Annotated in this window: 53 protein-coding genes and 1 pseudogene (1 of these 54 running past the window's edge); 35 read left to right on the top strand and 19 right to left on the bottom strand. The window is 68.1% G+C overall.

Annotated elements, in window-relative coordinates; all coding sequences use genetic code 11:
- From nrdE to ACWGST_RS09605, 5 genes and pseudogenes are all read left to right on the top strand, one after another.
- On the top strand, positions 1–913 hold the end of the coding sequence (gene nrdE / locus ACWGST_RS09625) for a class 1b ribonucleoside-diphosphate reductase subunit alpha (protein WP_452046436.1). Its footprint begins 1220 nt before the window's first position; only the last 913 of its 2133 coding nucleotides appear in the window; the start codon falls outside the window, past its left edge; the stop codon is at positions 911–913.
- A gap of 4 nt (positions 914–917) precedes the next feature.
- A complete protein-coding gene (locus ACWGST_RS09620; RefSeq protein ID WP_452046435.1) occupies positions 918–1727 on the top strand; it encodes an NUMOD3 domain-containing DNA-binding protein in 810 nt (269 codons plus the stop codon).
- Positions 1724–2746, top strand: a complete 1023-nt coding sequence (gene nrdF / locus ACWGST_RS09615; protein ID WP_452046434.1) for a class 1b ribonucleoside-diphosphate reductase subunit beta — start codon at positions 1724–1726, stop codon at positions 2744–2746. The genes ACWGST_RS09620 and nrdF overlap by 4 nt, the downstream gene beginning before the upstream one ends.
- A gap of 44 nt (positions 2747–2790) precedes the next feature.
- Positions 2791–2985 (top strand): annotated as a pseudogene (locus tag ACWGST_RS09610) (DNA alkylation repair protein); the annotation flags it as partial.
- Between the two features lie 258 nt (positions 2986–3243).
- Entirely contained in the window at positions 3244–5592 is a 2349-nt protein-coding gene (locus ACWGST_RS09605; RefSeq protein WP_452046433.1) for a glycoside hydrolase family 3 N-terminal domain-containing protein, read from the top strand.
- A 93-nt stretch (positions 5593–5685) separates the two neighbouring features.
- Here ACWGST_RS09605 and ACWGST_RS09600 read toward each other — a convergent pair whose 3' ends face one another.
- On the bottom strand, positions 5686–6777 hold the full coding sequence (locus ACWGST_RS09600; RefSeq protein WP_452046432.1) for a hypothetical protein: 1092 nt from the start codon (positions 6775–6777) through the stop codon (positions 5686–5688).
- A 163-nt stretch (positions 6778–6940) separates the two neighbouring features.
- Here ACWGST_RS09600 and ACWGST_RS09595 point away from each other — a divergent pair, with 163 nt between their 5' ends.
- From ACWGST_RS09595 to ACWGST_RS09565, 7 genes are all read left to right on the top strand, one after another.
- Entirely contained in the window at positions 6941–7963 is a 1023-nt protein-coding gene (locus ACWGST_RS09595; protein WP_452046431.1) for a sensor histidine kinase, read from the top strand.
- Positions 7960–8616 carry a response regulator gene (locus ACWGST_RS09590; RefSeq protein WP_452046430.1) on the top strand — a complete coding sequence of 219 codons (657 nt, stop codon included), beginning with the start codon at positions 7960–7962 and terminating at the stop codon, positions 8614–8616. Before ACWGST_RS09595 ends, ACWGST_RS09590 begins: the two co-directional genes overlap by 4 nt.
- A gap of 88 nt (positions 8617–8704) precedes the next feature.
- A complete protein-coding gene (locus tag ACWGST_RS09585) occupies positions 8705–9241 on the top strand; it encodes a TetR/AcrR family transcriptional regulator (protein WP_452046429.1) in 537 nt (178 codons plus the stop codon).
- A gap of 20 nt (positions 9242–9261) precedes the next feature.
- On the top strand, positions 9262–9960 hold the full coding sequence (locus ACWGST_RS09580) for an SGNH/GDSL hydrolase family protein (protein WP_452046443.1): 699 nt from the start codon (positions 9262–9264) through the stop codon (positions 9958–9960).
- Between the two features lie 23 nt (positions 9961–9983).
- A complete protein-coding gene (locus tag ACWGST_RS09575; RefSeq protein ID WP_452046428.1) occupies positions 9984–10454 on the top strand; it encodes an SRPBCC family protein in 471 nt (156 codons plus the stop codon).
- 22 nt (positions 10455–10476) lie between these two features.
- Positions 10477–11565 (top strand): alpha/beta fold hydrolase, encoded by a 1089-nt coding sequence (locus ACWGST_RS09570; RefSeq protein WP_452046427.1) that lies wholly within the window; start codon positions 10477–10479, stop codon positions 11563–11565.
- A gap of 4 nt (positions 11566–11569) precedes the next feature.
- Positions 11570–12490 (top strand): alpha/beta fold hydrolase, encoded by a 921-nt coding sequence (locus ACWGST_RS09565; RefSeq protein WP_452046426.1) that lies wholly within the window; start codon positions 11570–11572, stop codon positions 12488–12490.
- Here the strand turns inward: ACWGST_RS09565 and ACWGST_RS09560 are convergent.
- The gene (locus ACWGST_RS09560; protein ID WP_452046425.1) at positions 12459–12866 is read right to left on the bottom strand and encodes a VOC family protein; all 408 of its coding nucleotides are present in this window, start codon (positions 12864–12866) and stop codon (positions 12459–12461) included. The two genes, ACWGST_RS09565 and ACWGST_RS09560, sit on opposite strands and share 32 nt — an antisense overlap.
- 29 nt (positions 12867–12895) lie before the next feature.
- Between ACWGST_RS09560 and ACWGST_RS09555 the strand changes: the two genes are divergently transcribed.
- Both ACWGST_RS09555 and ACWGST_RS09550 read left to right on the top strand, forming a co-directional pair.
- Entirely contained in the window at positions 12896–13354 is a 459-nt protein-coding gene (locus ACWGST_RS09555; RefSeq protein WP_452046424.1) for a DNA alkylation repair protein, read from the top strand.
- Positions 13355–13403: 49 nt separating this feature from the next.
- On the top strand, positions 13404–13670 hold the full coding sequence (locus ACWGST_RS09550; RefSeq protein ID WP_452046423.1) for a hypothetical protein: 267 nt from the start codon (positions 13404–13406) through the stop codon (positions 13668–13670).
- Positions 13671–13698: 28 nt separating this feature from the next.
- Here ACWGST_RS09550 and ACWGST_RS09545 read toward each other — a convergent pair whose 3' ends face one another.
- From ACWGST_RS09545 to murI, 3 genes are all read right to left on the bottom strand, one after another.
- A complete protein-coding gene (locus ACWGST_RS09545; protein WP_452046422.1) occupies positions 13699–15843 on the bottom strand; it encodes an FUSC family protein in 2145 nt (714 codons plus the stop codon).
- Positions 15844–16116: 273 nt separating this feature from the next.
- Positions 16117–16497, bottom strand: a complete 381-nt coding sequence (locus tag ACWGST_RS09540; RefSeq protein WP_452046421.1) for a linear amide C-N hydrolase — start codon at positions 16495–16497, stop codon at positions 16117–16119.
- 221 nt (positions 16498–16718) lie between these two features.
- Complete coding sequence (gene murI, locus ACWGST_RS09535; RefSeq protein ID WP_452046420.1) at positions 16719–17567, bottom strand: glutamate racemase; 849 nt, start codon at positions 17565–17567, stop codon at positions 16719–16721.
- Between the two features lie 221 nt (positions 17568–17788).
- On the opposite strand from murI, the gene ACWGST_RS09530 reads away from it, so the two are divergent.
- On the top strand, positions 17789–18532 hold the full coding sequence (locus ACWGST_RS09530) for a formylglycine-generating enzyme family protein (RefSeq protein ID WP_452046419.1): 744 nt from the start codon (positions 17789–17791) through the stop codon (positions 18530–18532).
- A 20-nt stretch (positions 18533–18552) separates the two neighbouring features.
- Here ACWGST_RS09530 and ACWGST_RS09525 read toward each other — a convergent pair whose 3' ends face one another.
- From ACWGST_RS09525 to ACWGST_RS09485, 9 genes are all read right to left on the bottom strand, one after another.
- A complete protein-coding gene (locus ACWGST_RS09525; protein WP_452046418.1) occupies positions 18553–19230 on the bottom strand; it encodes an SRPBCC domain-containing protein in 678 nt (225 codons plus the stop codon).
- 17 nt (positions 19231–19247) lie between these two features.
- A complete protein-coding gene (locus ACWGST_RS09520; RefSeq protein WP_452046417.1) occupies positions 19248–19679 on the bottom strand; it encodes an ArsR/SmtB family transcription factor in 432 nt (143 codons plus the stop codon).
- A gap of 99 nt (positions 19680–19778) precedes the next feature.
- The gene (locus ACWGST_RS09515; RefSeq protein WP_452046416.1) at positions 19779–20162 is read right to left on the bottom strand and encodes a TIGR03618 family F420-dependent PPOX class oxidoreductase; all 384 of its coding nucleotides are present in this window, start codon (positions 20160–20162) and stop codon (positions 19779–19781) included.
- 68 nt (positions 20163–20230) lie between these two features.
- Positions 20231–21457 carry a hypothetical protein gene (locus ACWGST_RS09510; RefSeq protein WP_452046415.1) on the bottom strand — a complete coding sequence of 409 codons (1227 nt, stop codon included), beginning with the start codon at positions 21455–21457 and terminating at the stop codon, positions 20231–20233.
- Between the two features lie 107 nt (positions 21458–21564).
- Positions 21565–22680, bottom strand: coding sequence for an AI-2E family transporter (locus ACWGST_RS09505; protein ID WP_452046414.1), 1116 nt, complete (start codon positions 22678–22680; stop codon positions 21565–21567).
- Complete coding sequence (locus tag ACWGST_RS09500) at positions 22673–24025, bottom strand: threonine/serine ThrE exporter family protein (RefSeq protein ID WP_452046413.1); 1353 nt, start codon at positions 24023–24025, stop codon at positions 22673–22675. The genes ACWGST_RS09505 and ACWGST_RS09500 overlap by 8 nt, the downstream gene beginning before the upstream one ends.
- On the bottom strand, positions 24009–25610 hold the full coding sequence (locus ACWGST_RS09495) for a response regulator transcription factor (RefSeq protein ID WP_452046412.1): 1602 nt from the start codon (positions 25608–25610) through the stop codon (positions 24009–24011). The genes ACWGST_RS09500 and ACWGST_RS09495 overlap by 17 nt, the downstream gene beginning before the upstream one ends.
- The gene (locus tag ACWGST_RS09490; RefSeq protein WP_452046411.1) at positions 25607–26653 is read right to left on the bottom strand and encodes a linear amide C-N hydrolase; all 1047 of its coding nucleotides are present in this window, start codon (positions 26651–26653) and stop codon (positions 25607–25609) included. Before ACWGST_RS09490 ends, ACWGST_RS09495 begins: the two co-directional genes overlap by 4 nt.
- 87 nt (positions 26654–26740) lie before the next feature.
- Positions 26741–26992, bottom strand: a complete 252-nt coding sequence (locus tag ACWGST_RS09485; RefSeq protein ID WP_452046410.1) for a LapA family protein — start codon at positions 26990–26992, stop codon at positions 26741–26743.
- A gap of 268 nt (positions 26993–27260) precedes the next feature.
- Between ACWGST_RS09485 and ACWGST_RS09480 the strand changes: the two genes are divergently transcribed.
- The 9 genes from ACWGST_RS09480 (at position 27261) to ACWGST_RS09440 (ending at position 38000) form a co-directional block, all read left to right on the top strand.
- Positions 27261–28481 (top strand): amidohydrolase family protein, encoded by a 1221-nt coding sequence (locus ACWGST_RS09480; RefSeq protein ID WP_452046409.1) that lies wholly within the window; start codon positions 27261–27263, stop codon positions 28479–28481.
- 60 nt (positions 28482–28541) lie between these two features.
- The gene (locus tag ACWGST_RS09475; RefSeq protein WP_452046408.1) at positions 28542–29315 is read left to right on the top strand and encodes an ATP-binding cassette domain-containing protein; all 774 of its coding nucleotides are present in this window, start codon (positions 28542–28544) and stop codon (positions 29313–29315) included.
- Complete coding sequence (locus ACWGST_RS09470; RefSeq protein ID WP_452046407.1) at positions 29312–31264, top strand: YhgE/Pip family protein; 1953 nt, start codon at positions 29312–29314, stop codon at positions 31262–31264. The genes ACWGST_RS09475 and ACWGST_RS09470 overlap by 4 nt, the downstream gene beginning before the upstream one ends.
- A gap of 75 nt (positions 31265–31339) precedes the next feature.
- Entirely contained in the window at positions 31340–32743 is a 1404-nt protein-coding gene (locus ACWGST_RS09465) for a glutamate decarboxylase (RefSeq protein ID WP_452046442.1), read from the top strand.
- 89 nt (positions 32744–32832) lie between these two features.
- Entirely contained in the window at positions 32833–33528 is a 696-nt protein-coding gene (locus ACWGST_RS09460; RefSeq protein ID WP_452046406.1) for a hypothetical protein, read from the top strand.
- Positions 33525–34604 (top strand): hypothetical protein, encoded by a 1080-nt coding sequence (locus ACWGST_RS09455; protein ID WP_452046405.1) that lies wholly within the window; start codon positions 33525–33527, stop codon positions 34602–34604. The genes ACWGST_RS09460 and ACWGST_RS09455 overlap by 4 nt, the downstream gene beginning before the upstream one ends.
- Positions 34604–35275, top strand: coding sequence for a GAP family protein (locus ACWGST_RS09450; RefSeq protein WP_452046404.1), 672 nt, complete (start codon positions 34604–34606; stop codon positions 35273–35275). Before ACWGST_RS09455 ends, ACWGST_RS09450 begins: the two co-directional genes overlap by 1 nt.
- 23 nt (positions 35276–35298) lie before the next feature.
- A complete protein-coding gene (locus ACWGST_RS09445; RefSeq protein WP_452046403.1) occupies positions 35299–36954 on the top strand; it encodes a cation:proton antiporter in 1656 nt (551 codons plus the stop codon).
- Positions 36955–36956: 2 nt separating this feature from the next.
- Positions 36957–38000: a multidrug DMT transporter permease gene (locus ACWGST_RS09440; RefSeq protein WP_452046402.1), complete on the top strand. Its 1044-nt coding sequence runs from the start codon at positions 36957–36959 to the stop codon at positions 37998–38000.
- Here ACWGST_RS09440 and ACWGST_RS09435 read toward each other — a convergent pair.
- From ACWGST_RS09435 to ACWGST_RS09425, 3 genes are all read right to left on the bottom strand, one after another.
- Positions 37934–38716 (bottom strand): tyrosine-protein phosphatase, encoded by a 783-nt coding sequence (locus tag ACWGST_RS09435; RefSeq protein WP_452046401.1) that lies wholly within the window; start codon positions 38714–38716, stop codon positions 37934–37936. The two genes, ACWGST_RS09440 and ACWGST_RS09435, sit on opposite strands and share 67 nt — an antisense overlap.
- A gap of 25 nt (positions 38717–38741) precedes the next feature.
- The gene (locus ACWGST_RS09430; protein WP_452046400.1) at positions 38742–39299 is read right to left on the bottom strand and encodes an HdeD family acid-resistance protein; all 558 of its coding nucleotides are present in this window, start codon (positions 39297–39299) and stop codon (positions 38742–38744) included.
- A gap of 132 nt (positions 39300–39431) precedes the next feature.
- Positions 39432–41168: an L-aspartate oxidase gene (locus ACWGST_RS09425; protein WP_452046399.1), complete on the bottom strand. Its 1737-nt coding sequence runs from the start codon at positions 41166–41168 to the stop codon at positions 39432–39434.
- A 143-nt stretch (positions 41169–41311) separates the two neighbouring features.
- Between ACWGST_RS09425 and ACWGST_RS09420 the strand changes: the two genes are divergently transcribed.
- The 3 genes from ACWGST_RS09420 to ACWGST_RS09410 all read left to right on the top strand — a co-directional run bounded on the left by ACWGST_RS09420 (position 41312) and on the right by ACWGST_RS09410 (position 43773).
- The gene (locus ACWGST_RS09420) at positions 41312–42277 is read left to right on the top strand and encodes a LysR family transcriptional regulator (RefSeq protein WP_452046398.1); all 966 of its coding nucleotides are present in this window, start codon (positions 41312–41314) and stop codon (positions 42275–42277) included.
- Complete coding sequence (locus tag ACWGST_RS09415) at positions 42274–42675, top strand: hypothetical protein (RefSeq protein ID WP_452046397.1); 402 nt, start codon at positions 42274–42276, stop codon at positions 42673–42675. The genes ACWGST_RS09420 and ACWGST_RS09415 overlap by 4 nt, the downstream gene beginning before the upstream one ends.
- A 192-nt stretch (positions 42676–42867) precedes the next feature.
- Entirely contained in the window at positions 42868–43773 is a 906-nt protein-coding gene (locus ACWGST_RS09410; RefSeq protein WP_452046396.1) for a lytic transglycosylase domain-containing protein, read from the top strand.
- Between the two features lie 156 nt (positions 43774–43929).
- On the opposite strand, the gene ACWGST_RS09405 is transcribed toward ACWGST_RS09410, so the two are convergent.
- Positions 43930–45726, bottom strand: a complete 1797-nt coding sequence (locus ACWGST_RS09405; RefSeq protein ID WP_452046395.1) for an acyl-CoA dehydrogenase C-terminal domain-containing protein — start codon at positions 45724–45726, stop codon at positions 43930–43932.
- Positions 45727–45890: 164 nt separating this feature from the next.
- On the opposite strand from ACWGST_RS09405, the gene ACWGST_RS09400 reads away from it, so the two are divergent.
- The 4 genes from ACWGST_RS09400 to ACWGST_RS09385 all read left to right on the top strand — a co-directional run bounded on the left by ACWGST_RS09400 (position 45891) and on the right by ACWGST_RS09385 (position 49917).
- On the top strand, positions 45891–46676 hold the full coding sequence (locus tag ACWGST_RS09400) for an electron transfer flavoprotein subunit beta/FixA family protein (protein ID WP_452046394.1): 786 nt from the start codon (positions 45891–45893) through the stop codon (positions 46674–46676).
- Between the two features lie 9 nt (positions 46677–46685).
- Positions 46686–47672 carry an electron transfer flavoprotein subunit alpha/FixB family protein gene (locus ACWGST_RS09395; protein ID WP_452046393.1) on the top strand — a complete coding sequence of 329 codons (987 nt, stop codon included), beginning with the start codon at positions 46686–46688 and terminating at the stop codon, positions 47670–47672.
- Positions 47673–48263: 591 nt separating this feature from the next.
- A complete protein-coding gene (locus ACWGST_RS09390; protein WP_452046392.1) occupies positions 48264–49238 on the top strand; it encodes a cytochrome b/b6 domain-containing protein in 975 nt (324 codons plus the stop codon).
- Position 49239: 1 nt separating this feature from the next.
- Positions 49240–49917 carry a TetR/AcrR family transcriptional regulator gene (locus tag ACWGST_RS09385; protein WP_452046391.1) on the top strand — a complete coding sequence of 226 codons (678 nt, stop codon included), beginning with the start codon at positions 49240–49242 and terminating at the stop codon, positions 49915–49917.
- Here the strand turns inward: ACWGST_RS09385 and ACWGST_RS09380 are convergent.
- Positions 49907–51046 (bottom strand): acyl-CoA dehydrogenase family protein, encoded by a 1140-nt coding sequence (locus tag ACWGST_RS09380; protein ID WP_452046441.1) that lies wholly within the window; start codon positions 51044–51046, stop codon positions 49907–49909. The two genes, ACWGST_RS09385 and ACWGST_RS09380, sit on opposite strands and share 11 nt — an antisense overlap.
- An 83-nt stretch (positions 51047–51129) precedes the next feature.
- Here ACWGST_RS09380 and ACWGST_RS09375 point away from each other — a divergent pair, with 83 nt between their 5' ends.
- Genes ACWGST_RS09375 through ACWGST_RS09360 form a run of 4 tightly spaced genes read left to right on the top strand, consistent with a single transcriptional unit; the run spans position 51130 to position 56598 of the window.
- On the top strand, positions 51130–51924 hold the full coding sequence (locus ACWGST_RS09375) for an alpha/beta fold hydrolase (RefSeq protein ID WP_452046390.1): 795 nt from the start codon (positions 51130–51132) through the stop codon (positions 51922–51924).
- A gap of 32 nt (positions 51925–51956) precedes the next feature.
- The gene (locus ACWGST_RS09370; RefSeq protein ID WP_452046389.1) at positions 51957–53375 is read left to right on the top strand and encodes an MFS transporter; all 1419 of its coding nucleotides are present in this window, start codon (positions 51957–51959) and stop codon (positions 53373–53375) included.
- Entirely contained in the window at positions 53372–55972 is a 2601-nt protein-coding gene (locus ACWGST_RS09365; RefSeq protein WP_452046388.1) for a PEP/pyruvate-binding domain-containing protein, read from the top strand. The genes ACWGST_RS09370 and ACWGST_RS09365 overlap by 4 nt, the downstream gene beginning before the upstream one ends.
- Positions 55969–56598, top strand: coding sequence for a TetR/AcrR family transcriptional regulator (locus tag ACWGST_RS09360; RefSeq protein WP_452046387.1), 630 nt, complete (start codon positions 55969–55971; stop codon positions 56596–56598). The genes ACWGST_RS09365 and ACWGST_RS09360 overlap by 4 nt, the downstream gene beginning before the upstream one ends.
- Positions 56599–56642 lie beyond the last annotated feature (44 nt).

Below are 56642 nucleotides of genomic sequence, written 5' to 3'. Positions count from 1 at the left end.
AGACATCTCGTGCAACCTCGGCTCGCTGAACATCGCACTCACGATGGACTCGCCCGACTTCGGCAAGACGGTCGACACCGCCATCCGCGGCCTCACCGCCGTGTCGAACATGAGCCACATCGCCTCGGTGCGTTCGATCGAAGACGGCAACGACAAGTCGCACGCCATCGGCCTCGGCCAGATGAACCTGCACGGCTACCTCGCCCGCGAGCGCATCTTCTACGGCAGCGAAGAGGGCATCGACTTCACGAACATCTACTTCTACACGGTTCTGTTCCACGCGCTGCGCGCGTCGAACGCCATCGCGAAAGAGCGCGGCGAGACCTTCGTCGGCTTCGAAGACTCCAAGTACGCGTCGGGCGAGTTCTTCGACAAGTACACGGATGCCGCGTGGGTGCCCGCGACCGCCAAGGTCACGCAGCTCTTCGCCGACTCGAACGTGCACATCCCGACGCAGGAGGACTGGAAGGCGCTGAAGGCGTCGATCCAGGAGCACGGCATCTACAACCAGAACCTGCAGGCCGTGCCGCCGACCGGTTCGATCTCGTACATCAACAACTCGACGGCCTCGATCCACCCGATCGCGTCGAAGATCGAGATCCGCAAGGAAGGCAAGCTCGGTCGCGTGTACTACCCGGCTGCGTTCATGACGAACGACAACCTCGAGTACTACCAGGATGCCTACGAGATCGGCTACGAGAAGGTCATCGACACCTACGCCGCGGCGACGCAGCACGTCGACCAGGGCCTCTCGCTCACCCTGTTCTTCAAGGACACGGCGACGACGCGCGACATCAACAAGGCGCAGATCTACGCGTGGAAGAAGGGGATCAAGACGATCTACTACATCCGCCTGCGTCAGATGGCCCTCGAAGGCACGGAGCTGGAACTTTGTGTGAGCTGCGCACTCTGAACTCATGATCGAGACAGTCGAGTGGTCGCCGGAATTGGGGCAAGGGGCTCCGATCGTGGGCGTCGTGTACGGATTTCGCGTTCGAGCAACTGGCGAATACCGCTACGTCGGCCAGACAACCAAGACGGTGAAACGTCGGTTGAGTGAGCATCGCAAGGTCGCTCGAGATGGGCGCAAGACTCCGTTCTACGACTGGCTACGAAAGAATCCGGATGACGCGTACGAGGTAGTCGTGCTCGAGCGCGTCGTGACCACTCGCGAAGATCTCGGCCAGGCGGAGATCAGCTGGATCAGCCTCTATCGCGCCACGGGTGACCGTCTGCTCAACCTCACGGATGGAGGGCTGGGGCCGACTGGTGTGGTGTGGACAGAGGAACAGCGGAAGGCGGCAGGGGACCGTGCTCGAGGGCGCCCGACCGGCGTCCACCGATTTGGTCCGGACTCGCCGGTGTGGGGGCGTTCACACTCGGACGAGCAGAAGGCGAAATGGTCCGCGATGCGGAAGGGCACGTACAGCGGCCCTGCGAATCCCAATTTCGGGAAGTTCGGGCCGGAGCACCCAAGTTTCGGTCGCAAGATGTCAGAAGAGTCTCGTGCTCGACTCTCCGAGACGCGTCGGGGAGAGTTGAACCCCAACTTTGGCAAGACGCCAAGTGAAGAGACTCGCGCGAAGATGTCCGCTGCTCAGAAGGGCATCGCTAAGCCACTGACGGGCCGCAATGCTCACACCCGTCACCACACGAACAAGGGCGTCTTCAACGAGACGTGCCGCCACTGCATCGACGATCGCAACAACGAAAGAGACAGCTCATGACCCTCACCGATCCTGTGAACTCGGCTCAGAACGACCCGGCGCACACTGGCAAGAAGCTGAAGCTCGTCAGCCACGTCAACGCGATCAACTGGAACAAGATCCAAGACGAGAAGGACCTCGAGGTCTGGAACCGTCTGGTCAACAACTTCTGGCTGCCCGAGAAGGTGCCGCTGTCGAACGACATCCAGTCGTGGAACACTCTGACGCCCGACGAGCAGACGCTGACGATGCGCGTGTTCACGGGCCTGACCCTGCTCGACACGATCCAGGGCACGGTCGGCGCGGTCTCGCTCATCCCCGACGCGATCACGCCGCACGAAGAGGCCGTCTACACGAACATCGCGTTCATGGAGTCGGTGCACGCGAAGAGCTACTCGTCGATCTTCTCGACGCTGTGCTCGACGAAGGAGATCGACGACGCTTTTCGCTGGTCGGTCGAGAACGAGAACCTTCAGAAGAAGGCCGCGATCATCATGGAGTACTACCAGGGTGACTCGCCGCTGAAGCGCAAGGTCGCCTCGACGCTGCTCGAGAGCTTCTTGTTCTATTCCGGCTTCTACCTGCCGATGTACTGGTCGTCGCGGGCGAAGCTCACCAACACGGCCGACCTCATCCGCCTCATCATCCGCGACGAGGCCGTGCACGGGTACTACATCGGCTACAAGTTCCAGAAGGGTCTCGAGCCGCTCTCGCAGGCCGAGCGCGACGTCCTGAAGGACTACACGTTCTCGCTGCTCTACGAGCTCTACGACAACGAGGTGCAGTACACGCAAGACCTCTACGACGGCGTCGGCCTGACCGAAGACGTCAAGAAGTTCTTGCACTACAACGCCAACAAGGCCCTCATGAACCTCGGCTACGAGCCGATGTTCCCGAAGACCGTCACCGACGTGAACCCGGCGATCCTGTCGGCGCTCTCGCCGAATGCGGACGAGAACCACGACTTCTTCTCGGGGAGTGGATCGTCGTATGTGATCGGCAAGGCCGTTGTCACCGAGGATGAGGACTGGGACTTCTAGAGGGTTGGATTGCTCTGATCCTGCGGCGGCCATCAGTCCCCGCGATTGAGGGAGCAAGCTCCTCGCGGACGTCCTCAAGAGCGTTCTACGGCGCCTCGGTGGGTGCGGTGCGTGGCACGGTGAGAGACGCGCGGCGGCGGCATCCGGAACTGACGCATGATGAGGTCACCGCGCTCGCGTCGGAGCTGTGGGCCGAGCCGGTGGATGAGCGCCGGCTCGCCGCGATCGTGCTGCTCCAGAGGCAGGGGCCGTCAAGACGCAGCCGGTAGTTCGGCTGCGCTCTGGGGAGATTGCCTCGGCGCGTGCCGCGGCGGCATCCGCTCATCTCTGCTTTGAAATGCAACTGGTGGCAATCGCTTGCCACTTTCGCGGGCGCCCGCCGAGACTGGGCTCACCCGGGACCCGCCCGGGGCCGGCGGACGTTTCTCGCATCGTCGGCGCGTCGTGGAGAGTGCCCAACGGTGGCGGCTCTCAGACACCAGCTCAAAGGAGAACTGATGACCAACGCATCTTCGCGTCGGCTTCGACGGCGGGGCCTCGCGGCACTCGCCGTCGCCATGCCGCTGACATTCGCGGTCGGCGTGGGTGCCGTCGCTGCGGTGCCCGCGCAAGGCCAGGGCAATGATCGTGCGGCCGCTGCGTCGGCTTCCAACGAGGGCAATCACGGCAAGCCCCCGGTACTGGAGGCGCGTGCCAAGCAGATCGTCACGGAGAAGGGCCGGCAGTTCAAGGACCTGAACGCCAACGGCGCGCTCGACACCTACGAAGACTGGCGCAAGCCGGTCGAGCAGCGCGTCGCCGATCTCGTCGAGCAGATGACGCTCGAAGAGAAGGCGGGCCTCATGCTCATCGACACGGTGAATGCGGCCTGTGCGCCCGACGGCACGCGAGGCACGGTGCCGGCCAACGGGCTCGACTACATCAACAACCAGCAGATGCATCGGTTCATCTTCCGCAACGTCGTGACCGGCGAAGACACGGCCACCTGCACCGGCACGCCCCGGATCACGCCGGCAGAGGCCGCGACATTCACCAACAGCATGCAGGAGCTGAGTGAGGCCACACGCCTCGGCATCCCGGTGCTCTACAAGTCGAACGCGCGCAACCACATCGACGCCCAGGTTCGGGTCGGCATCAACGAGGCGCCCGGCGCGTTCAGCGCGTTCCCGAAGGAGGCCGGCATCGCCGCAGCCGCACTCGGCGAGCAGGCGCTGGCCACCGGCGCGGCGATCGACGGCGACATGTCGGTTGTTGAAGACTTCGCCGAGGTCATGGGCGAAGAGTGGTCGAGCATCGGCCTGCGCGGCATGTACGGCTACATGGCCGACCTGTCGACCGAGCCGCGCTGGTACCGCACGCATGAGACGTTCACCGAGGACGCCGATCTGGGCGCGAACATCATGGGGCAGCTCGTCAAGTCGCTGCAGGGCGAGGTCGGCAAGGACGGCAACTCGCTGAGCCCTGAGACCGACGTCGCGCTCACGATGAAGCACTTCCCGGGTGGCGGCCCGCAGGAGCTCGGCCTCGACCCGCACTACGCGTTCGGCAAGGCGCAGGTCTACCCGGGCGGCGCCTTCGGGTACCACCTGAAGCCCTTCCAGGCCGCTATCGACGCGGGCGTCTCATCGATCATGCCGTACTACGGCGTGCCCGTCGACGTCACCTACGAGGGCGTCGACTACGACGAGGTCGGCATGGCCTTCTCCGACCAGATCGTCAACGGTCTGTTGCGCGACCAGATGGGCTTCAAGGGGTACGTCAACTCCGACACGGGCATCATCAACGACCGTGCCTGGGGCCTCGAAGACGCGACGATCCCCGAGCGCGTCGCGGCGGCCATCAACGGCGGCACCGACACGCTCTCGGGCTTCCACGACGTGACGACCATCATCGATCTGGTCGACGCTGAGCTCGTGTCGGAAGAGCGCGTGACCCTCGCCGCCGAGCGCCTGCTCGCCCCGCTGTTCGAGCTGGGTCTCTTCGAGGACCCGTACGTCGACCCCGCGGCCGCCACGGCCACCGTCGGCAGCGACGAGAACCGCGCGACCGCCGTCGACCTGCAGCGCAAGTCCACCGTGCTCCTGCAGAACCAGGAGGTCGAGGGTGACAGCGTGCTGCCGCTCGATGGCGGCGAGACCGTGTACGTGCTCGGCAACGTCGACGCCGCGCAGGTTGCGGAGGCAGGCTACGACGTCATCGACGGCAACGACCCGGCCGAACAGCGCACTGCCGCTGACGCCGACGTCGCGCTCGTCTCGATGACGGCACGCAACGTGAACACCGGAACCTACGTCAGCAACAGCGTCACCTCGGGGCTCGACCCGGCGCACATCAACCCGAGCACGATCGAGGGCTTCGGCGGTCTCGACGGGCAGAGCCCGTTCGGCGCGGCCGACGCATGCGTCCTCAACGGCGGCGGGGCGTGCACCGACAACCGGCTGAACTTCGGCGGCTCATTCCCGTGGGAGACGAGCATCCTCGACTTCAGCGGCATGAAGGACGCCGAGTCGTGGGCGGTCACCCCGTCGCTCGACACGGTGCAGCAGGTGATGGCCGAGGTCGGTGCCGAGAACACCGTTCTCGACATCTACTTCCGCCAGCCGTTCGTGCTCGACGAGGCCAGCGGCCTGCGTGACGCGGGTGCGATCCTCGCCAACTTCGGCAACAGCACCGCGGCGCTCATGGACATCGTCTCGGGTGAGTTCAACCCGCAGGGCCGTATGCCCTTCGCGTTGGCCGGCACCCGTGAGGCGATCATCCAGCAGAACAGCGACACGCCGGGCTACGACGAGACCGACGACGGGGCGCTCTACCCCTTCGGCTTCGGGCTCAGCTACGAGGAGTGACACCGCTCTGAGTGAGCGGAATGGACGGCGGGTCACCGGAGGGTGGCCCGCCGTTCGCCGCCCGGGCCGATCGCAACGCTTGCTCCTCGGGCGTTATCGGGTGCTCGGAACCGCTGAACGAGCCGCTTCTGCGTGCGCAGCGCCGTCTCTCGGCGCGGAGACGGTGTTGCTCAGCCCGCACGTTGCGCACGCTCCTCGCCGTCGACGGGAGTAGGCGAGGGCAGCCACGAAGAGGGCGATGCCCCACACGAAGAAGAACACCTCGGGCAGTGACAGCGGCCACGTTGCCGGCGTGATGCCGTCAATGAGCACGACTCTCATGTACATGATGGATGTCGAGGTGACCAGTACGGCGACGAACATCGCCGGGATCACTGCCAACATCGGCGGCACCCTTCGCCCGCTGAGGCCGATCATCCAGCGCGGAAACACCTCGCCCCAACGCTGGATCAATCCGAGCGTGAGCACGGCGCCGACGATCCCGAGTGAAGCGAGCGCGGCGCCGGCGATCCACAATCCCTCTTCCCTCGCTTCCTGGTAGGCAACCGGGTCGATCCCGAGCGAGAACCCGAGCGCCCACGCCCACCTCGTGGCGCAGTACAGCACCGGAGCCGCCACCGCGATCCACACGGCGCGGCGCCCCCAACGGTCGAGGAAGGGCGACTCGTCCGAGCCGGTGCGTCCGCACACCGTGCAGGCGCCCGTGATTCGGCGCCGGTAGCCGACGGCGGTCAACGCCCAACCGATCCCCGCAAGCAGGCACAGCAGCAGGTTCAGCCGCGGCGCGAGGTAGAGGTCACCCCATCCGGTGCCGTTCGACCAGATGCCGAGCAGCTTCGCGACCGCCATGATCGGCGTGTAAGCGGCCACGACCAGTGTGCGGTAGTCCTGGATTCCGACGGCCAATACGAAGGCGAGCAACCAGGCGTATGCAGGCAGCACACGTCGACTCCAGGTGCCGGCGACCCCGCGCACCATGAGTGCGGCGACGATCGCCCCGGTGAACGCGACGAGAGCGATGACGGGTCCGGCGGCTTCCGGGGTGACCCAACCGAGCAGAGACACTTTCGCGGCCATTTCGGGCTCGGCCATGAGTTCCGGATCACCGGTGCCGAACGGGAAGCCGCCGCCGCCGAACGCCCACCACAACCCGAGCGCTCCGTACGCCGCGGACCAGGCTGCCACGGAGTACCCGACCCATGAACTCCAGTTTCTTCGCATGCTTCGAGCCTCGATCACCTCGCACGACGAAGGAAGATGCCGATGGGCACGCTCTGAGTCCAGCCATGCCTCGACCCTGCCGATCGGCACATGGACGTCTGGACGGCGACCCCCTAGGCTCGGCCCCGTGCATGCTCGACGCCTGTTCGCGGTGGTCACGGTCGTGGCCGGGGCGGTATCCATTGCGGCCACATTCCTCATTCGGGTGAGCGGCGCCGGAGCCGACACCCGCAACATCGACCCGTGGCTGATCGCGGAGCCGTTCGTGCTCGCCGCACTGGTTGTCGTCGTCGTCCGATGGTCGAGCCCAAGGGCGGCGATCATCTCCGCGTCCATCGCCGCTGCCGGAGCAGGGCTGTGGGTGCAGCGGTTCCTGGAGGGCGTTCCCGTCGTGGAAGCCGCCGCTGCGAGCGTGACCTGGCTCGCGCTCCCGCTGGCCATGGGAGTCATCGCCTGGTATCTGCGCTGGGCCGAGGTCGAGCGTCAGCGGACCATCGACAATGCGAAGGCCGAGCAGCGGCTGCGGCTGGCCGTCGACCTGCACGACTACGTCGCGCACGACATCAGCGAGATCGTCGCGCAAGCCCAGGCCGGCTCGGCGGTGCTGCCGCTGGGAGACCCACGGGTCGCTGAACTGCTCGATCGGATTGAAGCCGCCGGGATCCGGGCGCTCGAGTCGATGGACCAGACCGTGCGCGCCCTCGGCACGGACGAGGATTCGGTGCACACCATTCGTGGAGGCATCGATGACATCGAAGAACTGGTGCGGAGGTTCGCCGCCGCGGGTGAGGTCGATGCCCTCGTCGACCAGGACGTCGACGGGCGCGTCGACGCGCGAATCGGCGCAGAGGCGTACCGCACGGTGGTCGAAGCACTGACGAATGTGCGTCGACATGCGGTGCGGGTGAAGACGGTCGGCGTCGAGCTGACGCAGCTGGGCGACCAGCTGCGCGTGTCGATCGCAGATGACGGCGACCATCGGTCGGATGCCGTCACGTCGACCACGGGCGGCCTCGGGCTTGCGGCGATGGTCGAACGAGTGGAGCGGCTCGGGGGCAGCGCCGAGGCGGGGCCCCGGCGATCGCGCGGATGGAGAGTGACCGCGACCCTGCCGATGTTGCGCAGCACCGAACACGGAGCGAGCTCATGACGATTCGCATCCTGATCGCCGATGATCAACGCGGGATTCGGGAGGCATTCCGCATGATCCTGGACGCGCAACCCGACATGACCGTGATCGGCGAAGCCCCCGACGGAGTCACCGCGCTCGAGCAGGCCCGTCGATTGCGGCCCGATGTCGTGCTCGCCGACATCCGGATGCCTGCTCTCGACGGCCTCGAACTGACGCGGGCTCTGGCCGGCCCCGGCGTCGTCGACCCGATCCGGGTCGTCGTGGTGACCACATTCGAGCTCGACGAGTATGTCCGCACCGCCCTGCGAAACGGCGCGTGCGGGTTCCTGCTCAAGCGTTCCGGGCCCGCCCTGCTGATCGAGGCGATCCGCGCTGCCATGTCGGGAGACACCCTGATCAGCCCTCAGCTCACCGTCCGGCTGCTGCGCACTGTCGTGGCGGAAACGCCGACGACTGCCGCCGGACCGGCACTCAGCGACCGGGAGCTCGAAGTGGTGAGCCTGATCGCGCAGGGAATGACGAACGCGGAAATCGCCGCGGACCTCTACATCAGCGCAGGAACGGCGAAGAACCACGTGGCCAACATCGGCCGCAAGCTCGACGTGTCGAATCGTGTCGCCATCGCCGCGTGGGCGTGGGCGACGGGACATGCCGACGCCCGCCTCGCGTGACAACGATGCCTGGCCGCTCCCCGGCGATGCCGCTCACCCGCCGGATTTCGCTATTTAGTAAGTAGTTAGTAACTGCTAGGGTCGTCGCATGAGCAATCCACGCGGAAACGCAGACGAACGCCGGGCTCAAGCAGTGGCGGCCGGACTCAGCGCCTTCGCCGATCTCGGAATGACGACCGCTGCCATCCGCCAGGTCGCCGATCGAATGGGAGTCTCCGAGCCCTATGTGTTTCGACTCTTCGGGTCGAAGCAGACGTTCTTCCTGGCGTGCATAGACGGCCTCCCCGCCCTGATCACCGAGATGTTCGTGCGGGCTGCCGCCGACGCCGACGAGCCCATGGAAGCGATGGGAGCGAGCTTTCGCGAGTTGGTCTCAGATGGCGTCATCAGCGGATTCTGGCTGCAGGCGTGTGCCGCTGCCCGAACCGACGAGGTGATCGCGGCACGGTGTCGCGACGTGATCGCGTCCACTCTTCGGGCCACCCGAGATGGCACCGGAGCCGACACGCAGGCGTTGGCGACGTTCATGGGTCGTGGCGCTCTGGTCATGATGCTGCAAACGCTCGGGGTCGATCTGAGTGGCGGGAGCCAAGCGGCAATCGCCTCGCTGGTCGAGAAAGGGTGAGCTTCGTGAATCCTCTGCTGATGCCCCTCGTCGCCATTCAAGGGAGGCGAGCTCGCTCTGAAGTCGAGGTTCTCCCTGAGGCTGCCGGGCCGACCACTGGCCGAACGGCTGCGTCAGACCAGCCGACCCTGCGTCTGATCGTGGTGGGCGAGTCGACTGCCGCAGGGTGCGGAGCCGGCACGCATGACGAGGCGTTCACCGGATCATTCGCTCGAGAACTCGGAGCGTTGCACGCCCGCCCGGTGGACTGGGCGGTGCACGGACGCCACGGTGCGACGATCCGCCGAGTCCGCCACCGGATCATCCCAGGCTTCGATGCCTACGGCGACGTCGACATCGCGGTGTTGCTCATCGGCGTCAACGACGTGCTGGCGCGCACGCCCGTCTCGCAATGGCGCGATGATCTCGTGGCGGTGCTCGGCGCTCTCGCCGATCTGGCGGAGCACGTCGTCGTCGCCGGCATTCCTCCATTCGACGCCTTTCCGTCGCTGCCGCGACCGCTCAGAACCTACCTCGCCGAGCGCGGTCGGGCACTGGATGCCGCCGCCCAAGTGGTGTGTGCAGCGGATCCGGCGGTCTCCTGGATGAGTTCGTCTGGCCTTGCGAACGCGGAGGCCGAGTTCTTCGCTCGCGACGGCTTCCACCCGTCCCCGGCCGGGTACCAGTGGTGGGCTCGGGACATCGCCAACCAGCTCTCGAACGAATCAGGGAAGCGGTAGCGCGGGTGCGAAACGACCCGAACGTGACCAGGTCCGATGCCGCCGATGCGACTGAGGAGTTCCCGTTCATCGACGAACACGTCGTCGTCATCGACGCACCCGTCGTCGACGTCTGGCGGGCGCTCACCAGGCGACTGGCAGCTTGGGATACCACTGCGACGAGGATGTACGCGCGTGCAAGCGGGGCCGTACCTCGGCGCGGCGCCGGCGCGTTTCCGCGGCAGGCGTCGACGCTTCCCGGGTTCGCCGTCAGCGCCGTCGATGCTCCTCATCGACTCGTCCTCGCCGGCCGGCACCATTTCTCACGCTACGTCCTGACGTTCGTTTTGGAGGAGACGGGTGGGAGAACCGAGATTCGTGCACGATCCCACGCCGATTTTCCCGGACTTCTCGGCCAGCTGTACGGTCTGGCCGTCGTCCGGTCCGGTGCGCACCGCGCCGTGACCAGAGGCTTGCTGAGGTCGGTGCAGCGGAGCGCAGCAGTCCATTCCTGATCGATGACCCCGAGGAGGTCCCGTGAATACCTGGTCCAGCGTGCTCATCACCGTGGCCATCGGCCTCGCCGTGACGATTGCGGTGCAAGGCATCCGTATTCTCATCGCCACCTTCAAGACGAAGGACTATTTCTGGGGTCCGGTCAGGTCGGCGCTCGGCGCAGGGTTCGCGGAGAAACAGCTCCGGTTGCGTGACGGACTCACGGTGAACTATGCGGAAGGGCCACGCCGAGGCATCCCGCTGCTTCTCATTCATGGGCAGGGAACCAGGTGGCAGGAGTACGCACGAGCGCTGCCTGCGCTGTCGGAGACCTACCATGTCGTCGCCGTCGACTGTCACGGACACGGCAAGACGACATGGAACCCCGAGGACTACACCGCCGATCGCATCGCCGACGATCTCGCGATCTTCATCGACCGGGTGTTCGGCGTCGCGTGCGTCGTGTCCGGCCACTCTTCCGGCGGCCTCATCGCCACCCGTCTCGCCGCCCTTCACCCGGAGAAGGTTCGCGGTGTCGTGATCGAGGATGCACCGTTTTTCAGCACGGAACCGACGCGAATCGCTTCGACGTTCTCATGGATCGACACATTCGGCCATGTCCCCGGATTCCTCGCCCAGGATGATGAACGGGATTGGGTCTGCTACTACATGCCTCGCAGTTACTGGCGGCGACTGTTCGGTCCGCTGTGGCAGAGCTTCACTCGGCAGATCGTCCGCCAGCGCCATGCCGATCCGGCACGGCTGCCGTTGATCCGCTGGGTCGGAGTGGGGATCAACCGCATCTGGGAGACGGCCAGCCACCCGTACGACATCTTGTTCAGCCGGTCATTCCACGACCATTCATGGTTCGAGGGATTCGATCAGGCGGAGACCCTACGTCAGGTCCAGTGTCCGACGACGTTCATCAAGGCGACAACCAGACGCGACCGACAGGGCAATCTTCTCGCAGCGCTCGACGAGGAGGACTGTGCGCGGGTGCATTCGTTGCTTCCCGACAACCAGGTGGTGCGGGTGCGGAGCTCTCACGACGTGCACTTCGCACGAACCAGGGTCTTCACTCGGGTGCTGCAAGAATTCGCGGTCCGCGTTGCGCCGGTACCGGAGCGGTGAGCCGATGGATCTCGGAAGGGCGCTTCGAGTCGAGACCGCCGACGGACGAACGCTCGTGGGGGCCGGCTTCGGACCGGTGACGGGGCGGCCGATACTCTTCATCGCCGGGGCCGCGACCAGCAGCCGGATGGCCTTCGGCCTGGACCTTCTCGAGACCGTGGGCGTTCGGCTCCTGACCATGGATCGGGCCGGCCTCGGCGGCTCGATGCCGGATGATCACCGATCCCTTGCCTCCACCGCCTCGGACTATCGCGCGTTCATCGAGGGTGTCCTCGGCGAGGAGGCATCCGAGATCCCGGTCGTCGCCAACTCCCAGGGCTCGGTATTCGGCCTCATGCTGGCCACAGGCGGACGGGTGCAGAGCCTCACGCTGGTGTCGCCCGCCGACGAAGTCGCACACCCGGAGACCCGTCGAATGATCCCTGCAGAGGCGAGGACTCTGGCCGATCTTGCGCGCTCGAACCCGGAGGAGGCCGCGGAGATCCTCGGCGGATTCTCGGCGCAGGCGATGGAAGAGATGGTGCTCGCAGGTTCAAGCGACGCCGATGCGGCCTTCTATCGGTCTCCGTCCTTCCGTGAGGTCTACCGTCGTGCACTCGATGAAGGGTTCGCCAATCACGGCGCCGGATACGTCCGGGACACGCTGATCGCCCTGCGCCCGTGGGGTATCGACTTCCAGCTGATCTCCTGCCCCGTCCAGATCCTCTTCGGCATCCACGACGTCACCCATTCGCCCGACCACGGCGCGACCTTGGCGGGGCGCATCCCCGGGGCGAGTCGTACAGTGCTCGATGACGCAGGCGGCGCATTGCTGTGGACGCACGCTCAGCTCGTGTTCGAAACGGCGCTCGGTCGCGAGCACGGGCCTGAACAAGGCTCGCAGGGGCGGGCGTTCAGCCCGCGGCCACATCCTTCGGCGGGTTGAACATGAACTCGATGCGGATGCCGTTGTCGTCTTCGACGAACGACGCGTAGTAGCGGTCGCTGAACCGTGTGAAGACTTTCGGGTCGCGCACTGACGTCCACCCGGCGTCGAGTGCGATGGCGTGCAGACGATCGACCTCCTCGCGTGAGTCGACGGGGAAGGCGAGGTGCTGCCAGCCGACCTTGCCGTGCCGGTGCGGCCCGCTGCCCGTTTCGCGGGCGGGGAAGAGGATGAGCTCGTCTTCGCCCTTGTACCAGGACACTCCGTTGTCGGCGTCTTGCCGGGTGCAGCCGAGAGCGACCATCACCGGATCGAACTGGGCGATCGAGCGGGGCAGATCTTCAACGGAGATTCCGAGATGGTCGAAGAGGCGCATTCGGCCATCTTATGGGGGACGATTTCAGAGTGAGAAGCCCTGTCGCCGAGTTCATCGATCGCACCCTCCGAGCCGAGGGATCGGACGAGCGCGCGAGTGCCGATGCCGCACGTATCGGCGGCGGTCTGCGGTTCTACGGCGCCTCGGTGGGTGCGGTGCGTGGCACGGTGAGAGACGCGCGCCGGCGGCATCCTGAGCTGACGCATGACGAGGTGACCGCGCTCGCGTCAGAGCTGTGGGCCGAGCCGGTGTACGAGCGCCGGCTCGCCGCGATCGTGCTGCTCCAGGGGCAGGGGCCGACGCTGGTCGTCAGCGATTTCACCCGCCTCGAGCAGCTGCTTCGATCGGCCGGGGCGCGAGAACTCGTCGACCCGCTCATCGCCGACGTCGTGCGTCCGCTGCTCGAGCGGCTGGAGGGCGCCGACCGGGCCCGGGCTCGGCGCATCGTCGACCGATGGGCGCAAGAGGGAGTGCTGCCGCGACCATGAGCGCCGCGGGTCTCACGGGCTGCGGGCTGCAGACACGAGATACTGAAGCATGTCCTCCTCCGTTGATCGCCGCAATCCAACGGCCTGGGCCGCGTTCTGGTTCGCGCTGGCCGGCCTCGTGCTCATGCCCATCCCGCTGTTCATCGGGCTCATCGTCGGCGGCGCCCTCTCGATCGTCGCCGCAATCCTCGCGGTGATCGCCCTCCTCAAGGGGCTCGCACGCAGCGGCAAGGGCATCGCGCCCGTCGTGTTCGCCGCGATCTTCATCGCGCTCACCTGGGGCGGCATCTCGGCCGGGGGCGGCACCGTCTGGTAGGCCGATCGGGCCTGGGGTTTCCGCTCATCTAACGAGGAGCGGGCGAATCCTCGATCGCTGTGGAGTGCTTGCTGCGGCGATCTACTGGGGCGACGACATCGCTGAGGCGTTCCATCGCCCAGTCGAGCCGTTCGAGCGCACGCAGCGCCGAAGTGGCGGCCGAATCGCCACCGCTCGGTGATCGGTCGGCGGACGGAAGGTCAGGCGGCGCTTCCTGGAAGACGGTGGGGGGCTCGACTGAACCATCCAGCTGCCGACGCACCCGCGCCGACAATTCGCGAGTGTCGGCGATGGCGCCCTGCAACGCAGGTCGGTGCCCGAGTGAAGAGCCCTCGGCCATCGCCATCTGAGCGAACCGGACTGCCGACCTCGTCGCAATGTACATGAGATGGATGGCGGACTCTTCGCGCTCGTGCCGGCCGGCCAGGAATGCTGCAGACATCGCCGAGACGGTCTGGTCGACGTCCACCTGCGCAGCTTCCAGCGCCTGCACTCGCGCCAAGACGTCGCTGCGCCGGCCGCGTGCTGCAAGGAGATCCGACCCCTGCAGCAGCAACGCGTCGAGGGCGTCGAAGTAGACATCCACTTTGGTGACGAGAGCCGGGCGCGAGTTCGACGAGAGGATCAGGTAGGCGCAGAGCACGCCGATGACCGCACCCATGAGGGTCTCCTCGAGGCGCAGCTCCAGAATGTCGCCGTGCAGCACTCCGAGCATGCCGTAGATGGCCACCAGCATGACCGTCATGAAGAATGACGAGTACACGTAGTTGACCGGTCCGAAGTAGAGCATCCCGAAGATGCCGACCACGCAGATCGCGATGAGCGCAGCAGTGTTTCCATGGGCCAGGTAGGCAGCGCCGACACCGACGAGGATTCCCGCTGCGGTTCCGGTGACGCGGCGATACGCGCGCGTGAGGATGTCGCTGCGTGTCGTGGTGCTGAGGAAGATCACGAACGCCGTGGTGACCGCCCAGTACCAACGCGACGCGGAGATGGCCTCTCCCACGATGGTCGCGATCGACGCGGCGATCATGGCTTGTACTGCGAGCCGACTCGTCGGCGTCCATTCGCGCCATGGCCTCCATCGCAGCGCCAGCTTTGGCGTCGTGGCGTCAGAACGGTGAGAAGCCGGCGACCGTGTGGGGCTCGCTTTCGACTGCGTCGACGACCCCTGGCTGAGATCGAGGGCACGAACACGCGCATGAGCGAGGGTGCTCTGGGCCATGGGGTACGCGAACCTGCCGTCCTCGCTGTGATGCGCACCTGCGAGGACCTGTTCGGCCCATGATGCGGCCTCCGCGATCTGCGCGGCAGTTGCCTGTTCATCGAGCACCGCGAGCGCATTCGTGAGAGATCGGCCCTGGACGGCGGATGCGGCGCCGTGCCTCGAACCGGTGGCTTCGGCCAGCTCGAAGCACACCTCTTCCGTATCGATGCGAGCGTCGAGTACCCGTTCGGCCAGGGTCTCCTCGTCGCAGTCGATGTACTGATCTGTGCGAAATCTCTGCTGCCACGACGTGACAGCACGCCCGATCGCGTCCAACCGTGCAAGGCGCGCGCGCAACGTGCGGGTGTGCTCAGGGGCGAGCGCCGCTCGGAGAGCCGCCGCCGAGGCGATCCGCAGCTCGGTCAAGAGCAGTGCGAGTTCACGTCGTGGTCGCTGGATGCCGACCAGGAGTCGCGCCACCAGTTGAGTCGAAACGGCTCCGATCGCGAGCAGGCTGTATGCCGGCAGTTCCGCGGTCGTGGGCTGCATGAACAAGGTGAAGAAGTACGCGAGGAAGCCCATCGTCCCCATCGCCGTGGCTCGGGGACCGAACCGGCGGATCCACATGGCGACCCCGGCGAGGAGTATGAACACCACGATCACTGCGGGCCGCCACGCCGAGAGTACTGCGGCGAGCAGTACGGCGAGCAGCGCGACCGGTACGAGCAGCGCCGCCGTCACGACACGTGCCCCAGGGCTTCGGTCTCTCACGACGTTGCCGGCCTGAACGGAAAGGAAGACGGCCATGGCCAGAAACGCACTGTCTGCGTTGAGAAGGTGCACGACCGTCAACGCGAACAGCGCACTCGCGAGCACCCCCGCCGACACCGCGGCGGCAGCTGTCAGGCGCGCTCGACCCGGATCACGTGCACCGAGCACGTAGGAAACCCGTTTGGAGGCGCTCATGATCCCGCTCTCGTTCCGGCCTGTGTCGTCACGCACGATCACTCTCTCGAGCGATGCTCCCTTTTCGCAGAAGGCTCCGGGGAATTCACCCTCGGTATCGCCTTCTGCCTCACCCGGGTCTCACTCCCGCCTCACCCGGGACAACGCGGTTCAGTGAGGCGAGGGCGTCAGCCTCCGAGGTGGCGCGCCGAGTGTTCACCGAGGGGACCTGGGACCGCCGTTCGGCGTGACCACCGCACACAACGATGCCGCCCTCGTTTCTCGCCTGTCGCGTCACGCGCATCGACCTCGTCGCCTCTGGAACTCTCCGGGAGGAGCAGCAGGGGCGACGAGGTCGGAATCTGCGCGAGCTGTTCGGCAGCAGCAGTAGCGGCAGCAGCCTTCGCCTGCGTTGCAGCGAGGAACTGCTTCTCCATCGCGACCGTGCGTCGGCGAGCTCGTCTTGACCGTGTATTCGGCGCTGTGGTCCACCTTCGGCTGCCCGGCGCTGTACTCGATGATCGCCGAGTCGCCCGTGGCGTCATCGAGCGCGAGATGGATCGCCGGGAGCTTGCCGCCCGTCGGGCCCACCATCTGCACGACTTGGACGTTCGTGTCCTCGACCCACGCGACGGCCTCCGCTACGGTGGCGAAGTCGTCGACGAAGAACTGCATCCACACGACCGTAGTCGGACTCCGCGAGCCACGGAACGTGGTCGGCAGGGCCTGCTTCGTTGAGGCCGTCGACTGAGATCATGGTTCGTGTGCATGTCCTCGTGGAAATCCATGTTGCGGCCGACGATAACCGCTCCGTTCGCGTTCGGCCGTATCACTCGAGTGCACATATCTGTCTCCTTCTCTGAGTAGTGGGACCTTCAGGAATCGGACGTCCGATTTCAGCTGTTCGCCGGTACCTCGCCCGAGCTGAAATCGACTTGGCAGAGTGTGTAGTCACGAGTGACGTTCAATTCGGACAGCACCGTGTCATACACCGGGCGCCCGCCACTGGTATTGATGTGCAGCGACCCCACGAAGTCGTTGTTGCCGTGGTGCAGCAGCCCGGCTTCAGTGAGGTGAACGCGGATCGCTCGGGCTTGCGCCTCGGCTGGATTGATGAACGCCACATGTGGCGCCTTCTGCTCGAAGATGTTCTCGACGATCGGATAGTGCGTGCAGCCGAGCACGATGTCCTTGACCTTGGGATGCGCGCCCATCAGGTTGTCGACGTGCAACTGAACCTCAGCGGCGATCGCCGGGCTGGTCAGATCGCCCTGCTCGATGAGAGCTGCGAGCTTCTCGCTGGGTTCGCCGTAGACCCGGATGTCGCTTTCCAGATCGTCGATCAGCGTGCCGTAGCAGCCTGACGCCACCGTGAACGCCGTGGCGATGACGCCGACCTGCGTGTACATGAGCTGCACGACGTCTTCGGCGGCCGATCTGATGATCGAGAGCACCGGGAATCCGAATTGGTTCTCGTAACCGGCGAGGCTCGGTGTGTCGAATGTGGCGGAGATCGTGTTGCAGGCGACCGCTACCATCTTCACTTCGTGCTCAGCCAGGAACGTCAACATCTGCTTCGTGAGCTCGACGATCTCCTCCCCGCTCCGGTTCCCGTACGGCGCATTGCCGTTGTCCCCGCAGTAGATGATGTTCTCGCCTGGAAGGAGTTTCGAGAGCTGCGCTACGGTCGTCAGCCCTCCGACTCCTGAATCGATGACCCCGATCGGTGATTGTGTCGTGACCACTGCGACCCCCTGTCGGTAGAGCTACAGGTCATCCTCTCGATCGATACGCATGTTTCTCGCGACGATCAGGGAAGATCATCCTCGAAGTCACCCTCTGACTCACCCGAGCTTCCGTCTCACCCGGGTCAATGCGGTCGAGCGTGACGAACCCGCGGCAGCGTTCATCGACGCGGCGGCGACACATGCCTGCTGACACGGCCGCGCCGTGCGAGACTGCCTCGGTGGCAGACATCGAGATGGCGAGCATCGGCGGCGGCACCGTCGCCCTGCACGACGCCCGCCGCAAGGTGCGCTGGAGCGTCGAGCTCGAGCCGTTCGAGATCGGCGTGTACCCCGTGACGCAAGAGCAGCTCGCCGAGCTGCTCGGCGAGACGGCGAGTCATCCGCGGCGCCCGGCGACCGACGTGAGCTGGCTGCGGGCGATCCGCTTCTGCAACGCGGCATCCGAGTGGGAGGGGCTCGATCCCGCCTACACCTACGACGGCGAAGACGTCACCTGGCACGTCGACTCCGACGGGTTCCGCCTGCCGACCGAGGCCGAGTGGGAGTTCGCCTGCCGGGCCGGGTCGACGCGTCCGCACTACGGGCCGCTCGACGAGGTTGCGTGGACGAGCGCCGACGGCGTGACGCATCCGCAAGACGTGGGCGGCAAGCATCCGAATCTCAATGGGCTCTTCGACACGCTCGGCAACGTCTGGGAGTGGTGCTGGGACCTGCTCGACCCGGCCCGCTACGACGCCTACCGCGTGTTCCGCGGCGGCGGATTCGCCGACGACGCATGGAGCGTGCGCGCCTCGGTGCGCCGCGGCGGCGCACCGCGCATGCACCACGAAGACGTCGGCTTCCGTGTCGCTCGCGGCGGCTTCGATGCGATGGATGCCGCGCAGGGCTGGTCTGCCGCTGCGGACCTCGAGCGCGCGGCCGTCGATGGGCCGTTGCCCTCGGGGTGGACGCCTCGGGGCTGACGCGCCTGTGCTGACGCGCCTCAGCCCATCTCGGGCGGCGGCAGTTCGCCGGTGTACATGCCGTAGGTGCGGTCGGCGGCGGCCATCGCCGCCTCGGGGGCGGCGCCGTCGAGTTGCTGGGCCGCGGCCCACGCGTCGGCGGAGCGTCGCATGAACGACTTGCCCTCGTCGGTCATCACCCACGCCGCCGCCTCCTCGGGCGCGATGCCGCCGGCGCCGCCCGCGAAGTGCAGCGCGAGGCCGAGCAGGCCCTGGTCCCAGCCGATGCCGGTCGCCGACGGGCCGAACTGCTCCCAGAAGCCCTCGGGGATGCTCGCTTCGGTCGCAACGTTCTCGAGCTCCAAACGAGTGGACGAGGCATCCACTTCGACCAATCGCACATTGACGATGGCCGGCTCGCCCATGCCCATGCCCCATGTGACGGTGTAGCCGGCCACGCCGCCCGCCGGCGGGTCGCAGCTGCGGATCTCGCCGCCCGCGTTGCCCTCGAACTGATAGCTGCCGCCGAGCCGCAGCTCGCCGCTGATCGGCAGGAACCAGCGCGGGATGCGCTCGGCCGAGGTCACGGCGTTCCACACGTCGTCGATGGGGGAGGGGTAGGTCTGGGCGAGTGTCTGCACGTAGGCGGGCGCGCCGTCGATCTGCTTCGTCTCGATGCGGCGGGTGACGGCGTCGATCTGCGCGTTCACGTCAACCATTTCGGTGCTCCTTCGTTTCAGGGTCGCGGCGGGTCGACGGGTGTCGTCGGACCGCCGCTCGGGGGTGGGTCGGTGTGCACATGCTCGGGCGCCGCCTCGCGCTCGCGCACCGCGTCGGCCGCCTTCCGTTGCGCTCGGCGGCCGCGTGCGAGCTCGGTGCCGAGGGCATCGAGCTTCGGTTGCCAGAAGCCGCGGAAGGTGTCGAACCAGGCGTCGGCCTGGGCCAGCGGCGTGGGGTCGACGGCGTACAGCCGCCGTGCCCCGTCGGGTCGCACGGTGACGAAGCCCGACTCGCGCAGCACGCGCAGGTGCTGCGAGACCGCGGGCTGCGAGATGCCGAATTCAGATTGGATGACGCGGCCGACGTCGCCGGCCGGCGCCTCGCCATCGGCGATCAGCTCGAGGATGCGGCGTCGCACCGGATCTCCGAGCACATCGAGCGCGTGCATGCGGCAATGATTGCATCGCGACTTATATAAGTCAAGTATTATGTAATGGTCGAGGCGGCCCTGGCACGAGTTCACCTCTCTTGGGAGTGGAGGAACACGCTATCGAGTCGCCCGCATGCCGGCAGAGCCGAGCACTCGCTCGACCGTGAGTTCGAGCACGACCCGCTGCGGATTCGGGCGCGGCTGACGGTAGCGCGCGGCGTAGAGCGCGACCGCAAGCGCGACCGCGTCTGGATCGCTGTGCACGCGAGCCGGACCCTCGAAGCTGATCCAGCGCCCGCCGTCGACCGTGTTGACGCTCGCGCGGCCGCTGCGCTCGGCGTTGACGAACTTCTGCGAGCCGCCCCCGCCGATGATGCGCACGACCCCGTCGAGGTAGGTGATGCCGACCGGAACCGAGTGGATGCGCCCGTGCCGGTCGAGGGTCGAGAGCGTGGCGAGGTGGTATTCCGAGAGGAACTCCCGGGCGGTGCCGGTCAGCATTTCGCGCCTTTCGTGCAGGGATGAGCCGGTGCGCCGAGATCACGGCGCCGTCGAGACCGGTTCACCGGCTACCTGCCGTCGATGATCGACATGAACCCGGCGAAGGCGAAGATGCCCGGCACGATGTAGAGGAAGGCGAGCAGGGCGTACCAGCCGACGGCGCCCACCACCGACCAGAGTCCGGTACGCCGGTCGCGGATCTCGAGTCGCCGACCGTCGGGCCCGATGATCGCACGAGGTGCGACCCATCGAGCCTTCGGGTTCGCGCGCCTCGCCTTGGCCTTCGCGAGCAGTCGGGGAACCTCCTGTCCCGACACGCGTTCATCGAGATAGCGTCGCGACTTCGAGATGATGCGTGGGGCCACCCCCGTGAGGATCGCGTACAGCGACTCCCACAGCTCGGCATCGGAGAAGTCGGCAGCCTTGGGCGTGAAGAACACCAGGGTCTCGTCGACGATCTCCACGTTGAAGTGGGCCGCTTCGTCGATGAGCGCCGCCATCACGTCGGGCGTGAGCACGTAGAGCGCCTCCCGCCCGTACGTCTGGGGCGCATAGACGCGGAACCACCGGTCGAAGTCGCCCTCCAGCGACATCCGCTGATCATGTTCGAAACCGATGGGAAGACGGCTGCTGATGCGTCCATCGGATGTCGCGTCGAGGATGAGGTGCGGAAGGGGTGCCGGCAGCTCGATGGCGATGTAGTGCCACTCGCCCGAGCGACCGGAGCTGCGATAGCTGAGATTGCCGATCTCGACGCCCGGTGCGACGAAGCGCGGGTACTCGCGAACGGCGGTGCGCTCGACGCTGATGATCGAGGCGAACGTCGCCGTCGGGCTCGGCTGCGGTTCGAAGCCGTTGGCGAGGGCGGTCAGCGTCTGCCGCCACTGGCTCATGCGGGCTCTCGGCGACGGCGGCCGGGCGGCCCACCGCCGAAGCAGGTATGCGCCGAAGAGCCAGGCTGCGAGGACGGCGGTCGCGATGACCAGTTCGGCCACGTCCGTGGCCGTGGCCCGGCGATCGTCGTAGGTGTGGATGCGGATGCCGGCGGACATGAAGACGAAGAAGAGATACCAGAGGATCAGGCAGTCGTTGACGTGCACGAGCACCTGGCGCTTCGTCGGCACCCAGCTCGGCCGCGAACCGCGACGGACCGTCGCCATCGCCGCGGCCACCTCGTCGTCGGAGGCGTGCAGCCAGCGCAGGTCGAGGGGCGTCGTCGTGTTCGTCGTGCTGGGCGTGCTGGGCGTGCTGGGCGTGTTCGTCGTGTTCGGGGAGTCGTGCCGTGGTGCGGTCATGCACCGAACCCGTCGAGATCGTCAGCGGGAGTCGGCGGGTGGTTCATGTTCATTCCTGAAGTTGCGGGGCGCGAGGCGGAAGTTCCAGTAGAACATGCCGATTGGTGTCAGGGCGCGAGCTTCGCGTCTTGCTTCGGGATGACGACCTGTTTGACGATCAGCAGGATCGACGCGGTGACCGGGATCGCGATCAGGGCGCCGAGGAGTCCGAGGAGAGTGCCGCCGACGAGCGCACCGATGACCACCAGGGCACCGGGCACCGAGATCGCCCGGTTCATGACCTTCGGCGTGAGCACGTAGGCCTCGAGCTGCATGTAGGCGAAGTAGATCGCCGCGAACAGCAATGCCGGCAGCCACCCTGAGAAGAGCGCGAGGGCCGTCGCGAGACCCCAGTACAGCACCGAGCCGACGAGCGGAATCAGCGTGATGCAGAACGCGACGACCGCCATGAGCAGCGGGAACGGCAGCTGCAGCACGAGGTGCAGCACGAACGCGACGACCGCATTGCAGAAGGCGAGCACCACCATGCCCATGAGGTAGCCGCCGACCGAATCCGTGATCTGCTCGGTCATCGACGCGACCCGAACCCGGCTGTACGCGGGTGCCAGCCGGTTGAACGCCGTCTTGATGGCCGGCAACGAAGCGAGGAAGTACAGGCTCAGCACGAGCACGATGATCACGCCCGAGAGGGTCGAGGCGATCGTCATCCCGACCTGGAGCACCCCCTTGCCGATCGTCGCGATGTGCGTCGGCTGGGTGAGGAACGAGGTGACCTGTTGCACGAGCGAGCTCGTCTCGGCGCCGAACGTGCCATCGAGCCAGGTGTACACATCGGATTTCTCGAAGTCCTGCACGAGCTTCGGAAGGTCGGCGATGATCTGCGACGTCTGGGTGACGACGGTGGGAACGATGAGCAGCAGCACCCCGACCACGACGAGCGCGAAGGAGACGTAGACGATGACGATTCCCCATGGGCGCCGCACGTCTCGCTTCTCGAGCCAGCGCACGACGGGATCGAGCCCGAGCGCGGCGAACAGGGCGAATGCCACGTAGATGAGCACCGTCGACAGATGTGCGAACGCGGTGCCCGCCGCGATCGCGACCAGCCCGCCGAGCGTGAGGATGAACCCCGACGTGAAGGGCCGGTTGAGCGTCGTCGAGACCTTTCGGGCCCCGTCGCTCGCATTCTCGCGAACGACGGTGTCGGTTGCCTGGTCAGTCATCACGGACCTCCTCATCTCGCTCGTCATCTCGCTTGTCATCTCGCTTCGCGACCGAGTGCCAGCCTCGGGCGATGGCGCCGGCATCGCGGCTCAGCCCGGCGCCCAGCATCATTCCGATCGCGATCGCGATGAGGGAGCCGAACGTCTTGAGAATGGTGCTCGCGGCGCCGGCAGTGCCCGATGCCGCTTCACTGAGGCCGATGAACCCCATCGAGCCGGGGACCAGCAGCCAGTACGCGCACGTCAGCATGATCCCCTTGGAGGGGGCTCCCTTCAGCCTTCCGGCCAGGTTGACGGCCGGAATCACGAGGAGCGCCCCGACGAGTCCCGACAGCTCCGGCCCGACGACGAGGTTGCCGAGCAGCTGAGCGGAATACGCCACGACGAGGGCGTAGAGGATCCAGACCAGCGACCGGCGGGGCGCAGCAGAGAAGAAGTAGTAGCCGAGGGCGACGAGTGCGATGCCGGCCCACGGCGCCCACGCGCCGAGTTGCACGGGGGCGTCAGTGCTCGGCGCCGGAATGCCGGCCACGCTGATGCCGGCGAAGACACCGAAGACGAGCAGGCCGAGGCGGGCGATTCCGTACACCAGGCGGCTCGCACCCGCCATCATCTGGCCCGATGTGAGCTCGACAGCAGCGACGGTGAGGGTCAATCCCGGCAGGAAGGAGACGAGCGAGGGAGCAACGAGGCGGATCACCTCGTCGTGCACGAGGGGGCTGATCAGGAGCGAGATGAACAGAGTGACGGCGAATGCCGTGAACGCGGGCAGGATCAGTGACAGCGTCGAGATCCGGCTGCCGATCTGCACGATCGTGCCGACGACGGCTCCGAGTACCACGTAGACCGGGAGCGCGCTGACCGTCGGGTTGAGCACGAGGCCGAATCCGATGGTGAGCAGGGTGTACCCGAGAACGGTCAGAACGGGCCCGAACCGGGATGCACCGTTCCTGATCCGCGCGATCGCCGACACGACCGATTCGGGTGCCGCGCGGTCTCTGGCCGAGTCGCGCACGAGACGCTCGATCGCATCGGCCTGATCGAGTCGCAACGCGCTCTGGTTCGCGTGGAAGATCGACGTCTGGGACGGCGCCGTGCCGGGGTCTTCGATGAGGATGAGTGTGGGCAGCACGAAGACCCGCAGCTCGGGGCGTGCGTAGCGATCCCCGATGCGCTCGAGAACCACCTCGACGTCGCTCGTCGCCTGTGATGAATCCAGCAGCGCCGCGCCGATGTCCCCGAGCATCTCGGGCACTCCCGTCGGCTCCTCCGTCGATGCCTGCGTCAGGGGCCGCCGCTGGAAGGCCTGGGCCGCCGCGCGGACGCGATCAGTGAGCCCCGACATCGGCAGGCTCGTTCCTCGGGCCGAGCATGAGCTGGCCGATGTCGTCGCGAGCGCCGGCGAAGAGACGGTGTCGAGACGCCACCCTGATCGCCTGATCACGGGTGGAGCAGCCGAGCTTGCGGTACAGGGACTTGAGCTGCGACTTGACGGTGTTCGGCGACACGTGGAACCGCCGGGCGATGGCGGCAGTGGTCGCGAGCACGGGCAGCACATTCAACACGCGCAGCTCGCTGGGCGTCAGGATCGGGCGGACCCGGATCTCGACGTGCGGGAGGTCGTTCGTCGCCGCGTCGAACTCGGCGAGCTCCGCATCCGACAGGGTCGCCCTCACCTGATCCAGCAATTGCCGAGGCCCGGTCGAGAGGAGGCGCCGGATGTTGCCCGTGACCGCGAGTCGGAAGATCTGGCTGGCCGAGCGAGCGTCGATCTCACCGCCCTGCGCGATCTCGACCCACGCCGTCAAGAGGATCGACTTCGCCCGCTGCATCGGGCTGAGTGTGTGGTCGCGCGAAAGCCGACTGATCTCGCTGGTCGCGAGATCGAAGCGCGAATCGTGCAACGCCAATCTGATGACGGCGAATCTCGTCATCACCCCGGTTCGCGGGTTCGATTCGGCGATGCCCCACGCGGTCGCCGAGTCACCGAGGGCGCACAGCGCCTCGATGGACGTCGATGCGATGACATCGGAAGCGACGGAGCCGTGCTGGTCGGGGTGCGCATCGCGTGCCAGGCGAATCGCCTCGAGGGCTTCGCCCGGACGCTGCTCGGCCAGGAGCGATCGGGCCCGGGCAAGGAGGGCGAACGGCCAGGTCATCTGGACGCTGTCGTACCGCTCGAGGTCTGCGAGCAGTTGCTCGACGTCGTCTGCCATGCGCTCGACCCCGATGAGGGCGGCCGCGGTGCCCTCGGTCATCCTGCTCGCGGCATGGTGGGATTCGGTCGGAGGCGGCAGGAGTGCGAGCTCGACGAGGGCGAGCTCGGCGTCGTCCAGTGAACCCCGGAGCGCGTGGGCGAGCGCGATACGACCGAGCGGAAGGCGCTCGGCATCACTGTGATTCGAGAGCCTTCCCAACTGCAGCGAGGTGCCGAACGCGAGCAGCGCGCGGGTGGTGTCGCCGGCGGCGAGCAGTGTGGAGCCGATCTGGAGGTGGTAGTACCAGAGCGGCCCGTCTGCGCGTTCGCGCGATTCGATGCGGATGTCGAAGATGCGATCTTCGAGCCGTCGTGCGTAGATGAGCGCCGCCGCCACATCGCCACTGACTCGGAATGCGATCATCTGCAGGAGCGTGTACACATCGAGTTCGTCGGGCTTCATCGCTCGTGCTTCGTCGGGATCGATGAGGGGCTTGAACGGCCGGGTCGTGCGGGCGAGCACCGGGGTCATGCGGTGGCCCAACCGAAGCAACGGGTAGCGTTCGAGCAGTCGGCTCGGGAGCGCCTCGATCGCTGACGTGAGCACGCCGTAGTGCTCATGGTAGAGCGGCAGGAAGTTCGCCACCGCAACGCGGGCGATGCTCTCCGGTGAGCCGGAGGACATCACGTACTCCAACTCCTCGAGCGCCTTGGCCTCGTCGTACAGGTTCATGCTCGTCCCCCGTTCGCGCCACCGCCCGCGTGCACGGCGACACCCGCACGGGTGACGTCCGCCAGAGTGAGGAAGCGAAGCGAGCGCCCCGCTTCGAAACGGCCGCTCACGTTTCCGGCGATGCCGCCCTGGACGGCGAGTTTGCTGCCGAGATCGAGCACGAGCTCTGGTGACTCGGGGCTGAAGTCGAAGTCGTCGAGGTCGACCCACACGATGTTCGGGTGCGTCGTCGATTCGAAGACATAGCGCTTGGCCGTGAGATCGGCGACGACCTGCCAGATGGTCTGCGATGCGTCGGGCTTGCCGGGGTCGGGGATGCGGAACGGCTGCGCCGCGTTGCGGATGACGCTGAACATCGAGGCGATGGCCTCCACCTGCGTCTCGGGCTGGGGGAGGCGATCGACGTAGTAGGCGGCGCGGGCGAATCGATCGGTTGCGAGCGTCGAACCCGGCAGCGGCTTGTCGCCGCCCCAGGCCTCGACCTGCGCGAGCAGCTCGAGTTGCTGGTCGTACTTCGGCGAGTTGGTCATCACCCGGTACTCGGGTCCGTGGTGGATCTCGACCGCCCCGTCGATGTACTCGATGATCGCCGAGTCGCCCTGGGCGTCGTCCAGTGCGAGGTGGATCGCCGGCACCTCGCCGCTCGCCGGGTCGGTCAGCTGCACGACCGCGACGTCGGTTCGTTCGATCCACGCGACGGCCTCGGCGACCGTGGCGAAGTTGTCGAGGAAGTACTGCAGCCACACGGCCTGGCTGAGGGCGGGTCGACTCTCGTCGTGGTCGCCGTAGACGGATTCGGCCAGCCAGAGCACGTGCCCTGAGAGACCCGCCTCGTTGATGCCGTCGACGGAGATCATGTCGAACGCCGTCGCGATCACGCTGCCGTACCGTGCGAGCCACGACAGCTCGCCCTTCACCCCGTCGTCTCGGCGGATGCCACGTGGCAGCTTCCACAAGTTCGTGCCGAGATCGCGGTGGTAATCCATGTTCCGACCGACGATGACCGCGCCGCCTGCGTTCTGCCAAACCACCCTGGTGCACATATCTCTCCCCCCGGAGTCTTCCCTTTGAATATGCCGATCACGGTATTCGAGGCGCGATCGGCGCCGACGACAGAACGTCGCCGCGTTCTACCTCTTTCGAGGCCTGAACCAGGGGAAGAGTGATCCGATCACGACGCCGGCGAGCAGCACTGCGAGGAACCACCCCCAGGCAGGCATCGTGAACTTGAGGAACAGGAAGCTCAGCGTGGCGGGCGCCACGTTCGAGAACACGAAGGCGAGCGCCACGACCGCGATGATGATCGCGAGGATCGCCTTTCCGTTCGACGTCGACTTTCCCGCGTCGGTGCGATCCGGCTGAGTACGTGCGTTTGTGTTCATATTTCCCCCCCGTTGACGCTCTGCGTCGTCTCCGGAGCATAACCTGCGGCCACGCGCAGAGTCCATGAATGTGATGAGACTCTCCGTTTCAAGCGCTGAACGGGTGAAAGCCGGGTGAGATGAGGATGAAGGATCGGGTGAAGAGCCGGGGGAATTCGTCTGCGATCCGCTGATACCCCGACACCTTCCGCATAGTGTCGCCGCCATGACCACCGGATCGAAAGCACCTCAGAGAATGATCGTTCGCAATGTCCGAGTCTTCGACGGGGTGAGCGATCGCACGCTGGACAATGCGGATGTGCTCGTCGAGGGCGCGCACATCATCGCCGTTTCCACGTCTCCGATCGCCGGCGACGCGTCAGACGGTGTCATCGAGATCCATGGCAACGGAAAGTTCCTCATGCCGGGGCTCAGCGATGCGCACGTGCACCTGATGGGCAACGCCAACAACATGATGGAGTTCCTGCAGGGGCCGACCGGTGCACTCTACGGCAACACGATCGCCGAGGCGAAGCGGATGCTGCTCAGGGGCTTCACCACCGTGCGCGACATGGGCGGCGACACGGCGCCCGTCAAGGGACTCATCGATCGCGGTGTCTTCGAGGGGCCTCGGATCTTCCCGAGCCAGGCGATGATCTCCCAGACCTCGGGTCACGCGGACTTCTCGTTCGTCTACGACGTGCCCGAGGAGTTCGGCGGCAAGCCCAGCCGCACCGACGACATCCATTTCACGCGCATCGCCGACGGCGTTCCGCGAGTGCTCGCGGCCGTGCGCGAGCAGTTGCGCCAGGGCGCAACGCAGATCAAGCTCACGCTCGGAGGCGGCGCCGCCTCGATGTACGATCCGCTCAACACCCTGCAGTACACACCCGACGAGATTCGGGCCGCAGTGCAGGCGGCGAGCGACTACGGCACATACGTCGCGACGCATGTTTACACCCCCGCCGGCATCGCGCGGGCGATCGAAGCAGGGGTGACCTCCATCGAGCACGGCCACCTCGCCGACGAAGACACGATCAAGCGCATCGCCGACGCGCAGATCTGGTTGTCGATGCAGCCGTTCGCCGAAGACGATCATCACTACCCCGACCCGGTGCGAGCCGGCAAGAACACCGAGATCTGCCACGGCACCGAACAGGTCTACGAATGGGCGAAGAAGCACGGCGTCAAGACCGCCTGGGGAACCGACCTGCTGCTCGAGCCGCAGTCGGCGCCCCGCCAGAGCGTGATGGCGGCCCGTCTCAGCGAGTTCTACACCAATGTCGAGGCGCTCAAGATGCTCACCTCGGGCAACGCGGCGCTCTTCGAGCTGGCGGGCGAGCGCGACACCTATGCCGGTGGGCGACTCGGCGTCATCGCCGAGGGCGCGTGGGCCGACATGATCCTCGTCGACGGCGACCCCACCGACGATCTGTCGCTGATCGCCGACCCCGACACCAATTTCAAGCTCATCGTCAAGGACGGGCACGTGGTCAAGAACACCTTGTGACGCCAGGGGGCGCCCGAATTCTCGGGCACAGGCAAGCGAGTGTTCGAAGGGGGAGAAGGAATGACATCGTCCGAAGCGGGTGAATCGACGGCACGGCACAGCTCGAAGACCGTCGCCCAACCGGTGATCGAGGCGGGTGACGTGCTGCTCGAAGCATCCGGCATCGGCGTCGACGCCTCATGGGGGCACATCTACGGCCCCATCGACATGACCGTTCACGCGGGGGGCCTGACGGTGCTCGTCGGATCCGGCGGGCGGGGCAGGACATCGCTCCTGCTCACGCTCGCCGGGCGGATGAAGCCGACGATGGGCACGCTCACGGCGTTCGGCCGCGACGGCGATGCGCATCATCTCTTCGACCACGCGGCGATCGCCAACATCGACGAGGTGGACGGGATCACGCAGACCATTCGCGTCCACGACATCGTGACCGAGCAGATCCGTTGGGCCGCGCCCTGGTACGGGTGGGTGCCTCAGTCGACCGAGGACGACCTGGAGCGAATCTGTCGCCCGGCATTCGGCGACTACGCCCTGCCGAGCATGGACGCGATGGTCGAGGAGCTGCCGGAGTTCACCGCAGCCCTCTTCCGCATCGCGGTCGCCAACATCCGCAAGCCGCCGTTGCTCGTCGTCGGCGGTGTCGACAATCTGGCGAGCGACGCGGGTTCGCGCCGGCTGCTCGACCGGCTGATCGCGCTCGGCAAGGAGCAGACGGTCATCACGGCCGACGTCAACGGCGTCGACGCTCGGGACGGCATTCGCGCGACCATCGCCGTGCCGAACCTCACCAACCACGAGTTCGCCGCACTCGAAGAGGAGGCGATCGCACGATGATCGCAGCATTCTCACCAGGCAGCGATTTCAAGCGCTACTACCGGGGCAGGATGCCGCGGCTCGCCCTGATCGTCATCATCCTGATGCCGCTCATGTACTGCGCGCTCTATCTCTGGGCGTTCTGGAACCCGTTCGGCGAGGTGAACAAGCTGCCGGTCGCGATCATCAACCTCGACGAGGGCGTGACCGTCGACGGCGAACGCACCGATGCGGGGGCCGACGTCGTCACGGGACTCATCGAGTCGAAACAGCTCGATCTGCACGAGGTCGATGAGCAGGAGGGCGTCGACGGCCTGGCTCACGGCCGCTTCTACTTCACGATCACGATTCCCGAGGACTTCAGCGAATCGGTGACCTCGGCGGCCACCGACAATGCACACCAGGCGAGGCTCATCTTCACCTACAACGACGCGAACAACTACCTCGCGACCGTCATCGGTCAGGATGCCGCCGCCGAGGCCATCAATCAGGTCAGCGCTCAGGTCGGCGAGCAGATCTTCGAGACGGTGCTGGGGCTGGCGGAGGGCACGGTTCCGAAGCTGCGGGAGGCCGCAGCCCAAGTCGATGAACTCAACGCCGGCATGCAGACGGCGAACGAGGGCGCGCAAGAGCTCGCCGACAACCTTGTCACGGCCAAGGACGGCTCGGCGACGCTGGCCGGTGCGCTCGACGAGCTGGATGACGCCGTCGATGACGCCGTGACCCGCGCCGAGACGATCGTCAACAGCTCGGGGATGACCGGAACGGAACTTCGGCAAGTGGTGCAGCGCGTGACCACGAACACCGATCAGGCCGCCGCGGCACTCGACAGGGTCGTCGCGGTCAAGGACGACGTGGTGAACCGGCTGGACGCCATCATCGCCGAGCTCGCCGCAGGCGACGAGATCCAGCAGGACCTCGCGAATCGCCTCACGGACGTTCGGAGCATCATCGTCGACAACTGGGTCTCGCAGGATTTGATCGTGACGTTCGACGCCATCCAGCAGGACGTGAACCTCGTCGCCGCGGAGCTCGACAACCCGAACAGCCGGGTGAGCGTCATCCTGCGCTCGGTCGAGAACGGGGGAGTCCAGCGGGATCTGGGAGAGGTGCGGGCCGCAGCGGGACAACTCCGCTCGGGTGCCGACGAATTGTCCTCCGGTCTCGTGCAGCTCAGCGCCGGCGCGAGCCAGCTCGCGGCGGGCACGCCGCTGCTCGCGGCCGGCACCGATCAACTCGCCGGCGCGGTGAACGAGGGCATGCAGTTCATCCCGTCCTGGAACAACGAGGAGCAGGGCAACTTCATCAAGGCCCTCGCCGACCCGGTCGCGCTCGACGAGGTGACGCACAACGAGGCGAAGACCTTCGCCTACGGCTTCGCCCCGTTCTTCATGGGCCTCGGCCTGTTCGTCGGGTCGCTCATCGCGTGGATGCTCTTCACGCCGTTGCAGGCGCGGCCGCTCGCACAGGGCCTCGGGTCGTTCCGGGTGGTGCTCGCCTCGTACGCGCCGACCCTGTTCGTCGGCATCCTGCAGGCGCTGCTGCTGTTCCTGGTGCTCTACTTCGGGCTCGGGCTGAAACCGGTGCATGCGGGGGGAACGCTGGCGTTCATGTTCCTGATGGTCGCGATGTTCCTCGCGCTGATACAGATGTTCAACGCCCTCTTCGGGCCCGCGGTCGGTCGGGTGGCGACGCTCGTGTTCCTCATGATCATGCTGACGTCGGCCGGGGGCATCTATCCGGTGCCCGTCACCTCGGTTCCGTTCCAGTATCTGCACTGGATCGACCCGATGACCTTCACCGTGACGGGCCTTCGGCAGCTGATCCTCGGCGGAGTCGACTCGCGGCTGTGGTCCTCGATCGCCGTGATCGTCTGCCTCACGATCGCCTTCGTCGCCGTCTCGACCTGGGCGGCACGGCGGAACCGGCAATACAACATGGACCGGCTCTATCCCCCCGTCGAGGTCTAGGGGGCACCGGGAGCAGCCGTTCAGCAGCACACATCACTCGTTGTACAGGGAAGAAGAGCAGGAGCGAAAGTGACTATCAACACCAGCAATGCACGCCAGACCACCAACGTCGACGCGAGGATCAGCGTGAACCCGGTCTTCGTCCGGCCCGGCGAGGCGACGGAGTTCGACAAGTTCGTGATGCCCGAGCAGCCCAGCCTGCCCGAGACCGCCTATCAGATCGTTCACGACGAGGCCATCCTCGACGGGAACTCGAGGCTGAACCTGGCGACGTTCGTCTCCACGTGGATGGACGACGAGGCGCAGAAGCTCTACGCCGAAGCCGCCGACAAGAACATGATCGACAAGGACGAGTACCCGGCCACGGCTGCGATCGAGGAGCGCTGCTGGCGGATGCTCGCCGAACTGTGGCACGTGCCCGACACGAACGACACGATCGGCACCTCGACGATCGGCTCGTCCGAGGCATGCATGCTCGGCGGTCTCGCACTCAAGCGACTGTGGCAGGAGAAGCGCAGGGCCGAGGGCAAGTCCACCGAGAAGCCGAACCTCATCATGTCGGCCGCCGTTCAGGTCGTCTGGGAGAAATTCTGCAACTACTGGGACGTCGAGGCCAGGTATGTTCCGGTCACTCCCGAGCACATGGTGCTCGACGGCCACGAGCTCGAGAAGTACGTCGACGAGAACACGATCGGCGTGGTCGCGATCCTCGGCCAGACCTTCACGGGCGCCTACGAGCCGGTCGAGACGATCGCGAAGAAGCTCGACGAGATCCAGGCGAACACGGGCCTCGACGTCAAGATCCATGTCGACGGGGCATCCGGAGCCATGGTCGCGCCGTTCTGCCAACCCGAGCTGAAGTGGGACTTCCAGATCGACCGGGTGAACTCGATCAGCACCTCGGGGCACAAGTACGGGCTCGTCTACCCCGGTGTGGGCTGGGTGATCTGGCGCAACACGGCCGTGCTGCCCGAGAGCATGATCTTCCACGTCAGCTACCTCGGCGGCGACATGCCGACCCTCGCGCTGAACTTCTCGCGCCCGGGCGCGCAGGTGCTGCTGCAGTACTACCAGTTCCTGCGCCTGGGTCGTGAGGGCTACCGCGCGGTGCAGCAGAACTCGATCGACGTGGCCACGTACCTCTCCTCGGAGATCGCGAAGATCGGCCCGTTCGACCTCGTGAGCAAGGGTGACACCATCCCGGTGTTCGCGTGGGTGCTCAAAGACGGCTACACCGCGACGTGGAGCCTCTACGATCTCGCCGACCGACTGCGCATGAAGGGCTGGCTCGTGCCCGCCTATCCCATGGCCGACAACATGTCGGACGTCACGCTGCAGCGCATCGTCGTGAAGGTCGGGCTCAGCCGGGACCTGGCATCCGCTCTGCTCTCCGACATCAAGGGGGAGGTGGCGTTCCTCAAGGCGCTGAAGTCGCCACTTCCCCGCGAAGCGGGCACCGGATCCCACTTCCACCACTGATCGACAGCGGTACGGGAGGCGTCGGTTGCGACGACCTCCCGTACCGGTTCGAATTCCGCACGCAAACGAGAGATGTGGAGCACGCGACCATGAGCGCGGCAGCGACGAGTATCGAACGGCCCCGGAAGTCGTTTCTGATCCCCACCCTGACGAAGCAGTGCTGGGGCTTCATGATCGGTTCGGCATTCTTCGCGCTCGGCTCCGCGCCGTGGCTGAGTGAAGCGCTCGGCAGTGCCGGCGCCAACATGCTCTTCTTCGTCGGCGCCTGGTTCTTCACCACGGCCGGACTCATCCAGCTCTTCCTCAGCGGTGCGGTCGCCGTGCCGGTGTCGTACGCACCCGGGCGGATGGTGCGCGCCGAGTGGCTGACCGCGGCGACGCAGTCGTTCGGCACGCTCATGTTCAACGTGAGCACCACCGCGGCACTGTATGCGAAATCGATCTCGGCCGAGGGGCGTTTCGTCTGGAACCCCGACGCCGGCGGATCCGTCGCCTTCCTCATCAGCGGTGTGCTCGCCTTCGTCGCCTACTCGCGGGTGGCGCGTCTCGTCGACCCAGGTCGCGTGGCGTGGTGGTCGGTGCTCGTCAACTTCATCGGCTGCGTGGCGTTCGGCATCTCGGCCATCGGCGCGTACATCCTTCCGGACGGCAGTGCGTACAGCGGCGCGCTCTCGAGTTGGGGCACCTTCGTCGGTGCGATCTGCTTCCTGCTCGCCTCCCTGATCGTGCTGCCGCAGTGGAGCCGCTCGAAGCGTCGGGAATCGCACGGAACGGGTGCTCGGTGAGAACCGACGACCGCGGCACCGGCCGGTGGCTGCGGGGCCTCGATGACGAGTCCTTCGCGCTGATCGCGGGGGCGATCGCATTCGTGGTCGGCGGCGTCGTCGCGGGGTTCGTCTTCTGGGGTCGCGAGCTGGCCATCGACGGTCGTGGTTCGCTGGGCGACTTCACGGCCATCGCGAGCGCCGTCGCCGCGACGGTCGCGTTCGCCGTCACCAGAACGCTGCCGCGCCGCACCGTGCCGCACGACACAGACCGCGCCGAGGCGCCCGAAGCCGGCCGCGCACGGTATCGATGGTTCGATCTCGTGGCGCTCTCGCTCGCGCACGGCGTGATCGCGCTGCTCGGCTGGATCGGCATCGCGACCGTCATGGAGCACAGCTTCCTCGGCGCGACCGTCTACGCCTCGCCCGCGGTCGTGATCGCGGCCGCGGCGACCGCACTGTCGGCCTACCTCGCGTCCCTCAGCGGAACGAACGTCTCGCCGCGCCGGCTCTCGATCGTGCTCGCCGTGTTCCTCGTCGTCGGCATGACCACGGCGATGTTGAGCTCCACCGATCCGCTCTGGTGGCAGATGAACCTGTCGGCGCTCGGCATCACCCATGACATCTCATCGCTCACGTTCAACCTCACCCTGATCGTGTCGGGCGTGCTCGTCACGACCATCGCCCGACTCGGCACGGCGACGCTGCCGTCCGCCACCACGATCGAACGCCGCCGGCAGGTGAGCGTCCGCGTGCTCTTCGTGCTCCTCGGCGTGTTCCTCGCCTGCGTCGGCCTGTTCCCGGTCGACCGGTTCTTCCTGCTCCACAACACCGTCGCCACCGGCATGACCGTCGTCTTCGCGGTGCTGGTGGTCGGGCTCCCGTGGCTCATCCCATCGATGCCGCGGGCCTTCGTCATCCTCGGGTTCGTGTACATCGGCGTCGTCATCGCGCTGGTGGTGCTGTTCGCAGCAGGTCTCTACAACCTCACCGCCGTCGAGCTCGTGTCCGCCATCGTGATCTTCAGCTGGATCATCCTCTTCCTTCGCAACGTCGAGGTCGACCGAGACCTGCGCCCCATCGAGACGGAACGCTGATGCTCATCGTTCTCGCCGACCTCCTCACGATCGGAATCGCGATCGCGATCAGCCCGCTCGCGATCGTCGCCGTCATCCTGATGGCGACGGCCGGCAAGGGCCGCACGAACGGCACGGCCTTCATCCTGGGGTGCTACGTGTTCGCGGTCATGTTCGTCGGTGTGCTCGCACTCATCGGCCGCGCAGCGGGAGCCGACGAGGTCGATTCGGGCCCGCATGTCACGGTCGACATCGTCGAGATCGTGCTCGGGGCGGGCCTGCTCGTGCTGGCGTACACGCAGTGGCGCCAGCGATCTCACACGGGAACTCCGAAGTGGATGGCGAGCCTCGACGGGTTGACGGTCTGGAAGGCGTTCCTCGTCGGCATCCTCATCTCGGGCCCGCTCTCTCCGAAGGACCTGCCGCTCTTGACCGCCGCCGGCGGCCGCATCTCCCAGGCGGCGCTCCCGGCAGAACAGGTCGTCGGGGTGGTGCTCATCTTCGGCGTCTTCGGCATCGCCGCGGTCCTGGTGCCCTGGCTCTTCAGCATCGTCTCGCCGAGCACGGTGGAGGCACGTCTCACCGCACCGCGCACCTGGCTCGTGGCCAACCACGCGGTGATCATGACCGTGCTCTTCCTCATCCTCGGGTTCAAATTGATCGGCTCGGGAGTGGCCGATCTCGCCGGCTGACGGCGGCGAGAGGGGGCATCGGGATGTCGGTGGAACTGCTGCTCGCGATCGTCGCGGGCGTCATCGTTATCGTCTTCGCGAACTCGCTCTCCCGACGCATCGGTGTGGCGGGCCCGCTGATCCTCGTGGCCATCGGCGTCGGGGTCAGCCTGATCCCGGCCGTCTCGGCGGTCTCGGTGCCGCCGGTGCTGATTCTGACGGGCGTGCTGCCGCCGCTGCTCTTCTCAGCGGCCGTCTCGGCTCCCGCGATCGAGTTCCGCCGTGACTTCGGCGCGATCGGCGGACTGTCCGTCGCGCTGGTGATCATCAGCTCGCTCGTGCTCGGACTGTTCTTCGTCTGGGCGATACCGGGAATCGGGTTTCCGTTCGCGGTCGCGCTGGGGGCGATCCTGAGCCCGACCGACGCGGTGGCCACCTCGATCGTGCGCAAGCTCGGCATGCCGCGCCGCGTGGTCACGATTCTCGAGGGGGAGAGCCTGCTGAACGACGCCACCGCGCTCGTCACGCTTCGCACGGCGATCGTCGCGGCGGCCGCGGGGTTCTCGTTCCTGACCACGCTCGGCTCGTTCGCGTGGGCGGTCGCCTCGGCGGTCGTGGTCGGCGCCCTCGCGGGCGTGCTCGCCCTGCGGTTGCGGGCGTGGACGACGAGTGCGACGGCCAACACCGCGCTCGGCCTCACGGTGCCCTACCTGGCGTTCCTGCCGACGGAGGCGCTCGGTGGCTCGGGGCTCGTCGCAGCGGTCGTCGCGGGCGTGGTGTGCGGTCAAGGGTCGGTGCGGTGGCTGACACCCGAACAGCGCATCTCGGACAAGTACACCTGGCGCACGATCGAATTCCTGCTCGAAGGCGCCGTGTTCCTCATCATGGGGCTCGAGCTCTACGGAATCGTGCAAGACAACCTCGCCGCCGAGGAGGGCCTGTTGAAGGGCGCCAGGATCGCGGCGCTCGCCTTCGTCATCCTCATCGCGATTCGGGCGGCGTACGTGATCCCGATGCTCAGACTCCAGACCGCGCGGGCGAAGCGCTCGGTGCAGAGCCGACTCGACACCAGCGTGCTCGGGTCGAAGCGGAGTTCGAAGCGCATCGGGAGGATGCGCGCCGACATCGACTACTTCGACCGCTCACCGCTCACCTGGAAGCACAACACGATCATCGTCTGGGCGGGCATGAGGGGTGCGGTCACCCTGGCCGCAGCGCAGACGTTGCCCGAGGACGCCCCGCAACGCGATCTGCTCATCTTCATCGCGTTCCTCGTTGCGGCCGGAAGCCTGCTGCTGCAGGGCATGACGTTGCCGGCACTCGCACGTCTGCTGAAGATCCGAACGGCGGAAGCCGGAGGCCTGCCGCGAGCGGAGATCCGTGAGATCGACGGCGAGGTCCGCGATGCTGCTCGAGCCGCCCTCGACGACGGCTCGCTCTGGCGTGCCGATCGGCGCGAGTTCTCCGAAGAGACATACGCGCTACCGCGATCGCGGTTCGTCACCCCGCTCGACCCCGAGGAATCGCAGGTCGAGCCGGAAGCGCTCGAGTTCGAGCTCGCACTCGTCGGAGTGATGCGAGTGCGTCTGCATGAGCTCGGCCGCTCGGGAAGGTACAGCACGAGCGCGCTTCGGTACGTGCTCGACGAACTCGACGCGTACGAGATCAGTCTGAAGCTGCACCTCGAAAGCGAGAAGTGACCATGGCCATCGACTCGACGCTCGCCGGCATCGGACTCGCCGTCGTGTCGGCCGCCGTGCTCTCGGGCGGCAACCTCCTGCAGGGCCGTGGTGTGCGCGTGATGGAGGCCGACGCCGCTCGCGGCGTCGACGGGTCCAAGATGATCAACCTCGTGCGCAATCGCTTCTGGCTGATCGGGGGTCTGCTCCTGATCGTGGCGATCGTGCTGCAGATGGGCAGTCTCACCTTGGCGCCGTTGATGATCGTGCAGCCGATCGGCGTCGCGGCGCTCGTCTTCACGGTGCTGCTGACGGCGGTTGCGGCGAAGCGCCGACCGTCGGCGGCGGTCGTCACGGCGATCGCGGTCTGCGTGCTCGGCGTTGCGGCGTTCGTCACGGTCGCGGCGCTCGTGAGCACGCAGCATCCCATCACCGACGTGCAGCTCATCTCGGTGCTCGTGGTGCTCGTCAGTGTGCTGCTGGCGACCGGTCTCGTGCTGCTGGTCGGGCGGAACCGGCCGACGCCGCCGGTGTTCTGGGTGCTGCTCGGCGGCGTCTACTCGGCATTCGTCGCGACGCTCGGCAAGACGGTGATCATGCGGGTTCAGGCGGCGTTCGCCTCGCACGCGTTCTCATTCGACGTGACGAATCTGCTCACGCTCGGCTGCATCGTCGGCATCGGCGTCGCGGGGGCGCTCTCGATCTACTTCGTGCAGCGCGCGCACGAGGCGAATCGTGCCGACGTCGTCGTGGCCGGGCTCACCGTCGTCGACCCCGCGGTCGCGGTCGTGCTCGGCATCACGATCCTCGGAGAGGCCAGCGCGGCGCCGCCCTGGGCGATCCTCGTGTTCGTGGCCGCCGGAGCGGTCGCGATCGGCGGGGTGTTCGCCCTGTCGCGCGCCGAAAGCGCCGTGAGCGCCGGCACTGCCGAGACTGCCGGCACCGCCGTGACCGCCGGCACCGCCGTGACCGCCGGCGCCGCCGTGAGCGCCGACAGTGCTCAGCCGGCGAGCCGTGCCCGCAAGGCCGCGAGCTCGGTCTCCGACAGCCCGCCCGACCGGAGGTAGCCGGCCGAGCCCCCGTGCTGCCCGTCGGTCCATGCGAGGGCCTGCTCGATCGCCTCGGGAGGGGTCCCGGTCAGGAGCGTGCGCAGTCCGGGCGTCAGCGGAACGCCGAGCGACGAGATCGAGTGGAGCATTCCGTCCGCCCACGGCCCGGCGAGGTTGTCTTGCGATGCCGCGTAGTCGGCGACGACCGCCGAGCGCTCGACGCCGACGGCGTCGAGCATCAGTGCGGTGGCGACGCCCGTGCGGTCTTTGCCAGCGGTGCAGTGCACCACCACGGCGGTGGGCGCGTCATCGGTCGACGCTGCGATGAGGCGCGCGACGTCGGCGAACTGCGTCGCGCCGTGCTGGAGCATTCCGAGGTACAGCTCGCCCAGCGTCGGCAACGAGGCCAACGCTCGAGCGACCATCGCGGGTGACGTCGCGCCGCCCGGGACGGCTTGCTTCGTCATCTCGGCCATCGCGCCCTCGAGCAGCGCGAGCTCGACGACCTGGAACGGCCGTGTCGTGGGGATCCGGTCGGGTGCCGCCTGGCGTTCGACCGGGGTGCGGAAGTCGACGATCACGCCGATGTCGGTCGCGGCGAACTCGTCGAGTCCGGTCGCGCTCAGGTTCGAGAGCGCATCGCAGCGGTAGAGCACTCCACTGCGGGTGGAGCAGCCCTGGCTGAGCGGCATCCCGCCGGTGTCGCGGAAGTTGTACAGCCCGTCGATGTGCAAGTCGTTCCCTTCTTCAGTTGCGTCTTCAGCCGCGCCGCGTGCCGAAGGAGAAGGCGCGAACGATGTTGACGATACCGAGCACGACGAGCGAGATGCCGAGCAGCCACCAGAGCACGACGGCGCCCCACAGCGGCGAGAGCAGCAGCAGGATGCCCGCGATGATGCTGATGATCGCGAAGAAGATCGACCAGCCCTTCGACGACGACTTCGACAGCGTCGACAACGCGACGACCCCCTCGACCACCCACATGATGCCGACGGCGATGCCGAGGAAGAGTGCGAGCCAGTCCTTCGTCTGCGAGAGGTTCGAGAATGCGATCACGCCGGCCACGACGAACACGATGCCGAGCACGATGTGGCCGACTCGCGACCATCCGCCCTTTCCACGCACGAAGATGCCGAGACCCGCGTACACCAGCCCGGCCGCGATGGCGTAGACCGCGATGATCGCCGTGACCACGATCGCGGTCTTCGAGGGCCAGACGAGCACCAGGATTCCGACGATGAGTGCGAGCACCCCGGCGATGCCGAGGGAGGTGCGGATCGCGTTCGCGGCCTTGTCGGTGCCGGTCGTTGCAGTCATTCCAGGGTCCTTTCAGAAGACACGTGACGCCAGCATGACGACGGATCGGCGGCCGCGCGCCCGGACGAGCGAAAGTTCACCCGGCTCGTCACCCGGTGGGTCATCCTCCTGTCGCTCGCCCGCCACCGCCTGCTATTCGACGAGCTTGCCCGCCACCGACACCTCGTCGCGCATGAGCGCCGCGATCTCGTCGGGGATCGGTGGGATCTCCTCGCGCGTCACCCCGGTCGAGGGCGACCAGACGAGGTTCACCTGCAGCGCGTCATCCAACGAGGGATAGTCGCTGCGGTTGTGGCAGCCGCGGGTCTCGCGGCGCTCGAGTGCTGCGGCCAGGGTGGCGCGCGCGGCGAGCGCGGCCGACTTCAGGTCGAAGGCATGCGCGAGGTCCTGGTAGCCGGCGATGTCGGGGTGCACGCCGATGTCGGCCATGCGCGCCTCGATCGCGTCGAGCTCGGCGAGGCCGGCGGTGAGGCCCTGTTCGTCGCGCACCACGCCGGCGTGCTCGGTCATCGTGTTGCGGATGTCGCGCTGCAGGGCGCGCACGTTCTCCGAGCCGTCGGATGCGAGCAGCGAGGCGATGTCGTCGCGCGCGGTCTGCACCGCGGCGGCCGAGCGCTGCTGCGACGGGAGTGCAGCCGAATACGCCGCAGCGGCCTGGCCCACGATGCGTCCGAAGACCAGCAGTTCGATGAGCGAGTTGCCGCCCAGCCGGTTGGCGCCGTGCAGACCGCTGGATGCCTCGCCGATGGCGTAGAGGCCCGGGACATCCGTGCCGTGGTCGTCGGGGCGCACCCACACGCCGCCCATCGAGTAGTGCGCGGTGGGCGCGATCTCGATCGGCTGCTTCGTGATGTCGAGCATCTGCAGCTCGAGCATGGTCTGGTAGACGCGCGGCAGGCGCTGCATGATGGTCTCGCGGGGCAGGTGCGACACATCCAGCCAGACACCGCCATTGGGGGTGCCGCGCCCCTCCTTGATCTCGGTGTAGGCGGCGAGCGCCACGCGGTCGCGCGTCGAGAGTTCCATGCGCTCGGGGTCGTACTTGTGCATGAAGCGCTCACCGAGACCATTGGTGAGGATGCCGCCCTCGCCGCGGGCCGCCTCGCTGATGAGGGTGCCGGCCGCGTTCTCGGGCTCGATGATGCCCGAGGGGTGGAACTGCACGAGCTCTGGGTCGCGCACCCGGCCGCCGGCCTCGACGGCGAGGCGCCACGAGTCGCCCGTGTTCTCGTCGCGCCGCGATGACGTGCGTCGCCAGATACGGTTGTGGCCGCCGGCGGCGAGGATGACGGCGTCGGCATGGATGAGGTAGCGCGTACCGTCGTCGAGGTCGAAGCCGTAGGCGCCGAAGACCGCGCCGTCGTCGTTCACGAGGAGGCGCGTGACGTAGACCGTGTCGAGGATCGGCACGTCGAGCTGTGCGGCCCGGTTGACGAGCGTGCGCTGGATCTCGAGTCCGGTGTAGTCGCCCGCGAACGCCGTGCGACGGTAGGTGTGGGCGCCGAAGAAGCGCTGCGAGATGCGGCCGTCGGCTTCGCGGGCGAACGGCATGCCGTAGCGCTCGAGGTCGTCGATGCCGCGGGCCGCGCCCGAGGTCACGATCTCGACCGTGTGCGGGTTCGCGAGCAGGTAACTCTCTTTCAGCGTGTCGGCGGCGTGCTGCTGCCAGCTGTCGTCGGCGTCCATCGTGGCGAGCGCGGCGTTGATGCCGCCGGCGGCGAGCGAGGTGTGCGCGTCGTGCTTGGGGCGCTTGCCGAGCGCGAGCACGTCGACGCCCGCCTCGGCGAGCTCGATGGCGGCGCGCAGGCCCGAACCGCCGGTGCCGATGACGAGCACGGTCGTTGAGATCTGGCGTTCTGGAGCAGTCATGGTGTCGACGCTAGATTCGCCCATTGGATTACTCCAATGCATCTTGCCAGTAGCAACGATGCGAAACGGCTATTGAAGGCGGCGGCGGGCCGCATTCTTCGACGGTACGGATGTCGCGGAGACGATGTGCGTAGGCTCTCGATATGAATCTCGAGCAGCTGCGCGGCTTCGTCGAGGTGGCCCGCTTCGGCAACTTCACGCGTGCCGCTGAAGAGCTCTACCTCGCGCAGCCCTCGCTCAGCCGCCAGATCGCGGCGCTCGAACACGATCTCGGCGCCGAGTTGTTCCATCGGGCGCGGGGCGGCAGCACGCTCACCGTTGCGGGGGAATCGCTGCTGCCGCTCGCCCGGCGCATGCTCGCCGACGCCGAATCGGTCAGGCGCGAGCTCGCCGAGCTCGCGGGGCTCGAGCGCGGTCGGGTGCGCCTCGGCGCGACCCCCACGCTCTGCATCAGCCTCGTCGCCGAGGTGCTCAGCGCGTTCCATGCGCAGCATCCGGCCATCGAACTGCACCTCTCGGAACAGGGCTCGCGTCGCCTGCTCGACGAGCTCGCCGGCGGCGAGCTCGACCTCGCGCTCATCACCACGTCGGACGCCGCGGCCGCCGAGCGCTTCACCGTGACCCCGCTCCTCGTCGAAGAGCTCGTGGTGATCTCGTCGGCCGGCGCGCCGCCGGTCACCGCTCGCGACAGCATCGAGCTGACGGATGTCGCGGGGTTGCCGCAGATCGTCTTCAGCTCGAGCTACGACCTGCGACGTGCGACCGACGCCGCGTTCGCCGGCGCCGAGCTCACTCCCGAGGTCGTGCTCGAGGGCGCCGAGATGGACGCCGTGCTGCGATTCGTCGAACGCGGGCTCGGCGTCGCGATCGTTCCCGCGATGGTGCTCATCGATCGGCCGGGGCTGCGCTCGGTGCGGCTCGCCGGGCCGGCGCTCGAACGCACGATCAGCGTCGCCCGCCCCGCCGACGTCGCACCCACCGCGGCGGTCGAGGTCATGCGGCACACGATCACCGAGAGCGCGACCGCGTTCGCGGCCAGGGCGGGCGAGACGATGCGGGTCGCGGGCGCGAACGACGTGATCACCGCGAGCGGGAGGAAGAAGCCATGACGCGGTTCGCCATCGACACCCTCACCGCACTGCGACTGGTGCACGACGCGGCCACGGTGCCCGAGGCGCACCAGCTCGTCGCCCCGAACGTGCTGCGCTCGCAGGTGCTGTCGCACCTCTACCGCGGCGTGCGCCGAGGGGAGCTGAGCCGCGCGGCCGCGCACGAGCAGCTGGAGCGGCTCGCGTCGTTGCGCGTGCGTCTGCTCGGCGACCGGGTGTCGCGCGCCGTCGCCTGGAAGATCGCCGAGCAGCTCGATTGGGATGACACGACGGAGGCCGAGTTCATCGCCGTCGCCCAACTGCAGGCCGATGCGTTCGTCACGCTCGACCCCGACCTCGCGCGCCGGGTCGAGGGGGTCGTCACGATCGCGCCGTTCGAGGCGCTCGAGGCCGGCTGATCGGCCCAACGAGAGCAGCCGATCTGCCCAACGAGAGCAGCCGATCGGTGCTCACGACCGATCCACCCGTGCGATGCTCGTGCGACGCGCGTAGGGTTGAGGGGTGGGTCGCCCTCGCCGGGCTCGCACGGGCCGGCGATGTTCGACCCCGAGTGGGAACCCTGCCCCACGACTGAACGAAGCGAGCCACCGATGTCCTGGGACGACGATTCCGACGCCGACGAGTACGGCGCCCGTCGCGGGGCGCGGGCGCCCGGTTCGGTGTGGCGGTTCGCGCGCCGCACGGCGGGATACGCCGGCGCCGTGGTCGGCGTCGTGGCACTCGTCATCGGCGCGATCGCCGCCGTGAACGTCATCGGCACGGCAGCCAACCCCGACGGCTTCGCCGCACCGCCCGCGTTCGGCCCCAAGGTGGCCCCGCCGCCGGTGGCGACGCCCGACGACCGCGAGCAGATCGCACAGGCCGACGGCGAGACCGCGACCGACGAAGAGCCGACGGGCCTCTCGACCACCGAGCTGCCGCCGATGCCGGCCGTCGACTCCGAGTGGCTGACGAGTGTCGCCGCCGCCACCGGCATTCCCGAGCGCGCCCTGTCGGCCTACGCGCTCGCGCACATCACGCTCGCCGCCGACGAGCCCGACTGCGGCCTCGACTGGACCACGATCGCGGCCATCGGCGAGATCGAATCGGGGCACGGCAGCCACGGTTCGACGGTGCTCGACTCGAACGGCAATGCCCGACCGCCGATCATCGGCCCAGCGCTCGACGGCTCCGCGACCGCCGGGGGCGTGGCCAGGATCGCCGACACCGACCAGGGCAGGCTCGACGGCGACGCCACGTGGGATCGCGCCGTCGGGCCGATGCAGTTCATTCCGTCGACCTGGTCGAAGTGGGGCAGCGACGGCAACGGCGACGACGTCGCCGACCCGAACCAGATCGACGACGCCGCCCTTTCGGCGGGGCGCTACCTCTGCGCGTCGGGCGCGATGACGAGCGCCGAGGGCTGGCGTGCGGCCGTGTTCTCGTACAACCACGACAACGACTACGTCGACAAGGTCGCACGGCTCGCGCGCGAATACGCCGACGCCGTCGCGTAACGCCGTCGCGGTCGCCCGACGCCGACGCCGTCGAGTTCAGCAGCAGCGAGTGGATGTCGCGGCCCCCGTCGCCGAGTCGTCGAAACGTTCGCCCGTGCACGCCGAAGCGCCCGCCCTCGAACGGGCGGGCGCTTGGGCCGTCTCTGCCGGCTCAGCTCAGACGCGGGCTCCGCGCGCGGCCAGATCGCCGAGCTCGGCGGGGCTGAGGGCGAACAGGTCGCGCGAACCGGCGGTCGCCGCACCGACGAGGCCCGCGGCCTGCGGCAGCAGCTGCTCGGCGTAGAACCGGGCGAGCGGCAGCTGCGTCTCGGCGATGCCGTCGTCGTCGAGTCCGCGTGCGGCGAGGGCGGACTTGGCCATGAGCCACCCGCCGACCACGAGACCCCAGATGCGCTGGTAGGGCACCGAGCCCGAGAGTGCGGCGTTCGGGTCGGTGAGCCCGTTGGTGAACATCCACATCGTCGTCTGCTCGAGCGTGTCGAGCTGGGCGCTGAGCTGCGTGCGGATCGAGGCGAACTCCTCGCCGGCCGCGGCGAGCTCGCTGTCGAGCTCGCGCATGGTCGCGATGAACTCGAGCACCGATGCACCGCCCCGAACCGGGAGCTTGCGGCCGATCAGGTCGGCGGCCTGCACGCCGTTCGTGCCCTCGTAGATCGCGGCGATGCGCACGTCGCGGTAGTGCTGCGCTGCGCCGGTCTCTTCGATGAAGCCCATGCCGCCGTGGATCTGCAGTGCGAGCGAGGTGAGCTCGTTGCCGAGGTCGGTGCCGAACGACTTGTTGATCGGGGTCAGCAGGCCGACGATCTCGGTCGCCCGGGCGCGCACGGCCGGGTCGGGGTGGTGCGTCGACACGTCGGTGTAGGTCGCGGTCAGCAGCATCATGCGTCGCATCGCGGCGATGTACGCCTTCTGCGTCATGAGCATGCGGCGCACGTCGGGGAAGTCGATGATGGGGGAGTCTTCGGTGGCGCCGATCGCTCGGCCCTGGATGCGCTCGCGGGCGTAGTCGAGCGACTGCTGGTAGGCGCGCTCCGACACGGCGAGCCCCTGCATGCCGACCGAGAGGCGGGCGCTGTTCATCATGACGAACATGATGCGCATGCCGATGTTCTCTTCGCCGACGAGGTAGCCCGTGGCGTCTTCATACGAGAGCACGCACGTGGGCGAGCCGTGGATGCCCATCTTGTGCTCGACGCCCACGGTGTGCACGCCGTTGCGCTCGCCGATCGAGCCGTCTTCGTTCATGAGGAACTTCGGCACGATGAAGATCGAGATGCCCTTGGTGCCGGCAGGCGCGTCGGGCGTGCGGGCGAGCACGAGGTGCACGATCTGCTCGCTCAGGTCGTGGTCGCCGAAGGTGATGAAGATCTTCTGGCCCGTGATGGCGTAGGTGCCGTCGTCGCGCTTGACGGCCTTGGTCGTGAGGGCGCCGACGTCGGTGCCGGCCTGCGGCTCGGTGAGGTTCATGGTGCCGGCCCACTCGCCGGTGACCATCTTCGGCAGCCACTGCTGCTTCTGCTCATCGCTGCCGTAGTGCAGCAGCGCCTCGATCGCGCCCTGCGTGAGCAACGGCGCGAGTGCGAAGGCCATGTTCGCGGTCGCCATGAGCTCTTGGAGCGCGAGGCCGATGGTGCGTGGGAACCCGCCGCCGCCGAACTCCTCGGGCAGCGGCACCGAGCCCCAGCCGGCGTCGACGTAGGCGGAGTAGGCCTCCTTGAAGCCGGTGGCCGTGGTGACCGTGCCGTCGGGGTTCAGCGTCGACCCCTCGAGGTCGCCGGCGCGGTTGGTCGGGGCGACGACTTCGGCCATGAAGTTACCGGCCTCGTCGAGGATCTCGGTGACGGTCTCGAGGTCGGCGTGCTCGAAGCCGGGCAGCTGCGCGACGGCGTCGTAGTCGACGACATGCTCGAGGGCGAAGGCGATATCTGCAACAGGGGGTCGGAATGCACTCATGCCCGCACTGTAACCCGGCGCGCCTCCGAAGGGCGCGAACTGTGCGGGTTCCACGGGCCGGCAGCGCGGCCGCGCGGTGCCGTTTGGCATGAACCCACAAATGAGGCACCTGTTCAGGCAAGCAAGTGCTTGGTTAGGATGAAGCGACTCGTCAAAGGAGCGGAATGAAGATCGTCGTCCTGGTCAAGGAAGTCCCCGACACGTACGGGGATCGGAAGCTCAGTCTGCAGACGGGCCTCGCCGATCGCGCGGCGAGCGAAACGGTGCTCGACGAGATCAGCGAGCGCGCGCTCGAGGTCGCGCTCTCGTACGCCGACTCCCACGCCGGCACCGAGGTGGTCGTGCTGTCGATGTCGCCCGAGTCGGCCGCCGCCACCGTGCGCAAGGGCCTCGCGATGGGCGCCGCGGGTGCCGTGCAGGTCGTCGACGAGGCGTTGCTCGGCGCCGACCTCGGCCTCACGGCCGAAGTGCTCGCCGCGGCGCTCACGCGCATCGGCTACGACCTCGTGATCGCGGGCAACCAGTCGACCGACGGATCGGGCGGGGTGCTCCCGGCGATGATCGCCGAACTGCTCGACGTGCCGAACGCGACGAGCCTGAATTCCGTCGAGATCACCGACGCAGAGGTGCGCGGCGAGCGCGCGAGCGACCACGGCACGATGGCGGTCACCGCGACCCTGCCCGCCGTGATCTCGATCACCGAGCGCCTGCCCGATGCGCGGTTCCCGAACTTCAAGGGCATCATGGCCGCCAAGAAGAAGCCGTTCGAGACGCTTTCGCTCGCCGACCTGGCCGAGTTCGGCGTCGATGCCGAGAGTACCGAGGCATCCCGCTCGATCGTCATCTCGCTCGGCGAGAAGCCGCCGCGCACGGCGGGCACCAAGATCGTCGACGAGGGTGATGCCGGCGAACGCCTCGCCGAGTACCTCGTTCAGAACCGGCTCGCGTAGGAGACCACGATGACCGACTACACCGCAGACTCGATCCTCGTGCTCCTCGACGTCGCGCCGTCGGGCGCGCTCGCCAAGAGCGCCGCCGGCCTGCTCGGCGCCGCCGCAGAGGTGGGCACCCCGGTCGCCCTGATCGTCGCCGCCGCGGGCGAGGGCGAGCAACAGGCTCAGGATGCCGCCGCGCTCGGCGCGACCCACGTGCTCGTCGCCGAGCACCCCGACGCCGGTGCCCGGCTGGCCGTTCCCGGGGCCGACGCGCTCGCCGCGGCCGCCGAACTCGTGCGACCCGATGCCGTGCTCGTGTCGAACTCGATCGAGGGCCGTGAGGTCGCCGCGCGCTTCGCCGCGCGATCGCGCTCGGGCCTCGCGGTCGACGCCGTCGGGGTCTCGCGCGATGCCGAGGGCGTCGTCGCCCACCACTCCGTCTACGGCGGCGCGTACAACGTCGACTCGGCAGTGACCTGGGGCGCGCCTGTCATCACCGTGCGCGAGGGCTCGATCGATGCCCGCGCCGAGGCGAAGCCCGCCTCGATCGAGCGGCTCGAGGTCGCGGCATCCGGTCGCAAGGCCGCCGAGACGGGCGCGCTCGAGGCAGAGGTCGTGACGTCGTCGCGCCCCGAGCTGCGGGGCGCGGCGAAGGTCGTCTCGGGCGGTCGCGGTCTCGGCTCCGAAGCGCAGTTCGAGCTCGTCGACCGGCTGGCCGACGTGCTCGGCGCCGCGGTCGGCGCGTCGCGTGCGGCGGTCGACGCGGGCTACATTCCGCAGTCGCACCAGGTCGGCCAGACCGGCGTCTCGGTGTCGCCGCAGCTCTACATCGCGCTCGGCATCTCGGGTGCGATCCAGCACCGCGCCGGCATGCAGACCGCGAAGACGATCGTCGCGATCAACAAGGACGGGGACGCTCCGATCTTCGAGATCGCCGACTTCGGCATCGTCGGCGACCTGTTCACGGTCGTGCCGCAGCTCATCGCCGCGCTCGAGGCGCGGAAGGCGTAGGGCTCGATGGCGACGTACGGGCGAACGACGCGGCAGGGCCTGCCCCGCGTCGCCGGCGGCGACCCCTGGCCCCCGATCGTCGAGATCGCCGCAGCCCAGATCGCCGCGGTGGATGTCGCGGCGCCCGTTGCGGGCGGTGCGCCGGATGCGCTCCCTGAGCTCGTCGAAGGGACCGACGCGGCTGGGTCGGGCTCCCTTCGACAGGCTCAGGGAACGGTTGCGGGGGCTCGGGCGCTGCGACGCGGGTTGCCCCGTGTACCGGGCGGTGAGCCGTGGCCGCCTGCCTCCGCGGTGGTTGCCGCCGCTGTGCCTGCCGCCGCTGTGCCGGTCGAAGCGTCGATCGCTGCCGCATCGGAGGTCGCGGCACCGTCTCGGCCCGTCGCGGCCGCGCAGGCCGTGGCCGGTGGGGGAGCGGCACTTCGCCGCGGACTACCCCGTACACCAGACGGAGAACCGTGGCCGCCGGCCGGCTCGGCGCCGGCGAGGTCCGTCGCCTCGGCACCCGCGATCGCCGAACCGGTGCCGGCATCGGTGCCCGCCGCGCTTCCGACACCGGCGCCGGCGCCGGCGCCGGCGCCCCGGCGCGCCCCGATGCCGCCGCCCCGTCGCGTGAACGCGGGCGCCGCGGCATCCGTTCGCCCGGTCGCCGAACCGTGGCCGAAACTGTACGGGCCCTACTCGCGCGCGCAGTGGCTGGGATCGCTCGTCATCGGCGGCTTCGCGCTGCTGCTCGCGGCGACCGGCGCCGTCGTCGTGGTCAACTGGCTGCTCGGCCTGCCGGCCATGCAGGACTTCCTCGCCGCGTACCCGGGCGAGTACGAGCTGCCCGAGTCGGCGCCCGTCGGCATCCCCGCGTGGATCGGCTGGCAGCACTTCTTCAACGTGTTCCTGATCGTGCTCATCATCCGCTCGGGTCTCGAGGTGCGCACGCAGAAGCGGCCGACCGCGTTCTGGTCGCCGCGCTGGAATGCGAAGCGCAAGATCAGCCTCTCGCTGTGGTTCCACCAGTCGCTCGACATCCTCTGGGTCGTCAACGGCGTGGTGTTCGTCGTGCTGCTCTTCGCGACCGGGCAGTGGATGCGCCTCGTGCCGACGAGCTGGGAGGTCGTGCCGAACGCCGTGTCGGCGCTGCTGCAGTACGTCTCGCTCGACTGGCCGACCGAGAACGGCTGGGTCAACTACAACAGCCTGCAGCAGATCGCCTACTTCGTCACGGTCTTCATCGCGGCGCCGCTCGCGGTGATCACGGGCGTGCGCATGTCGGGCCTCTGGCCGAAGAACGCGAAGACGCTGAACCGCATCTACCCGGTGGAGTGGGCGCGCGCCGTGCACTTCCCGGTGATGCTCTACTTCGTCGCGTTCATCGTCGTGCACGTCGGTCTGGTGTTCGCGACGGGGGCGCTGCGCAACCTCAACCACATGTACGCGAGCCAAGACGTCGTGAACTGGACGGGGTTCTGGATCTTCGTCGCGTCGCTCGTCGTGATCGCGGCGGCCTGGGTCGCGGCGCGGCCGCTCGTGCTCGCACCGATCGCGCGCTTGTTCGGAAAGGTCAGCGGGCGCTGAGGTGAGTGACGGATCTGAACGACGCGACGGCTCCGTCCGGCGCGACCAGATCCTCGTGATCGCGACGCGGCTCTTCGCCTCGCGCGGGTACTCATCGACGACCGTGCGCGACATCGCCGACGCGGCCGGCATCCTCTCGGGCAGCCTGTACCACCACTTCGCCTCGAAAGAGGCGGTGCTCCACGAGATCCTGCGTACCTTCCAGCACGACACGCTGTCGGCGTTCGAGCGCATCGTCGCGAGCGACGGCAGCCCGCGCGAGCACCTCGACCGGCTCATCGAGCGCGCGTTCCTCACGATCGAGCAGCGCCCCGACGAGGTGATGATCTACCAGAACGAGACCGGGTTCCTGATGACCCAGCCGGCGTTCGGGTTCGTCGCCGAGGGAGCCGAGCGCATCGAGCAGATCTGGCTCGAGCAGATCGTGGAGGGCCAGCGCACCGGGGTGTTCCGGGGCACCATCGACCCGAGACTCGCGTTCCGGTTCATCCGCGACGCACTGTGGTCGACGGTGTTCTGGTTCCGCTCGGGCGGCAGTCACACGGCGGCGAGCCTGAGCGCGAACTACCTCGACCTGCTGCACCACGGCATGCTCGCCGGCTCCGCCGACTCCGCCGGCGACGGCGGAGCCGGCGCGGATGCAGGGGCTGACGGCGCCGAGGCGCTCGTCAGCGACTGAGGAGCCGGCGCCCGACGATCATGCGCATGACCTCGTTGGTGCCCTCGAGGATCTGGTGCACGCGCAGGTCGCGCACGACCCGCTCGATGCCGTACTCCGAGAGGTAGCCGTAGCCGCCGTGAAGCTGCAGCGCGCTGTTGGCCGCTTCGAACGCCGCGTCGGTCGCGAAGCGCTTCGCCATCGCGCATCGCAGCGTGGCGTCGGGGGTCTCGGCGTCGATCGCCTCGGCAGCGTCGTGCACGAGCAGCCGCGCGGCGTGCAGCCCCGTCGCCATGTCGGCGAGGGTGAAGGCGACCGACTGGTGCTCGCCGAGGGGCCGACCGAAGGTCTCGCGCTCGTGCGCGTAACGCAGCGTCTGGTCGAGCGCCCACTGCGCGCCGCCGATCGAGCACGCGGCGATGTTGACCCGCCCGCCGTCGAGGCCCGACATCGCGATCGCGAAGCCGTCGCCCTCGGCGCCGAGGCGGTTGGTCACCGGCACGCGTACGTTCTCGAGCACGACCTGGCGGGTCGGCTGCGCATTCCAGCCCATCTTCTTCTCGTCGGGGCCGAATGAGAGGCCGGATGCCCCGGCGTCGACGACGATCGCGCTGATGCCCCGCGACCCCGCCTCGCCCGTGCGTGCGAAGACCAGGTAGACCGCCGACGATCCGGCGCCCGAGATGAACTGCTTCACGCCGTTCAGCACGTAGTCGTCGCCGTCGCGTCTGGCGGTCGTGGTGATCGCCGCGGCATCCGACCCAGCCGACGGCTCGGTGAGGCAGTAGCTGCCGCGATCGGTCAGCGCGGTCAGGGTCGGCAGCCAGCGCTGTCGTTGCAGGTCGTCGCCGTAGCGGTCGATCATCCACGCCACCATGTTGTGGATGGAGAGGTAGGCCGCGATCGTCGTGTCGCCCTTGGCGAGCTCTTCGAAGATCAGCGTGGCGGTGAAGCGGCCGAGCTCGGAGCCGCCGACGTCGTCGCGCACGTAGACACCGCCGAGGCCGAGCCGGCCGGCATGCTCGAGCGCCTCGATCGGGAAGGTCTTCGTCTGGTCGCGTTCGTTCGCGAACGGTGCGAGCTCGGTCGCGGTGAACTCGCGCACCGCGGCGACGATCGCGAGCTGGTCTTCGGTGAGTGCGTTCGCCATCGCTGCCATCGGCCCTTCATCGCTGCCGTGTTGCTCTGTTTCCGTCGAGCCGAGCCTAGTCGGGAGAGGCCAGAATGGCTGACATGGATGCTTCGTTGCCCGCCCTCACCGAAATGCCCGAGCCGCAGTACGTGATGTCTGCCGAAGGGCTGCGCATCGCGACGTACCTCTGGGGTGACGACGACGCCCCGACGGTGCTGTGCGTGCACGGATTCGCGTCGAGCTGCCGCGACAACTGGGTGAACACGGGCTGGGTTCGTGACCTCACCCGCGCAGGCTACCGGGTGCTCGGCATCGATCAACGCGGCCACGGTTCGAGCGACAAGCCTCACGAAGCATCCGCGTATCGAATGAGTGCCTTCGTCGACGACATCACGACGGTGCTCGACACCTACCTGCTCGACTCGATCTTCTACGCCGGGTACTCGCTCGGCGCGCGGGTCGGCTGGCAGGTCGCCCTGCAGATGCCCGACCACGTCGAGCGCGCGGTGCTCGGCGGCATCCCCGACGGGCGCCCGCTCGCCCGACTGCAGATCGAGCAGGCGCGCGCCTACGCCGAGCACGGCACGCCCGTCGACGACCAGGTCACGCGCAACTACGTGACCCTGGCCGAACGGGTGGCCGGCAACGACCTGCGCTCGCTCGTGGCGCTCGCCGAGGGCATGCGGTTCGGCGACGCCGACCCCGATATCGCGAACCCGCCGCTGCAGCCGATCATGTTCGCCACGGGCAGCGACGACGCCATCCTCGCGCAGTCGAGGCAACTGGCGGAGGCCACGCCGAACGGGTCCTTCGTCGAACTGCCCGGGCGGCACCACTTCAACGCGCCCGGGTCGCGGGTGTTCCGGGAGGCGGCGGTCGAGTTCTTCGAGGTGTAGAGTACGACTCGTACTCTAACTCGGGAGGCGTGATGTCGACGACGCGGCGGCTGTGGCCCGTGCTCGTCTGCCTCATGATCGTCATGCTGCTCGGTGCGATCGACCAGACGGCGTCGGCACCGGCGCTGCCGCACATCGCCGAGGAGTTCGGCGGCCTCGAGCTCATGCCGCTCGTCGTGGTGGCCTACCTCGGCGCCGCGACCGCGTCGATGCCCGCGTACGGCAAGCTCGGCGACCGCTACGGACGTCGGCCCCTGCTGCTCGTCGCGATCGCGCTCTTCACCGCCGGTGCGGTCGGCACGGCCCTCGCCGGAAGCCTGCCCGTCTTCATCGGAGCACGCATCGTGCAGGGGCTCGGCGGCGGCGGCCTCATGCTCGGCGCACAGGCCGTCATCGGCGAGATCGTCAGCCCGCGCGAACGCGGTCGCTACCTCGGCTGGATCGGCATGGTCTACGTCGTCGCCGCCGTCGGCGGGCCGATCATCGGCGGACTCGTGATCCAGACCGTCGGCTGGCGCTGGATCTTCGTCGGATACCTGCCGCTCGCGGTGCTCGCATACGTGCTGACCCTGCGCACGATCAGGCTGCCGGCGCCGCGCGAACGCCGCCCGTTCGACCTGGCCGGAGCGATCGCGATCGCCGCGCTCATCGCCGGCGTCGTCGTACTCGCGAGCCTCGCCGAGACCGGAGTGCCGTGGCCGGTCGCCGCGGCACTGCTCGCGGTGATCGCACTCGCCGCGATCGTCTGGGTCGTCACGGCGGTGCGTGCGACTGATCCCGTGATCCCGCTCGGGCTGTTCCGCGACGCCGCGTTCAGTGTGCCCGTCGCGGTGAGCTTCCTCATCGGCGTCGCCCTCTTCGGCACGATCAGCTTTCTGCCGGCGGTCGTGCAACTCGGGTTCGGGGTCTCACCTGTGGCGGCGGCATCCACCGTCACGATCGCGATGGGCGGGGTGATCGTGACCATGACCCTGTCGGGCCGCATCATCTCGCGCACCGGTCGCTACCGGGTGTTCCCGATCGTCGGAACCGCGATGGCGGGCGTCGGGCTCGCGCTGCTCGGCATGGTGCGCGCCGACACGCCGATCTGGGCCGCCGCGCTCGTGCTGCTGCTGCTCGGCGCCGGCGTCGGGCTCGTGATGCAGGTCATGCTGCTCGTCGTGCAGAACGCCGTCGCACATGCGGATCTCGGCGTGGCGACGTCGACCGTCGTGTTCGTGCGGCAGGTCGGCGCGACGGTGGGCGTCGCGGTCACCGGAGCGCTGATCAATCTGCGCACCGCCGGTGTGCCGTCCGACGGGTACCTCGCCGCCGTGGCGCCCGTCTTCGGGTACGGGGCCGGGGTGCTCGTCGTCGCCTTCGTGCTGACGATCGCGCTGCCGGCGCGGCCGCTGCGCACGACGGTCTCTGAAACCGGCACCGCGCCCGATCGAGAAGGAGTGCCGACATGAACGCACGCGACACCCGGCCCGACACGCTCGCGGTCGTCGGACTCGGCGACGTCGGCCGCGGCGACCTCGCCGTCGCGGGCGGCAAGGGCGCGAACCTCGGCGAGCTGCTGCGCGGCGGCTTCCGAGTGCCAGAGGGGTTCGTCGTCACGACCGACGCGTATCGCCGAGCGTTCGACGGTGCCGCGCTCGACGGCGCCGCGCTTGCCGACGCCGTGCCCGAGGTCATGGGCGACGACGACGCCGACCGCGTGCGCGAGGCGGTCGGGGCGATGAACGTGCCGGCAGCGGTCGAGGCGGCGATCGTTGGGGCGTACCGCGAGCTCGCGGTTGCCGATGCCGCGCCCGCCGCGCTCGCCGTGGCGGTGCGGTCGAGCGCGACCGCCGAAGACCTGCCGGGCGCGACCTTCGCCGGTCAACAGGACACCTTCTTGAACATCGTCGGCGAGCACGCGGTGGTCGACGCCGTGCGACGCTGCTGGGCGTCGCTCTGGACGCGGCGGGCCGTGGCCTACCGCACGCGGGCCGGCATCGATCATCGTGACGTCGCCATCGCGGTCGTCGTGCAGCGACTCGTCGACGCCGATACGGCGGGCGTCATGTTCACGGCGAACCCCGTCACCGGCGCACGCGACGAGACCGTCGTCGACGCGAGTGCAGGCCTCGGCGAAGCGGTCGTGTCGGGGCGGGTGACGCCCGACCATTTCGTCGTGGCGGCCGACGGGCGCGTGCTCGAGCGTCGCCTCGGGCGCCGCGAGCTCGTCATCGTGCCCGACGCCGGCGGCGGAGTGCGCGAGGTCGCGGGCGAATCGGGCCGGCCGGGTATGGTCGGCGGGCCAGCCGCCGAGGGGCGTCTCGACGACGCGGCGCTGCGCTCGATGGCGTGCGTCGGCGCGCGTATCGCGCAGCACTTCGGCGAGCCGCAGGACATCGAGTGGGCCTCGGCCCGCGGCGAGCTGTGGATCGTGCAGGCGCGATCGCTGACCGCGCTGCCGCCGGAGCCGGTGCGGGTCAACCCGATCCGCCGGCTGATGACGGGCATCGTCGCCGAACTGCTGCCGATCCGCCCCACCCCGCTCGACATGACCACGTGGACCGTGCACGGCCACGGCCGCATCCTCACCCGCATGCTCGCCGAGATCCCCGCGATCAGGGTGTCGGTCACCGACATGCTGCCCGAGGTCGACGGCGTCGTCGACCGCCTCGCGCCGCCCGACCCGCGCCCTTCGCCGCGCACGCTCGCGACGCCGTTCCGGATGGCGCCGAGGATCCGCCGCTTCCGCACCGAGCGATGGATGGAGGACCCCCGTTTCGCCGACTTCGACCGTGCGGTCGATGCGCTGCGGGCGATCGATCCCGGCGCGCTCGACTGGACGGAGCTCGTCGGGGTGCCGCGACGCGCACTCGACATCCTTGACGGGCTCATCACGCTGCGCATCGACCATCTTCCGCGCGCGGGCTTCGACCTCGTGCGGCTTCGGCTGCTGCTCGGCGTACTCGGCCTCGGCCGCGAGGCCTCGGCACTGACCCGCGGGGTGCGCACGCGCACGGGCGACGCGAACGTCGCGATCTCAGAGCTCGCGAAGGCGGTGGCAGCGGATGCCGCGCGGCGGGCGGCATTCGAATCGTCGACCGATGCCGAACTCGCCGCGGAGCTCGCCGGGGAGGCCGGCGGGCGTGGGGCACTGGCCGGTCTGCGCACCCGGGTCGAGGCGTTCGACGACGAGTACGGCCATCGCGAGACCACGAGCGCGTTCCTCGCCTCGGAGCCGACCTGGGGCGACGATCCGGCCGTGCTCTTCGGCGCGATCCGTGCACTGCTCGCGCGGCCCGTCGCGCCCGGCGCCGAGGCCGGCCCCGACGCGGGAGCGGGTGAGTTCGCCGCGGCCGAGCGGCGCGTGCTCGGCCGCCGCCGCGTCCGCGCCCTGCACCTCGGCGACGAGATCGCCGCGGCCGCTGATCGCGCTCGAGCGGGCATCGCGTTCCGCGAAGACACCCACTTCCATGCCATGCGCCCGCTGTCGCCCCTGCGGCGGGCTCTGCTCGAGGCGGGCGCACGACTCGTATCGGCGGGCGTCTTGACGGCACCCGACGAGGTCTTCCACCTGCGGTACGGCGAGCTGCTCGCGATCGACGATCCCGATGCCCTCTCGACGCGTGAGCGGGCGCAGCTCGCTGCGACTGTGCGGCAGCGTGCGAGCCGGCGCGCGCGGTACGCCGGAGCGCCGCTCATCTCACCGCTCACCGTGCGGGCGGCGCGAGCCGACGCCGACGCCGTCGTCAGCGGCACCCCGGCCGGCGGCGGCCGGGCATCGGGGCCGGCACGAATCATCCGCGAGCCCTCCGAGTTCGCAAGGTTGGCGCCCGGAGACGTGCTCGTCTGCCCCTATACGAACCCGAGCTGGACGCCCCTGTTCCAGATCGCAGCCGCCGTCGTCGTCGACACCGGCGGACTCGCCTCGCACGCCGCGATCGTGGCACGGGAGTACGGCCTGCCGACCATCATGGGCACCGGCAGCGGCACCTCGGTGCTGCGAGACGGGCAGATCGTCACGGTCGACGGCGACACGGGGCGCGTGAGCCTCGAGGGGGATTCGTGAGCGACGACCGCCCGCTCGACCACCGTGCAGGCCCGCGCCGACGGGGCGACGCGCTGCGCACGGCGATCGTCGACGCCGTCATGACCGAACTCGCCGAGACCGGGTACGACCGGCTCACGGTCGACGGCGTCGCGGCCCGCGCGCGCGTCAGCAAGGCCTCGCTCTACCGCCGTTGGCCGGGCAAGCCCGAACTCGTCATCGACGCGGTCTACAGGACGCTCCCGATCCCGGCCGAGCTGGCCGACACGGGGTCGCTCCGCGGCGACCTGCTCGCGCTCTTCGAGCTCGTCGGCCGCACGCTCGCCGGCCCGTCGGGCCAGGCGCTGAAGGGGCTCATCAGCGAGACGCTCCGCGACCCCGACGTCGCCGAACGGTTCCACGCGCGGAGTCGGGGCCGCGGCATCCAGGCGATGCGCACGATCGTCGACCGCGCGGTCGATCGCGGCGAGCTCGACTCGGCCGAGCTGCCCGAACGCCGACTCGAGGCGGGCCACAACCTGCTCCGGCACGAGTTCCTGATGGGCGGCGAGGTCACGCCCGAGTTCGTCGCCTCGCTCGTCGACGACGTGGTGCTGCCGCTCCTGACGTGCACGAGAGCACAGGGGCACGTGAGCACAGGGGAGTGAGCACGTGGACCTTGAACGGCCGTCGGTCGTCAGCCGTCTGATGC

The organism is Agromyces sp. NPDC055520 (genome assembly GCF_053619715.1).
The sequence above is the reverse complement of the archived record's forward strand: the minus strand, read 5'-3'. Positions and strand labels throughout refer to the sequence as shown.

Bases quoted from the DNA above. Each gene is read 5' to 3' on its own strand.
- ACWGST_RS09620 (WP_452046435.1), top strand. From the start codon at position 918: ATGATCGAGACAGTCGAGTGGTCGCCGGAATTGGGGCAAGGGGCTCCG.
- nrdF (WP_452046434.1), top strand. From the start codon at position 1,724: ATGACCCTCACCGATCCTGTGAACTCGGCTCAGAACGACCCGGCGCAC.
- ACWGST_RS09605 (WP_452046433.1), top strand. From the start codon at position 3,244: ATGACCAACGCATCTTCGCGTCGGCTTCGACGGCGGGGCCTCGCGGCA.
- ACWGST_RS09590 (WP_452046430.1), top strand. From the start codon at position 7,960: ATGACGATTCGCATCCTGATCGCCGATGATCAACGCGGGATTCGGGAG.
- ACWGST_RS09585 (WP_452046429.1), top strand. From the start codon at position 8,705: ATGAGCAATCCACGCGGAAACGCAGACGAACGCCGGGCTCAAGCAGTG.
- ACWGST_RS09580 (WP_452046443.1), top strand. From the start codon at position 9,262: ATGCCCCTCGTCGCCATTCAAGGGAGGCGAGCTCGCTCTGAAGTCGAG.
- ACWGST_RS09565 (WP_452046426.1), top strand. From the start codon at position 11,570: ATGGATCTCGGAAGGGCGCTTCGAGTCGAGACCGCCGACGGACGAACG.
- ACWGST_RS09560 (WP_452046425.1), bottom strand. From the start codon at position 12,866: ATGCGCCTCTTCGACCATCTCGGAATCTCCGTTGAAGATCTGCCCCGC.
- ACWGST_RS09550 (WP_452046423.1), top strand. From the start codon at position 13,404: ATGTCCTCCTCCGTTGATCGCCGCAATCCAACGGCCTGGGCCGCGTTC.
- ACWGST_RS09545 (WP_452046422.1), bottom strand. From the start codon at position 15,843: ATGAGCGCCTCCAAACGGGTTTCCTACGTGCTCGGTGCACGTGATCCG.
- ACWGST_RS09540 (WP_452046421.1), bottom strand. From the start codon at position 16,497: ATGCAGTTCTTCGTCGACGACTTCGCCACCGTAGCGGAGGCCGTCGCG.
- ACWGST_RS09525 (WP_452046418.1), bottom strand. From the start codon at position 19,230: ATGGTTGACGTGAACGCGCAGATCGACGCCGTCACCCGCCGCATCGAG.
- ACWGST_RS09520 (WP_452046417.1), bottom strand. From the start codon at position 19,679: ATGCACGCGCTCGATGTGCTCGGAGATCCGGTGCGACGCCGCATCCTC.
- ACWGST_RS09515 (WP_452046416.1), bottom strand. From the start codon at position 20,162: ATGCTGACCGGCACCGCCCGGGAGTTCCTCTCGGAATACCACCTCGCC.
- ACWGST_RS09510 (WP_452046415.1), bottom strand. From the start codon at position 21,457: ATGACCGCACCACGGCACGACTCCCCGAACACGACGAACACGCCCAGC.
- ACWGST_RS09505 (WP_452046414.1), bottom strand. From the start codon at position 22,680: ATGACTGACCAGGCAACCGACACCGTCGTTCGCGAGAATGCGAGCGAC.
- ACWGST_RS09500 (WP_452046413.1), bottom strand. From the start codon at position 24,025: ATGTCGGGGCTCACTGATCGCGTCCGCGCGGCGGCCCAGGCCTTCCAG.
- ACWGST_RS09495 (WP_452046412.1), bottom strand. From the start codon at position 25,610: ATGAACCTGTACGACGAGGCCAAGGCGCTCGAGGAGTTGGAGTACGTG.
- ACWGST_RS09490 (WP_452046411.1), bottom strand. From the start codon at position 26,653: ATGTGCACCAGGGTGGTTTGGCAGAACGCAGGCGGCGCGGTCATCGTC.
- ACWGST_RS09485 (WP_452046410.1), bottom strand. From the start codon at position 26,992: ATGAACACAAACGCACGTACTCAGCCGGATCGCACCGACGCGGGAAAG.
- ACWGST_RS09475 (WP_452046408.1), top strand. From the start codon at position 28,542: ATGACATCGTCCGAAGCGGGTGAATCGACGGCACGGCACAGCTCGAAG.
- ACWGST_RS09470 (WP_452046407.1), top strand. From the start codon at position 29,312: ATGATCGCAGCATTCTCACCAGGCAGCGATTTCAAGCGCTACTACCGG.
- ACWGST_RS09460 (WP_452046406.1), top strand. From the start codon at position 32,833: ATGAGCGCGGCAGCGACGAGTATCGAACGGCCCCGGAAGTCGTTTCTG.
- ACWGST_RS09450 (WP_452046404.1), top strand. From the start codon at position 34,604: ATGCTCATCGTTCTCGCCGACCTCCTCACGATCGGAATCGCGATCGCG.
- ACWGST_RS09445 (WP_452046403.1), top strand. From the start codon at position 35,299: ATGTCGGTGGAACTGCTGCTCGCGATCGTCGCGGGCGTCATCGTTATC.
- ACWGST_RS09440 (WP_452046402.1), top strand. From the start codon at position 36,957: ATGGCCATCGACTCGACGCTCGCCGGCATCGGACTCGCCGTCGTGTCG.
- ACWGST_RS09430 (WP_452046400.1), bottom strand. From the start codon at position 39,299: ATGACTGCAACGACCGGCACCGACAAGGCCGCGAACGCGATCCGCACC.
- ACWGST_RS09425 (WP_452046399.1), bottom strand. From the start codon at position 41,168: ATGACTGCTCCAGAACGCCAGATCTCAACGACCGTGCTCGTCATCGGC.
- ACWGST_RS09420 (WP_452046398.1), top strand. From the start codon at position 41,312: ATGAATCTCGAGCAGCTGCGCGGCTTCGTCGAGGTGGCCCGCTTCGGC.
- ACWGST_RS09415 (WP_452046397.1), top strand. From the start codon at position 42,274: ATGACGCGGTTCGCCATCGACACCCTCACCGCACTGCGACTGGTGCAC.
- ACWGST_RS09410 (WP_452046396.1), top strand. From the start codon at position 42,868: ATGTCCTGGGACGACGATTCCGACGCCGACGAGTACGGCGCCCGTCGC.
- ACWGST_RS09405 (WP_452046395.1), bottom strand. From the start codon at position 45,726: ATGAGTGCATTCCGACCCCCTGTTGCAGATATCGCCTTCGCCCTCGAG.
- ACWGST_RS09400 (WP_452046394.1), top strand. From the start codon at position 45,891: ATGAAGATCGTCGTCCTGGTCAAGGAAGTCCCCGACACGTACGGGGAT.
- ACWGST_RS09395 (WP_452046393.1), top strand. From the start codon at position 46,686: ATGACCGACTACACCGCAGACTCGATCCTCGTGCTCCTCGACGTCGCG.
- ACWGST_RS09390 (WP_452046392.1), top strand. From the start codon at position 48,264: ATGCCGCCGCCCCGTCGCGTGAACGCGGGCGCCGCGGCATCCGTTCGC.
- ACWGST_RS09380 (WP_452046441.1), bottom strand. From the start codon at position 51,046: ATGGCGAACGCACTCACCGAAGACCAGCTCGCGATCGTCGCCGCGGTG.
- ACWGST_RS09375 (WP_452046390.1), top strand. From the start codon at position 51,130: ATGGATGCTTCGTTGCCCGCCCTCACCGAAATGCCCGAGCCGCAGTAC.
- ACWGST_RS09370 (WP_452046389.1), top strand. From the start codon at position 51,957: ATGTCGACGACGCGGCGGCTGTGGCCCGTGCTCGTCTGCCTCATGATC.
- ACWGST_RS09365 (WP_452046388.1), top strand. From the start codon at position 53,372: ATGAACGCACGCGACACCCGGCCCGACACGCTCGCGGTCGTCGGACTC.